This window comes from Caloranaerobacter sp. TR13 (assembly GCF_001316435.1).
Classification (GTDB): domain Bacteria; phylum Bacillota; class Clostridia; order Tissierellales; family Thermohalobacteraceae; genus Caloranaerobacter.
In genome coordinates this window covers 1-57,671 of sequence record NZ_JXLL01000003.1, presented here as the reverse complement: position 1 = coordinate 57,671, position 57,671 = coordinate 1, and the positions used below count along the sequence as shown (strand labels likewise).

The 57,671-nt window shown below is 30.4% G+C and carries 46 protein-coding genes; 42 read left to right on the top strand and 4 right to left on the bottom strand.

Going from position 1 to position 57,671, the window contains the following annotated elements; genetic code table 11:
• Positions 1-13 precede the first annotated feature (13 nt).
• From TR13x_RS04625 to TR13x_RS04555, 14 genes are all read left to right on the top strand, one after another.
• Positions 14-2,971 (top strand): O-antigen ligase family protein, encoded by a 2,958-nt coding sequence (locus tag TR13x_RS04625; protein ID WP_054870735.1) that lies wholly within the window; start codon positions 14-16, stop codon positions 2,969-2,971.
• A gap of 373 nt (positions 2,972-3,344) precedes the next feature.
• Entirely contained in the window at positions 3,345-4,043 is a 699-nt protein-coding gene (locus TR13x_RS04620) for a PIG-L deacetylase family protein (RefSeq protein ID WP_242851718.1), read from the top strand.
• Positions 3,994-4,908: a formyltransferase family protein gene (locus TR13x_RS04615; RefSeq protein ID WP_242851717.1), complete on the top strand. Its 915-nt coding sequence runs from the start codon at positions 3,994-3,996 to the stop codon at positions 4,906-4,908. Before TR13x_RS04620 ends, TR13x_RS04615 begins: the two co-directional genes overlap by 50 nt.
• Positions 4,901-5,539 (top strand): sugar transferase, encoded by a 639-nt coding sequence (locus tag TR13x_RS04610; protein ID WP_054870733.1) that lies wholly within the window; start codon positions 4,901-4,903, stop codon positions 5,537-5,539. The genes TR13x_RS04615 and TR13x_RS04610 overlap by 8 nt, the downstream gene beginning before the upstream one ends.
• Before the next feature lie 322 nt (positions 5,540-5,861).
• Positions 5,862-7,091, top strand: a complete 1,230-nt coding sequence (locus TR13x_RS04605) for a glycosyltransferase family 4 protein (RefSeq protein ID WP_054870732.1) — start codon at positions 5,862-5,864, stop codon at positions 7,089-7,091.
• Between the two features lie 23 nt (positions 7,092-7,114).
• The gene (locus TR13x_RS04600; protein ID WP_054870731.1) at positions 7,115-8,302 is read left to right on the top strand and encodes a DegT/DnrJ/EryC1/StrS aminotransferase family protein; all 1,188 of its coding nucleotides are present in this window, start codon (positions 7,115-7,117) and stop codon (positions 8,300-8,302) included.
• 27 nt (positions 8,303-8,329) lie between these two features.
• Positions 8,330-8,755, top strand: a complete 426-nt coding sequence (locus tag TR13x_RS04595) for a MaoC family dehydratase (RefSeq protein WP_054870730.1) — start codon at positions 8,330-8,332, stop codon at positions 8,753-8,755.
• Position 8,756: 1 nt separating this feature from the next.
• Positions 8,757-9,665 carry a UDP-3-O-(3-hydroxymyristoyl)glucosamine N-acyltransferase gene (locus TR13x_RS04590; protein WP_054870729.1) on the top strand — a complete coding sequence of 303 codons (909 nt, stop codon included), beginning with the start codon at positions 8,757-8,759 and terminating at the stop codon, positions 9,663-9,665.
• 14 nt (positions 9,666-9,679) lie between these two features.
• Positions 9,680-11,002: a nucleotide sugar dehydrogenase gene (locus tag TR13x_RS04585; protein WP_054870728.1), complete on the top strand. Its 1,323-nt coding sequence runs from the start codon at positions 9,680-9,682 to the stop codon at positions 11,000-11,002.
• A gap of 13 nt (positions 11,003-11,015) precedes the next feature.
• Positions 11,016-12,029, top strand: coding sequence for a Gfo/Idh/MocA family protein (locus TR13x_RS04580; protein ID WP_082394789.1), 1,014 nt, complete (start codon positions 11,016-11,018; stop codon positions 12,027-12,029).
• A gap of 27 nt (positions 12,030-12,056) precedes the next feature.
• The gene (locus tag TR13x_RS04575) at positions 12,057-13,157 is read left to right on the top strand and encodes a glycosyltransferase (protein WP_054870727.1); all 1,101 of its coding nucleotides are present in this window, start codon (positions 12,057-12,059) and stop codon (positions 13,155-13,157) included.
• Positions 13,158-14,351: 1,194 nt separating this feature from the next.
• The gene (locus TR13x_RS04565; protein WP_054870725.1) at positions 14,352-15,650 is read left to right on the top strand and encodes an O-antigen polymerase; all 1,299 of its coding nucleotides are present in this window, start codon (positions 14,352-14,354) and stop codon (positions 15,648-15,650) included.
• A 32-nt stretch (positions 15,651-15,682) separates the two neighbouring features.
• Positions 15,683-17,200 (top strand): murein biosynthesis integral membrane protein MurJ, encoded by a 1,518-nt coding sequence (murJ, locus tag TR13x_RS04560; RefSeq protein WP_054870724.1) that lies wholly within the window; start codon positions 15,683-15,685, stop codon positions 17,198-17,200.
• Positions 17,201-17,372: 172 nt separating this feature from the next.
• A complete protein-coding gene (locus TR13x_RS04555; protein ID WP_054870723.1) occupies positions 17,373-19,262 on the top strand; it encodes a nucleoside-diphosphate sugar epimerase/dehydratase in 1,890 nt (629 codons plus the stop codon).
• A gap of 69 nt (positions 19,263-19,331) precedes the next feature.
• On the opposite strand, the gene TR13x_RS11145 is transcribed toward TR13x_RS04555, so the two are convergent.
• Entirely contained in the window at positions 19,332-19,502 is a 171-nt protein-coding gene (locus TR13x_RS11145) for a hypothetical protein (RefSeq protein ID WP_161802930.1), read from the bottom strand.
• A gap of 250 nt (positions 19,503-19,752) precedes the next feature.
• Here TR13x_RS11145 and TR13x_RS04550 point away from each other — a divergent pair, with 250 nt between their 5' ends.
• From TR13x_RS04550 to TR13x_RS04500, 11 genes are all read left to right on the top strand, one after another.
• The gene (locus TR13x_RS04550; RefSeq protein WP_054870722.1) at positions 19,753-20,421 is read left to right on the top strand and encodes a YveK family protein; all 669 of its coding nucleotides are present in this window, start codon (positions 19,753-19,755) and stop codon (positions 20,419-20,421) included.
• 46 nt (positions 20,422-20,467) lie between these two features.
• A complete protein-coding gene (locus TR13x_RS04545; RefSeq protein WP_054870721.1) occupies positions 20,468-21,214 on the top strand; it encodes a CpsD/CapB family tyrosine-protein kinase in 747 nt (248 codons plus the stop codon).
• Positions 21,168-21,995, top strand: coding sequence for a tyrosine-protein phosphatase (locus TR13x_RS04540; protein ID WP_152912113.1), 828 nt, complete (start codon positions 21,168-21,170; stop codon positions 21,993-21,995). The genes TR13x_RS04545 and TR13x_RS04540 overlap by 47 nt, the downstream gene beginning before the upstream one ends.
• A 22-nt stretch (positions 21,996-22,017) precedes the next feature.
• On the top strand, positions 22,018-23,085 hold the full coding sequence (locus TR13x_RS04535; RefSeq protein ID WP_054870719.1) for an S-layer homology domain-containing protein: 1,068 nt from the start codon (positions 22,018-22,020) through the stop codon (positions 23,083-23,085).
• Positions 23,086-23,180: 95 nt separating this feature from the next.
• Positions 23,181-26,456 carry an S-layer homology domain-containing protein gene (locus TR13x_RS04530; RefSeq protein WP_054870718.1) on the top strand — a complete coding sequence of 1,092 codons (3,276 nt, stop codon included), beginning with the start codon at positions 23,181-23,183 and terminating at the stop codon, positions 26,454-26,456.
• A gap of 73 nt (positions 26,457-26,529) precedes the next feature.
• Positions 26,530-27,234 (top strand): hypothetical protein, encoded by a 705-nt coding sequence (locus TR13x_RS04525; protein WP_054870717.1) that lies wholly within the window; start codon positions 26,530-26,532, stop codon positions 27,232-27,234.
• A 216-nt stretch (positions 27,235-27,450) separates the two neighbouring features.
• The gene (locus TR13x_RS04520) at positions 27,451-28,206 is read left to right on the top strand and encodes an IclR family transcriptional regulator (protein WP_054870716.1); all 756 of its coding nucleotides are present in this window, start codon (positions 27,451-27,453) and stop codon (positions 28,204-28,206) included.
• A gap of 193 nt (positions 28,207-28,399) precedes the next feature.
• The gene (locus TR13x_RS04515; RefSeq protein ID WP_054870715.1) at positions 28,400-29,812 is read left to right on the top strand and encodes a YfcC family protein; all 1,413 of its coding nucleotides are present in this window, start codon (positions 28,400-28,402) and stop codon (positions 29,810-29,812) included.
• 13 nt (positions 29,813-29,825) lie between these two features.
• Positions 29,826-31,022 (top strand): M20 family metallopeptidase, encoded by a 1,197-nt coding sequence (locus TR13x_RS04510; RefSeq protein ID WP_242851723.1) that lies wholly within the window; start codon positions 29,826-29,828, stop codon positions 31,020-31,022.
• 114 nt (positions 31,023-31,136) lie between these two features.
• Positions 31,137-32,303, top strand: coding sequence for a M20 family metallopeptidase (locus tag TR13x_RS04505; RefSeq protein WP_054870713.1), 1,167 nt, complete (start codon positions 31,137-31,139; stop codon positions 32,301-32,303).
• A 19-nt stretch (positions 32,304-32,322) separates the two neighbouring features.
• The gene (locus TR13x_RS04500; RefSeq protein WP_054870712.1) at positions 32,323-33,819 is read left to right on the top strand and encodes an acetyl-CoA hydrolase/transferase family protein; all 1,497 of its coding nucleotides are present in this window, start codon (positions 32,323-32,325) and stop codon (positions 33,817-33,819) included.
• A gap of 76 nt (positions 33,820-33,895) precedes the next feature.
• Here the strand turns inward: TR13x_RS04500 and TR13x_RS04495 are convergent, their stop codons facing one another.
• The gene (locus tag TR13x_RS04495; RefSeq protein WP_054870711.1) at positions 33,896-34,510 is read right to left on the bottom strand and encodes an acetate uptake transporter; all 615 of its coding nucleotides are present in this window, start codon (positions 34,508-34,510) and stop codon (positions 33,896-33,898) included.
• Positions 34,511-34,734: 224 nt separating this feature from the next.
• Between TR13x_RS04495 and TR13x_RS04490 the strand changes: the two genes are divergently transcribed.
• From TR13x_RS04490 to TR13x_RS04465, 6 genes are all read left to right on the top strand, one after another.
• Entirely contained in the window at positions 34,735-35,442 is a 708-nt protein-coding gene (locus TR13x_RS04490) for a hypothetical protein (protein ID WP_054870710.1), read from the top strand.
• A gap of 116 nt (positions 35,443-35,558) precedes the next feature.
• Positions 35,559-35,990, top strand: a complete 432-nt coding sequence (gene fabZ, locus TR13x_RS04485) for a 3-hydroxyacyl-ACP dehydratase FabZ (RefSeq protein WP_054870709.1) — start codon at positions 35,559-35,561, stop codon at positions 35,988-35,990.
• Between the two features lie 45 nt (positions 35,991-36,035).
• A complete protein-coding gene (locus tag TR13x_RS04480; protein ID WP_054870708.1) occupies positions 36,036-37,013 on the top strand; it encodes a type I phosphomannose isomerase catalytic subunit in 978 nt (325 codons plus the stop codon).
• Positions 37,014-37,113: 100 nt separating this feature from the next.
• Positions 37,114-38,961, top strand: coding sequence for an asparagine synthase (glutamine-hydrolyzing) (gene asnB / locus TR13x_RS04475; protein WP_054870707.1), 1,848 nt, complete (start codon positions 37,114-37,116; stop codon positions 38,959-38,961).
• A 15-nt stretch (positions 38,962-38,976) separates the two neighbouring features.
• Positions 38,977-40,311, top strand: a complete 1,335-nt coding sequence (gene glnA / locus TR13x_RS04470; protein WP_054870706.1) for a type I glutamate--ammonia ligase — start codon at positions 38,977-38,979, stop codon at positions 40,309-40,311.
• 246 nt (positions 40,312-40,557) lie between these two features.
• Positions 40,558-42,375 (top strand): NAD(P)/FAD-dependent oxidoreductase, encoded by a 1,818-nt coding sequence (locus tag TR13x_RS04465; protein ID WP_054870705.1) that lies wholly within the window; start codon positions 40,558-40,560, stop codon positions 42,373-42,375.
• Between the two features lie 105 nt (positions 42,376-42,480).
• Here the strand turns inward: TR13x_RS04465 and TR13x_RS04460 are convergent, their stop codons facing one another.
• Complete coding sequence (locus TR13x_RS04460; RefSeq protein WP_054870704.1) at positions 42,481-43,479, bottom strand: YeiH family protein; 999 nt, start codon at positions 43,477-43,479, stop codon at positions 42,481-42,483.
• 186 nt (positions 43,480-43,665) lie between these two features.
• Entirely contained in the window at positions 43,666-44,559 is an 894-nt protein-coding gene (locus TR13x_RS04455) for a LysR family transcriptional regulator (protein WP_054870703.1), read from the bottom strand.
• A gap of 329 nt (positions 44,560-44,888) precedes the next feature.
• Between TR13x_RS04455 and TR13x_RS04450 the strand changes: the two genes are divergently transcribed.
• The 11 genes from TR13x_RS04450 to TR13x_RS04400 all read left to right on the top strand — a co-directional run bounded on the left by TR13x_RS04450 (position 44,889) and on the right by TR13x_RS04400 (position 57,570).
• On the top strand, positions 44,889-45,740 hold the full coding sequence (locus tag TR13x_RS04450) for a sugar phosphate isomerase/epimerase (protein ID WP_054870702.1): 852 nt from the start codon (positions 44,889-44,891) through the stop codon (positions 45,738-45,740).
• A gap of 31 nt (positions 45,741-45,771) precedes the next feature.
• Positions 45,772-47,499 (top strand): phospho-sugar mutase, encoded by a 1,728-nt coding sequence (locus TR13x_RS04445; RefSeq protein WP_054870701.1) that lies wholly within the window; start codon positions 45,772-45,774, stop codon positions 47,497-47,499.
• Positions 47,500-47,665: 166 nt separating this feature from the next.
• Positions 47,666-48,232 carry a glycerol-3-phosphate responsive antiterminator gene (locus TR13x_RS04440; protein ID WP_054870700.1) on the top strand — a complete coding sequence of 189 codons (567 nt, stop codon included), beginning with the start codon at positions 47,666-47,668 and terminating at the stop codon, positions 48,230-48,232.
• A 261-nt stretch (positions 48,233-48,493) separates the two neighbouring features.
• Positions 48,494-48,868: a Lin0368 family putative glycerol transporter subunit gene (locus tag TR13x_RS04435; protein WP_054870699.1), complete on the top strand. Its 375-nt coding sequence runs from the start codon at positions 48,494-48,496 to the stop codon at positions 48,866-48,868.
• 48 nt (positions 48,869-48,916) lie between these two features.
• The gene (locus TR13x_RS04430; protein WP_082394800.1) at positions 48,917-49,246 is read left to right on the top strand and encodes a Lin0368 family putative glycerol transporter subunit; all 330 of its coding nucleotides are present in this window, start codon (positions 48,917-48,919) and stop codon (positions 49,244-49,246) included.
• Between the two features lie 77 nt (positions 49,247-49,323).
• Positions 49,324-50,871, top strand: a complete 1,548-nt coding sequence (glpK, locus tag TR13x_RS04425; RefSeq protein ID WP_054870697.1) for a glycerol kinase GlpK — start codon at positions 49,324-49,326, stop codon at positions 50,869-50,871.
• Between the two features lie 172 nt (positions 50,872-51,043).
• Positions 51,044-52,531 carry an NAD(P)/FAD-dependent oxidoreductase gene (locus TR13x_RS04420; RefSeq protein WP_082394788.1) on the top strand — a complete coding sequence of 496 codons (1,488 nt, stop codon included), beginning with the start codon at positions 51,044-51,046 and terminating at the stop codon, positions 52,529-52,531.
• A gap of 12 nt (positions 52,532-52,543) precedes the next feature.
• Positions 52,544-53,815: an NAD(P)/FAD-dependent oxidoreductase gene (locus TR13x_RS04415; protein WP_054870696.1), complete on the top strand. Its 1,272-nt coding sequence runs from the start codon at positions 52,544-52,546 to the stop codon at positions 53,813-53,815.
• Positions 53,812-54,177: a DUF1667 domain-containing protein gene (locus TR13x_RS04410; RefSeq protein ID WP_054870695.1), complete on the top strand. Its 366-nt coding sequence runs from the start codon at positions 53,812-53,814 to the stop codon at positions 54,175-54,177. Before TR13x_RS04415 ends, TR13x_RS04410 begins: the two co-directional genes overlap by 4 nt.
• 17 nt (positions 54,178-54,194) lie before the next feature.
• Positions 54,195-55,607: a sigma-54-dependent Fis family transcriptional regulator gene (locus TR13x_RS04405; protein ID WP_054870694.1), complete on the top strand. Its 1,413-nt coding sequence runs from the start codon at positions 54,195-54,197 to the stop codon at positions 55,605-55,607.
• A 526-nt stretch (positions 55,608-56,133) separates the two neighbouring features.
• Positions 56,134-57,570, top strand: coding sequence for an S-layer homology domain-containing protein (locus tag TR13x_RS04400; protein WP_054870693.1), 1,437 nt, complete (start codon positions 56,134-56,136; stop codon positions 57,568-57,570).
• Positions 57,571-57,671: the final 101 nt, after the last annotated feature.

The following is a 57,671-nucleotide window of genomic DNA, read 5'->3' as shown; positions in this document are numbered from 1 at the left end:
GGGGGTATTAACATTGACTTCTAAAATTTCAAAAAATACACACAAACTAAAACTAGCAAATATTAATGTAGAAAATATAGTTTTTATTGGTTTATGCATCTTACTATTTTATCCACCATTCTTTAGAGGACTGTACTTTGAAAAAGAGCTTTTGCCAACACATATATTTTCATTTACTTTAGCTTTAATATGGCTTATTTCAAAGTTTAAAGATAAAGAGTATGACTTGGTAAAAACACCTATAGACATAGCTGCTATAGGTGTAGTGTTTATGTATTTTATCTCTATATTTTATGGAGTAAATACTAGATTAGCGATAGGTGAGTTTTTAAAATATGCTAACTACTTCTTAATATTCTTATTAGTCAGAGATTTAATGTATACAGAAAAAAGACAGAAGTGGTTATTAAATGTTCTTGTAATAAGTGGAGTAATAGTAGCTATTATAGGTATAGGTTCTGCAATTGGTACATGGAACTATAATGGAGCATATGTTGGTAATAGAATTAGTTCAACATTACAATATCCTAATGCTTTAGCTTCATATCTAGGAGCTTTGTTTATTGTAACTATAGGATTAATAACTATACAACAAAAGAGATTATATAAGGCTGTATATGGTATTTTTTCGAACATATTATTATTTGCTTTTATACTTACATATTCAAGAGGTATGTGGCTTATATTACCTTTTATACTTCTATTATTTATTATAACTATACCTAATAAAAGAAAATTAGAAACCTTAATATATATATTTGCAAATATAGCTGTTAGCATACCTTTAGCGTTCGTATTTTCACAAAAGATTGAAGAAAAAAGTTATATTTTATGGATAATATTTATTAGTTCATTATTATTAATGGGGATACTAACTTACCTTATATCGCTTATTGATTATAAATTAAGAGAAGTTTCAGTAAAAAAACTTATAATAGCTTTAGGAATTGTTATAGTTATTTTTAGTAGTGCTGTTATATATATTATCAATACAACTACTTCATTAACACTAGCTAACAATACAACACAAAATACTTGGACAAGTATTGCAAGAAAAGTAGAAGAAGTTCAACCTAATACTGAGTATGAGTTACTGATTAAGTATAAAGGTGTAAATAAAAATGATAAGCCTTTTGCAGGACGAGTAAGAGTATATAGTATAAATACAGAAGGTAAATTAGAAAAATTAGAATTTCTTAATATATCGGATTATACAAAAGAAGAAGCTAGTATGCAATTTACAACACTTGAGAATACAGAAGGAGTAAAAATAATCTTTGAAAATTATTATGCGGGTACATCTATAACCTTTTATGAAGTAAAGGTAGTTGATTCAAAAACTAAAGAAATTATTAAAAATATAAAACTAAAATACAAGTATATTCCAGAAAGCATTGTATCAAGACTGGAAAGTATTAGCTTAAAAGAAAGTAGTGCTCAAGGAAGAATTGTGTTTTATAAAGATGCTTTTAAGATAATAAAAGACTATTTTATATTTGGTACTGGTGGTGGTGGCTGGGTAACACTATACCAAAAGTATCAATCATATATGTATTGGACAACCCAGGCACACAACTATTTTCTTCAAATGTGGATAGAAATAGGTTTGATAGGGTTACTTATATTCATTAGTTTCCTTTGTTTTATAACTTATTACATATATAAAAAGTTTAAAAGTGAAGATACAGATAATAAAAAGATTTTGATTGCATCATTATATGTATCAATTTTATCTATATTTGTACACGCATTTATGGATTTTGACTTATCGCTTTCTGCACTAACATTTGTGTTGTGGGCTTTAATAGGAATGTTGGTTAATGGTATTAAGGTTGATAAGGTTTTTGATGTAAAAAATAAAAACGAGATATTAAAAATTGTTTATGTAGTAGGTTTAATATTCCTTATATTATCATCATCTTCTTTATATATGGGACATGTATATGCTCAAAAAGCATTAACTGCTAATAAAGATAAAAATATAGATGCTGCAATTAAATATTTTGAAAAAGCATCTACATTCGATTCATTTAAGCCTGAGTATAAAAGTGATTTGGCTACATTCTATAAGGTTAAATATAAAATTACTAAAGACAAAAACTATATTACTAAAGCTGAAATGCAAATCGAAAGGGTTTTACAATTAGCAAAATACAGTTCAAGATTTAAAGCAATAGGTGCATCTTTTTACATGGGTATAGGACAAATTGAAAAAGGACTTGATTTAATTGATGAGTCTGTAAAATTACAGCCTATGAGAACTGAAAACTATCTTCAAAAATGTGATGCTTATCTTACAGTATTTTATTACTATGCGAATCAAAAGAAAGATTTAGATAAAGCAAAAGTAATTATTGAAAGAGCGTATAAAGTAAAAGAACAGATAAATGAAATAAATAAGAGGGCGTTAAAACCATTACACTATAATGAAGATTTATTATATAAAATTGGAGTTATTCAATTTAACTATGAGAATTTAAATAATAGAGAATATAAGATAGATAGAAATTATACATTAGATTTCGCTTATTATTTTGATTTAGATATAGATAATAATGGTAATATAGATAAGTTAAGTACTTGGAATTCTAAAGAAGGAAATATAAAATATGAAGTTAAGAATGAAGGACAATTTATAAGAATAACAAATAATGGTGAGTCATATGGTATTATTTATCCTTATGGTTTGAAACTAGAGCCAAATACTAAATATAAAATTTATTTTAAAGCTAGAGGTACTGTCAGAGAAAATACGTTTAGATTTTATGTAATCGATTATAAGGCTAAGAAAAAGAACCAAGGTAGCTTGACTAATATAAAACTTACTAAAGACTGGCAAATTTATAGTTTGGAAATTAAAACAGATTCAGATATAAAACCAGGTACACAATACTTAAGATTCCAACATAATGGTAATGATGAAGGGTATATTGATTTAGAGGAAGTAGTACTATTTAGGAAAATTAAATAACGATTATTTGTTAATTTAGGTAAAGTAATGAATATTTATTGAAGGAATTTGCAAATTTGTGTAGAATATATTTTGCTAAAAATGTAATAAATTAGACAAATACTAAATGTATATACTATGACAAAACTTAAAGAATTGGCTAAATTAGGAGATGATTTTAGAAGTTATATTCTGCAAGAGAATGTAGAAATCTATGAGTTTCAAAGTGGAAGAAGATAAAACACAGTAGTTTTAATGTTTTGGAGAGTTATTGAGATATGAAAAAAAGCTGATTTTTAGTGTTGAGAGTGTATTCAAACCATTAGAATTACTTGGTTGTGTGTACTTTTGAAGCAATTTTGTAGCAATAGGTAAATATAACGAATGAAAGGTGATGGTTTTATTGTCTTATCTTGTTGTTGTAGCACATCCAGACGATGAAGTGCTAGGGGCAGGAGCTACAATTTTAAAACTTTCACAAGCTGGTTATGAAGTGAATGTATGTATTTTATCTGGTGAAGTGGAAGTCCGTAATAATAGGCCAACAATAGAATTATTAAATCAAGATATTAATCAAGCTATAAACATTTTAGGTGTGAATAAGGTAATTAAGGGATCATTTCCTAATATAGCCTTCAATACTGTTAAACATTTAGAATTAGTAAAATTTATAGAAAAAGCGATTATAGAAACAGGTGCTGAAGTGGTTTTTACCCATCATCCTGCAGATTTAAATAATGACCATTACCATACTTCTATAGCATGTCAAGCTGCTATAAGACTATTTCAAAGGAGACCAGATGTTAAACCGATTAGGGAATTATTATTCATGGAGGTACCATCAGCTACAGAATGGGCTCTAAATACTAGTACAAGACAGTTTATTCCGAATGTTTTTATAGAAGTGGGAGAGGAAAGAATAGATAAAAAAATCGAAGCCCTTTCTGCTTATCGAGGGGTTATGCGCGATTATCCACACCCAAGGAGTAACGAATCTCTTAAAGGTCTAGCTGCATATAGAGGCAGTCAAGCAGGAGTACGATATGCTGAAGCTTTTGAGAGTGTATTTAGAAGAATTAATACAAATATCTAGTTATGGAGTGAAGTATATGAGAATGGCTTTTGCAACTTGTGTTCAGTTAGGACTAAGTTGTATAGAAGAGATATATAGAATTGGTGGAAAACTTGATTTATTAATTACTTTAAAAGATGAAAAAGCAAAAAACAAGTCGGGTAGAATTTATCTAGATGATTTTTCGAATAAACATAATATACCGTTATTGAAAATTAATAACATTAATGATCGTGAAGTGATTAATGCACTTAAAAAGTACCAAATAGATTGGCTGTTTATTATAGGTTGGTCTCAAATAGCAAAATCAGAATTATTAAAAACTCCTAATCTTGGATGTATTGGTATGCATCCTACATTATTACCAATTGGGAGAGGTAGAGCAGCAGTACCTTGGGCTATATTAAAAGGGTTAGATGAAACAGGTGTTACAATGTTTAAATTAGATGAAGGCGTTGACACTGGACCTATAATTGGTCAGGTAAAGATTCCAATTGAGCCTAAAGAAACTGCTACCACGTTATATAAAAAAGTTAATGATGCACATATTACACTAATATCAAAGTATTGGAATGATATAACAGAAAATAAAGTTGAGATGATTTCTCAAGATGAAGCACTTGCAACCTATTGGCCGGGTAGAAGGCCTGAGGACGGTGAAATAAAAGATGAAATGACAATAAGTGAAGCTGAAAGAATGGTAAGAGCTGTTACTAAACCTTATCCGGGTGCTTTTTATCGCACTACTAATGGAATTATTAGGATATGGACTGCAGAAATTAGTGATTATGTTAAAAACGAATGTGCAGACATAACTATCAAGCTTAAGGATGGGTATTTAATTCCAACTGAATATGAATTTTTTGAGGGTGAAATCAATGAGTAAAATCTGTTTAAATATACAAAAAAGCTTAAAAAGACTTGTAGATATAATTCTTTCCATTTTAGTCCTTATTGTTTTCATTCCGTTTTGGTTGTTGATTGCCATACTTATTAAGTTAGATTCTCCAGGACCAGTACTTTTTATACAAAGGCGTCCAGGTTTAAATACTAAACCATTTAGTGTTTATAAATTTAGAACTATGCGTTTAGGTTCTGAAAAAATGATTAAAGGTAAAGAAGTAATGCTCAATGATGAGCGAATAACACGTATTGGAAAGTTTTTACGTAGATATAAAATTGATGAAATACCTCAGTTGTTAAATGTGTTGAAGGGCGAAATGAGCCTTGTTGGACCTAGACCTGAAAGAATGGACTATCTTCCTGATTATACTGAAGAAGAATTAAAAAGATTTCAAATGAGGCCTGGTTTGACTGGACTTGCACAAGTAAGTGGAAATATTTACATATCCCTTGAAGATAGACATAAGTATGACGTTTATTATGTGGAAAACTTTAGTTTATGGTTAGATTTAAAGATTATAATACGTACAATTGGAGTAATTGTATTTGGAGAACGTAAATTTGTGAGAAATGATTTGTCTAATATAAAAGAAGAGGAAATCAGGTCAAATTAGATTTAAAAAGGGGAATATTTAGTATGAAGATTCTAATAACTGGTAAAAAAAGATTTTTCTAAATATGATATCTTATTTCATGTAGATGTTCAAGGAAAACAACTTTAGATTTTATAAGTGAAAATAAAATATTATCTGTGAGTAAAACACCCCAAAATACAAATATTTAACAGAGTTTACTTTAAAGTTAAGCTTAACATGGTAATATTAAAGGATTCAATTTTCAATATTTTTTAGATCATAATATTTTAAACAGTAAAAGAAGTTTCTTTAAGAATAAGATAGACTTTATATAACAAATTAGTCTTTATGGAGTGATGTCATGAAAAAGATATGGATACTGAATCATTATGCAGTACCACCTCAATTAGGACCTTGGTCGCGTCATTTTAAATTTGCAGAAAACTTAATAAAAAAGGGTTATGAGGTCAAGATTTTTGCAGCTAGTACTATACATAACAGCGATAAGAATTTAATACTAGATTCACGAAAATATTTGTATAAAGAATTCAATGATGTACTTTTTGTCTTTATAAAAGCGTGTAGTTATAAAGGAAATAGTAAGGATAGAATAAAGAACATGTTAGATTATGCGATTGGTTTAATGTCAGTGTCAAAGAAGTTTGATTTAGAAAAACCTGATGTAATATACGCTTCATCAGTACATCCTTTAACATGGCTTGTAGGTTATAGGCTAGCTAAGAGATATAATGCCAAATTCATAGCAGAAACTAGAGATTTATGGCCTGAAACACTTGTTGCAATGCGAAAAATAAAAAGAGATAGTATCCCAGCAAGAATATTATACAAACTAGAAAAGTTTATATATAAAAAAGCTGATAAACTTATTTTCACATTTCCTGGTGGTAAAGATTATGTTGAAAGTATTGGACTAGATTCATCAAAAGTTAGGTATATAAATAATGGTGTAGATTTAGAAGAATTTAATAAAAATAAATTGCAGAATGAGTATATAGATAAAGAATTAGACAACAATGAGAAATTTAATGTAATATATACAGGTTCAATGGGAATAACAAATTCCCTTGGCTATTTAATTAAGTCAGCAAAAATAATTCAAGAAAAGGGAATTAAGGATATTCAATTTATATTATTTGGTGATGGATATCAAAAGCGAGAATTAGAAGAATATGTAAAGAACAACAATGTTAACAATGTAGTATTTAAAGGTAAGGTTGAGAAAAAATATATTCCTAATATATTAAGCAAATCAGATTTAAACATATTTACAGGAAAAAATATAGATTTATATAAATATGGTTTAAGTTTAAATAAGATGTTTGACTACTTTGCATCAGGCAAACCAACTTTATCAAATATAGACTGTGGTTATGATATTTTAAAGCAGTATAATTGTGGAATTACAGTAAAAGGTGGTTCTGCTGAAGCATTAGCAGAAGGAATATTAAAATTTTATAATATGCCAAAAAAAGAGTATGAAACTTATTGTATCAATGCTTTAAAAGCTGCTCGAGATTTTGATTTTAAAATATTAACTGAAAAGTTAGAGAAAGTAATTTTAGAAGATTAATAAACATAAAAGAAGGTGAAATTATGCAAATTCCATTGATAGACCTAAAGAAACAATATGAAATTATAAAGAATGATGCAAACCAAAATGTCTTAGAAATCCTATCAGCAGCAAATTACATAATGGGTGAAAATGTAAAGCAATTTGAAAAAGAAATGTGTCGATATTTAGGATCAAAAAATGCTATATCTGTTGGTAATGGAACTGATGCACTAGTTATAGCATTAAAAGCTCTAGGAATAGGACAAGGAGACGAAGTAATAACATCTCCATTTACATTCTTTGCTACTGCTGAAAGCATATCTGCAGTTGGTGCTACTCCTGTATTTGTAGATGTAAGATTAAATACTTTTAATATTGACCCTAGTAAAATAGAAGAAAAAATTACTTCAAAAACTAAAGCTATTATGCCAGTGCATATTTTTGGACAACCTGCTGATATGGATGAAATTATGGCTATTGCCAAAAAACATAATTTATATGTCATTGAAGATGCTTGTCAAGCTATAGGAGCAGAGTATAAAGGTAAAAAGGTAGGCACTATAGGAGATATTGCATGTTTTTCATTCTTTCCAACAAAAAACCTTGGTTGTGCTGGAGATGGAGGAATGATAGTAACTAATAATGAGAATTTTGCAACTATATGTAAAGCATTAAGGACTCATGGCAGTGGTGTTGATGGGAAAAAAGCCTATAATTTACTCAATAATATAGATGAAAATATGGAAGAAGATAATTGTATCGATAATACTATATATAACCCATTTAAATACTATAACTACATTATAGGCCATAATTCTAGATTAGATGAAATACAAGCAGCTATATTAAGAGTAAAATTAAAAGAACTAGATAAATGGAATGATTTAAGAAGAGAACACGTAAAGTTTTATAATGAAAATTTAAAAGACACAAAATTTATAACTCCTTTTGAAGAAAGAAATGTAAAACATGTATACCATATGTATATACTTCAATCAGAAAGAAGAGCTGATGTAGTAAGTTATTTAAAAGAAAAAGGTATAGCTACAGGGATATATTATCCTGTTCCATTGCATCTTCAAAAAGCTTATAAGGGATTAGGATATGAACTAGGGGATATGCCAAATGCAGAATATTTGTCAGAAAGAACATTTGCTATTCCAGTTTATCCAGAATTAAGCAAAGAGCAAAGAGAATATATAGTAAATTCTTTGGTGGATTATAAATAACGCTTAACAGAAGGAGGAGATTATGCAATGTTAGGCAAAACTATTAATGAAATTAATATCGGAGATAGTGCGTCGTTTCAAAAAACCATTTCGGAAACTGATGTTTACCTTTTTGCAGGGATTACTGGAGATATTAATCCAGCACATTTAAATGATGTAGAAGCCAAAAAAACTATTTTTGGAGAAAGAATAGCACATGGTATGTTAACAGCAAGTTTGATATCTGCAGTTTTGGGAGTTCAATTACCTGGCCCAGGAACAATATATTTGGGTCAAGATTTGAAATTTAAAGCCCCTGTCAAATTTGGAGATACTATCAAAGCTACTGTTAAAGTAATAGAAATAATAAAAGAAAAAAACATTATAAAACTTGATACAACTTGTACGAATCAAGAAGGAAAAGTTGTAGTTGAAGGATTAGCGATTGTAATGCCACCAAAGGAGCGTGTTTAGAATGAGGAAAATGAGTTTAAAATCGATTTGTAATAACAATACAGAGTGGTTACTAAAATCTAATTGTGAATTTGATACATTAGGTATGGCTACATCTAAATATCCAGATAAAAAAGTTTTGAGTTTTATTTCTGATGAAAAATATTTTAATTCAATTATAAATAATAAAGATATTGTTGGAATAATATGTACTGAAGAAATATACAAAAGATACGATGAATTGAAAAATTATGGCGTTATTATTGCCAAAGACCCGAAAAGAGCATTTTTTGAGATACATAATATGTTAGCAAAAACAGAATTTTATTGGAAAAAATTCAAAAACAAAATTAGCGAAACTTCAGATGTGTCTAATGATGCTATTATTGGGGAGCACAGTATTGAAATCGGAGATAATTGTATTATAGAACCAGGAGTAGTAATACATCCAGGCACAATAATAGGAGATAATGTTATTATTAGATCTGGTTCTCAGATTGGAACTAGTGGATTTCAATTTATTAAAGTTAAAAATGATGTAATTCCAGTTACAACTGCTGGTAGGGTTATTATTAGAGACAATGTAGAAATTCAACATAATTGTTGTATAGATCGTGGAGTTCTTGGTGGAGATACTGTATTAGACTATAATGTAAAATTAGATAATTTTGTACATATTGCGCACGATGATTACATTGGAGAGAGAACCTTTATAACTGCAGGGGTTAAGTTATCTGGACGTGTAGTTGTAGGTAAGGATTGCTGGCTAGGTGTAAATGCAACAGTTTCTAATGGAATAAATATTGGTGATAATTGTAGGATAAGTTTAGGCTCTGTAGTAACTAAAGATGTACCTTCAGGGACTACAGTTACTGGTAATTTTGCGATTGAACATTCTAAATTCATAGAATTTATTAAATCAATAAGATAAGGGTGGTGTAAATTTTGAAAACTTATAAAGAAGTATTATTAGATAAAATTTATAACAAAACTGCTTTAGTAGCTGTAATAGGGCTTGGTTATGTAGGTCTACCATTAGCAGTTGAAAAAGCGAAGGCGGGTTATAAAACAGTAGGTTTTGATATACAGAAATCAAAAGTTGATATGGTAAATCAAGGACATAATTATATAGGTGATGTAGTAGATTCTGAATTAAAAGATTTAGTAAGTAAAGGATTATTATCTGCAACTACTGATTTTTCTATTGTAAAAGATGCAGATTTTATAGCAATATGTGTACCTACGCCTTTAGATGAGTATCAACAACCAGATATAAGTTACGTTAAAAATTCTGCAATAGAAATATCAAAGTATCTTAAAAAAGGTTCTATTGTAGTATTGGAAAGCACTACATATCCAGGAACAACAGAAGAACTACTTCTTCCTATATTAGAAAAAGGTTCAGGATTAAAATGTGGACAAGATTTCTTTTTAGCCTTTTCTCCTGAAAGGGTAGATCCAGGCAACCTAATTTATAAAACAAAAAATACTCCTAAAGTAGTAGGTGGAGTAGGGAAAGATTCAACAGAAATTGCAGCTACTATGTATAGGAATGTACTTGAAGGCGAAGTATTTGAAGTGTCTTCACCCAAAGTAGCTGAAATGGAAAAAATACTTGAAAATACATATAGAAATATAAATATTGGGCTAGCAAATGAAATGGCTATAATTTGTCATAGGATGGGAATTAATGTATGGGAAGTTATTGAAGCGGCGAAGACAAAACCTTATGGCTTCCAAGCTTTCTATCCAGGTCCAGGACTTGGAGGTCATTGTATACCATTAGATCCATACTATCTTACATGGAAAGCTAGAGAATATGATTATCATACAAGACTTATAGAAATTTCAGGAGAGATAAATAACTATATGCCAGAGTATGTAGTAGAAAGAAGTAGTAAAATACTTAATAGATTCAACAAACCGCTTAATGGCTCTAAAATACTCATACTAGGAGTAGCATATAAACAGGATATAGATGATTATAGAGAAAGTCCAGCTTTAAAGGTTATTCATAATTTTGAAAGAGAAGGATGTATTGTAGATTATTATGATCCTTATATTGAAAATTACAAATTTAAAGGCAAGACAAAACATGGTATAAAAGAACTTAATAAAGAGGCATTACAAGGTGCTGATTTAGTTGTAATTACTACTGCACACACTAAAGTTGATTATGATTTTGTACAGGCTAATTCTCAATATATATTTGATACAAAAAATGCTATGAAAAATGTAAAAAATAGAGAAAATATAGAGTTATTGTAATGGGGTGGAGCAAATGTCAAAACTTAAATTTACGATTATTGGGTGTGGAAGAATATCTTATAAACATGTTGAAGCTTTGATAAATAATAAGGATGATGCAGAACTTGTAGCGTTATGCGATATAGTTGAAGAAAAGGCGATTGAAAGAAAAAAACAATATGAAAACGTAATAAAGAATGCAAATGTAAAGGTTTATACAGATTATATAAAAATGTTAGAAAAAGAAAATATTGATGTAGTTGCTATAGCAACAGAAAGTGGTTATCATGCAAAACATGCTATAGATTGTTTAAATGCAGGCAAACATGTTTTGGTAGAAAAACCTATGGCTTTATCTTCTGCTGATGCAGATGAAATGATTAAATTAGCTAAAAAGAAAAATCTAAAGCTTGGAGTGTGTCATCAAAACAGATTCAATCCACCAATACAAAAATTAAGGAGAGCTATAGAAGAAGGAAGATTTGGTAAAATTGTAAACGGAACAGCTAGAATACTTTGGAATAGAAATGATGATTATTACAAACAAGCACCATGGAGAGGGACTAAGGCACTAGACGGTGGAACTCTAATGAACCAATGTATACATAATATTGATCTTCTTCAATGGATGATGGGTTCAGAAGTAGAAAGAGTGTATGCAGAAAGAGGAACATTTTTAAGAAACATAGAAATGGAAGACTTTGGTGCAATACTTATACGATTTAAAAATGGCTCTATTGGGATAGTAGAAGGAAGTGCCTGTGTATATCCAAAGAACTTAGAAGAAACTTTAAGTATATTTGGAGAAAAAGGAACAGTAGTTATAGGTGGTTTGGCAGTTAACGAAATAAAAACTTGGATATTTGAAGATCAGAGAGATTATGATAAAGAAGATGATAGTACAGAGATAGATAGTGTCTATGGAAAAGGACATACTCCACTTTATAAAGACTTTATAGATGCAATAAATAATAATAGAGAACCGCTGATAAGTGGAGAAGAAGGTAGAAAGGCAATGGAGATTGTTTTGAAGGCGTATAAGTATTAAAATAAAAGACTATAAGAAAGTTGTGAAATGGACATGAAGAAAATTAAAATGATTCTTACTAATAGTTTTCATCCAGATGTAAGGGTATATAAAGAGGCAAAATATCTAGTTTCCAAAGGCTTTGATGTTGAAATATTATGTTGGGATAGAGAGAATGAATATAAAAATAGAGAAATAGAAGAAATTGAAGGAATAAAAATTAAAAGGTTTTTTCCTTATGCAAAATATGGAACGGGGTATAAACAAATTATACCATATATAAAGTTTATAAAAGAATGTAAAAACTATTTAAAGGATAAAGAATATAATTATCTGCACTGCCATGATTTAGATGGAGTAATAGCTGGATATTTTTGTATGCATAAAAATTGTAAACTAATATTTGATATGCATGAATTTTATGAAGGACAAAGTCGAAAGCAAAAAATAAAATTTATAATAAGAAGACTTGTTAATTTATTGCAAGATAAATCACATTTTATAATCTATGTGAATAAAATTCAAATGACTACTATGAAACAAGAAAATAGGAATAAATTAATTTATTTGCCAAACTATCCAGAGTCACAAAATTATATTGGGTGTACGAAAGCACAATCAGATAAATTAAGAATAGCTTACATAGGTGCTGTAAGGCAATATAATGAATTAAAAAATTTAATGGATGCATGCAATAATATAGAAGGGGTAGAAGTAGCTATACATGGAACAGGAGGTGCATATAGCAAATTAAAAGAAATAGAAAGTAATTATAATAATGCCAATATAACTGGATTGTATCATTTTTCACAAAGTGTGAAATTGTATAGTCAAGCAGATATACTATATGTTGTATATGATATAAAAATTAATAATTGGAAAGTATCATATCCCGTAAAGTTTTTCGAGGCAATAATAACCAAAACACCTATTATTGTTAGCAGAGGTTCAGTGCTTGAAGAATTTTTAAAAGAAAATGATATAGGATTTGTAGTTGATGGTAGTAATGTTGAAGAGATTAGAGAATTAATAAGTTATATTAATAACAATAGACATTTACTTAATGAAAAAATGAGGAATATAGAAAAGATACAATTTCATTATATTTGGGAAAAGGTGGTAAAAAATTTAGATGAAATATTTAGATAAGAGAACTGAATATTAAGAAACTTATAAAAAGTTTTATCTTAATAGTATTTTGAACGGATAGGACTATTAATTACAATGGAAAAAATATAATTATAATACAGAGATATGGGTAAAATGGCATATAAGACAAAGGTTTATACTTTTTGATTGTAATAGCATGCATGTTAAGCTTTTGCATCATTCTTTGCACTTTTGTAAGCTCACTGTATGTTCTTTTTCAGAAAGAATATGGTGAAATCTTTAGTGTATTGTACCTAGATTTAGTATAAATTTAATAAATAACTTTCTTTAATATTTTTTTCTAGTTTGCGTTTAGTATAGGTATGAGATAAAGTATTATAATAAGAGTTGTAAGGTGTTTCTATTACCTTAACATGGTACTTATGGTATGTTCTTCACAAAGAAGTTCATGCCTTTGTAAAAAAACTACAATACGAAATGGATTCATTCCGGAACAAAATACATGCACCAATGGAATATTACGAATACTTGAAGAAGGCAGATGTAAAAGTAAAGATAACCCTGTAATGAAGGTCTGGGGAAACGCCCCCTTGTTATTGGGGACATCCATAATAGCTAAAAAGGGGCATACTCTAAAATGATTTGGCCTACCCTTTGAGCTAGAAAATCGTGGATGTGGAGGCTCAATGTCAAGGGCAGACCAGCGAATAAATAAAACCTTAAGGGAAAGCTTGAAGAACTATGTAATTTTAAGAAAACTTAAGATAGTTGTTCAATGATAGGAGGAAGTTCGTGTTTTGAGAATATTGTTATAGTTTTTTTAGAACTTCATTTTTCTCTTGTTAACATGCTATTTGTTTTTGTAATGCTTCTATATCAATTAAATTAGTCGCTTTACCATTCAACAACGATATAGGTGAAAACTTCTTAATTCGTTTATAGATGGTATCCACAGAAATACAATATTCGGTGATTAATTCTTTAATATAACTACCAGAATGAAAAAAATGACTATAGTATCTTTAAAATATTGATTCAAACTCTTTTGTTTTTCTTATGGATATATCCTTTCAGTTATTACTTTATTGAATTAACTGATTTATATCTATAAAACTATACTAACACCAGATATTTTCTAAGATGGATATAGAAATTATATTTGAGTTTTTAAGATCCAGTTAGGGACGAGGACTATTAATCTACAGTAAAAAAATGGGTTAATGAGGAGATGTTATGAATATTATTAAAATTAAAAATAAAAATTTTAACATATTTATTTTATTATTAATATATAAGCTAATATTAGATTTTGTGTATGTTAAATTTGTTAATAAGTTATATCATTATATGGGATTTGTTTTAGATTTTAATATATATAAATATATTATTAGTTTTTTATGGTTTGTATCAATTTTTACAGTTTTGCCAAAAGATAATACAAAGCCCTCATCTATTTTTTTACAATTACACTTTATTATTATGATTATGCCAATGTTTACAACATATTCTTTTGCTAATGAATCTAATATATTTTTAACACTAAGTTGTATTTGCTTTATTTTAGAGTGTCAAATATTAAGAATCATTCCAAGTATAAAACTAAGAAAAATCAAAAACTCATATATTATATTATACTGGGTTATTGCTATAATTTCTGTGTTTGTATATATTTCTATGATTAAGGCAAATGGGATTCCTACACTAAAAGCCTTAAATTTAAGTAGAGTTTATGAAGTAAGATCAATAGTTAAATATCCATTTTTAATGGAATACTTAGTTTCATGGCAAGCTAAAATTATAAATCCCTTTTTAATAACTATTTCTTATATCAACAAAAATAAAAAGCTATTAGCTATTTCAGTTGTTTTGCAATTATTAATTTACTTGATAACTGCTCTTAAAGCATTTTTGTTTATACCATTAGCTATAATAATAGTTATCAAAATTTTAGAGAGAGATTATTTTTTAAGTAAGATATCTTTGTTAGCACCAATAGGAGTATTACTTGCATTTATGACATATAAATTATTTGGCCATATAATGTTTCCATCATTAATAATTAGGAGATTATTATTTGTACCTTCTCAATTAAAGTTTTTCTACTTTGATTTTTTTTCAAAAAATGAATTATTGCATTTTTCTGAGGGCGTTATAGGAAAAATAATTGGGACAAGTTCACCTTATGCAATTAAAACGGCTAACATGATAGGATATATGTATTTTGGTAATATTGAAAACAATGCTAACACAGGATATTTAGCAGATGCTTATGCAAATATGGGTATATTAGGTATGTTTGTTTTTTCTATACTATTTTCAATGATTCTAATTTTAATAAATTCTTTTAGTAAGAATATTAAGAAAGAATTAGTGATTGGGTTGTCTCTCTTTTCTATATTAGCATTAAACGATTCCGCTTTATTAACTACATTGCTAACAGGTGGATTATTATTATTACTATTGTTACTATATCTATATACAAATCATGAGAATGATAGAATAAAAAGCTTGAATAATAATGGACGCAAATGATAATAAAGCAAGATATTAAAGAGGTAAACTAAATGAAGAAAACAGCAATAATTTTAATGATATTAACTATATTTTCAAAAATATTTGGATTTGCTAGGGATATTACGTTATCATATTTTTATGGTGCATCTAATATTAGTGATGCCTATTTAATATCTATAACCATACCTATGGTTATATTTTCCTTTATAGGGACAGGTATAGCTACAGGTTATATTCCCATGTACAGCAAAATAGAAAATAGTAGTGGAATAGTAGAAGCTAACATATACACTAACAATTTGGTAAATGTATTAATTGTTATGTGTACTTTCATAGTTATTTTAGGATTTTTATTTACAAATCAAATAGTGAAATTATTTGCTTCGGGATTTGAAGGAGATACTTTAGTTCTAGCAGTTAAATTTACGAAAATAAGTTTGCTAGGCATATATTTCACAGGGGTTGTATATATTTTTAAAGGGTTTCTTCAAATAAAAGGGAATTACACCATACCAGCATTGGTAGGTTTCCCTCTCAATTTTATTATAATATTATCAATATTTATTAGTTCTAAAACAAATATTTTAGTATTATCAATAGGTAGTGTAATAGCTATTGCGTCTCAATTAATTTTAGTATTACCATCTGCATATAAAAAAGGATATAAATACGAATTTATCTTAAATATTAAAGATGAACATATAAAAGATATGGCGTATATAGCTCTTCCTGTAATAATTGGAGTATCAGTAAATCAGATAAATATTTTAGTAGATAGAACCTTGGCTTCCCAAATAGCTATAGGAGGAATTTCAGCCCTTAATTATGCCAATAGACTTAATGGATTTGTTCAAGGTATATTTGTTATATCTATCGCAACTGTAATGTACCCTATGATTTCAAAAATGGCAGTAGAAAACAATATGATTGGACTTAAAAAAACTCTATCAGAAGCTATAAGTTCTATTAACTTATTAGTCCTACCAGCTACAGTAGGAGCGATGATATTTGCAGAGCCTATAGTTAGATTACTATTTGGAAGAGGGGCTTTCGATGCAAATGCTATATCTATGACTTCCTATGCTTTATTCTTTTATTCCATAGGCATGGTTAGTTTTGGTTTAAGGGAAGTTTTATCAAGGGCTTTTTATGCTATGCAAGATACTAAAACACCTATGATTAATGCAGCTATAGCTATGGTTATGAACATTATTTTAAATATTATTTTATCCAAATTTTTAGGCATAGGTGGTCTAGCATTTGCTACTAGTATATCAGCTATATTTTGTACAGTATTACTATTTATAAGCCTAAGAAAGAAAATAGGTTCATTTGGCATGAAGAGCATAATTATTTCTTTCATAAAAATCCTATGTGCTTCATTAGTTATGGGGGTAATAGCTAAAGTTTCTTATAATATTTTACTTAATAGTATAAATGCTAATTTATCTTTAATCATTTCAATAGGTATTGGAGCAGTAATACATTTTATTATCATTTATTTTATGAAGATAGAAGAAGTTGATACAATGGTGAGTACGCTAAAAAAGAAATTGAAAAAAGTGTAGCAAATACTTAAATATAAAGAAACAATTTAATCATATAGTAATGGAATATGTCAATTATGGAATGTATGAAGTGCTAGGGTTTGTAAGAAAAAGTCCTTATTCATAAATAAAGTGGCTAAAGAGTTTAAAGATTAGGTTTTTTAAAAAACCAAATTATAAAGGGGTCTTAGCTATGCAAAAAAAATTAAGAACCATATATTTAATTACAATAGACATGTTTTTAATTAATTTAGCTTTTTATCTGGCTTTCTACTTAAGGTTTGATGGAGTTTTACCACCTGAACACTTTCATAAGTATTTAGATAATATTTTGGCTATAACTACTATTAAAATAATTGTGTTTTACTACTTTAAACTTTATAAAAATCTATGGAAGTATGCTAGTATAGAAGAACTTGTTCAAATAGTAGTAGCAACAGTAGTAGCTAACGCTGCAATATTAAGTTATCTATTCATAAAACAGGCTCATTTACCAAGAAGCATATATATACTTGTAACTATGATTGATATGATGTTAATTGGTGGAGTTCGTTTTAGTTATAGAGCATTAAGAAGGGTAAAGAATAGAGATTTTAAAATAAGTAGTAATGAAAAAAGGGTTATGATTATTGGTGCAGGCGATGCTGGAGCAATGGTTATAAAAGAGTTAAAGAATCATAAAGATTTAAACAGTAAACCAGTTGCTGTAATCGATGATGATGAAAAAAAAGAAGGGCAAAGAATAAATGGTGTTCCAGTTTTAGGCCAAAGATGGGATATAGTGAGTGTAGCTAGAAAGAAAAAGATTGATGAAATAATAATTGCTATTCCATCTGCTAGTAAAAAGGATATTAGAGAGATTGTTGAAGAATGTAAAAGAACGAAATGTAAACTTAAGATACTTCCTGGAATGTTTGAACTTATTGATGGTAAAGTTACTATAAATGATATAAGAGATGTTCAAATAGAAGATTTATTAGGTAGAGAACAAGTCAAATTAAATATTGAAGAGATAAGTGGCTATTTGAGAAATAAAAAAGTATTAGTTACTGGTGGTGGAGGTTCTATTGGTTCAGAACTGTGTAGACAGATAGCTAAGTTTAAACCTAGTGAACTTATTATTCTAGATATATATGAGAATAATGCTTACGATTTACAAAATGAATTAAAAAGGAAATATAAGGATTTAAACTTAAAGGTAGTTATCGCTTCTATTCGAGAAAAAGAAAGGATAGAAGAGGTTATGGATAAGTTTAGACCAGATGTTGTATTCCATGCTGCAGCTCATAAACATGTGCCATTGATGGAGGATAATCCAAAAGAAGCTGTTAAGAACAATGTTTTTGGCACACTAAATGTTGCTCAAGCAGCGGACAAGTATGGAGTTAAGAAATTTGTTTTGATTTCTACTGATAAAGCTGTTAATCCTACGAATGTAATGGGAGCAACAAAGAGAATATGTGAAATGATAGTTCAATCTATAGACAAGGTTAGTAAAACTGAGTTTGTGGCAGTAAGATTTGGAAACGTATTAGGTAGTAATGGTAGTGTTATACCTTTATTTAAAAAACAAATCGCGGAAGGCGGCCCTGTTACTGTAACTCATCCAGAGATTATAAGATATTTTATGACTATTCCAGAGGCAGCACAACTTGTTATCCAAGCAGGTGCTATGGCACAAGGTGGAGAAATATTTGTATTGGATATGGGTGAACCAGTTAAAATTGTAGATTTAGCAAGAGATTTAATAAAATTATCAGGTTTTGAACCAGATGTAGATATACCTATAGAGTTTATAGGTTTAAGACCAGGTGAAAAGTTATATGAAGAGTTGCTATTAGATGAAGAAGGAATAACATCCACAAGACATGAGAAAATATTTATTGGTAAGCCTATATTTAATGATTATAAGTTATTGATGAAAAAACTTGAGAATTTAAGAAAAACATTAAATACTTACAGTAACGAAGAGTTAAAAGAATATTTAACTGAATTAGTTCCTACATATAGAAGAGATAGTTACATAGATGATATTAACAACAATGAAGTTGCATTTGAAATAGCAGTTGGTCATTCAAAGTAATTTATAAAAAATAAAGTTTAATAAAATAAAAATAACTAAACAAAACTCTGGTATTTACTAGGGTTTTGTTTAGTTTATTATTAAAAGTAATCCACTTATTAAAACTGGTATTAGTAATGTTATAGAAGCTATTATCAAGCTGTTTCTTTCCTTTACAGTTAATATTTCACTTGCTTCATAATATCCATTTCTTTTTTTTCTTTTCATTAATTTTGCCATAGCTGAAACTAAATTCGACATAATACGCCCCCCTTTATTCATATAATAGCATAATTTGTAAAAGTTATAAATAGTAAAATAGTCCCTTTAGAAAATTTTTCATGTTAATTATGTGACAAGCGTCGACAAAGTTAGACAAAAATTTACCTTAAATAAATATAATACCCATATTTCCTATATTAGTGTTGAATTACCAATGTTTGTATAGTATAATATTCGTGTGTGCTTGTACAATAAGTAAAAGTAAGTTCTACAATAGGAGGTATCAGTCATGGAAGAAATTGAATTAAGGGAGTATTTTTTTATTTTATGGAAAAGAGCGTGGTTAATCGCACTCATAACAATTTTATCTGTCGTTACTAGTGGAATTATAAGTTATTTTGTATTAGAGCCTGAGTATCAGACTTTTGCTACTCTTATGGTTGGCAAACCTAAAAATAGTGAAGATACAATACAATATTCTGATGTACTTTTAAATCAAAAATTAGTAACTACATATGGTGAAATAGCAAAGAGTAGAGTCGTATCTAAGGAAGTTATAAAAAATCTTAAGTTAAACTTAGCACCTGAAGAACTAAGAAAAAAAATCAATGTTACTTTAGTCAGAGATACAGAAATTATTAAAATAGAGGTTACTGATAAAGACCCTGAGCTTGCAGCTAAAATTGCTAATGAGCTTTCTAATGTTTTTATGAAACATGTAGTTAAAATAATGAAGATAGAAAATGTTCAAGTTATAGATAGAGCAGAAGTTCCTATAAATCCAGTAAAACCTAAGCCTAAGCTGAATATGGCTATTGCTGGAGTTTTAGGCATTATGATAAGTATTTTTATAATTTTCTTTATTGAATATCTTGATAATACAATAAAGACTCCAGAGGATGTAGAAAGATATTTAGACTTGCCTGTTATAGGTATAATACCCGATATTTCTAAGTAAAAACAAAAGGCAATGGAACTTACAAGAGGTTAAAGGAGGTTATTTTGTGGACCAAATAAGACTTGTAACTCAAGAAAATCCTAAATCTCCAGTGGCAGAAGCGTTTAGGACATTGAGAACAAATATTCAGTTTTCAAATGTAGATAAGGAATTAAAAAGTATACTTATAACTAGTCCAGGACCAGGCGAGGGTAAGAGTACAACTATAGTTAATTTAGCTGTAACTATGGCTCAAAATGATAAACGAGTTTTACTTATAGATTGTGACCTTAGAAAGCCTAGAATACATAAAAACTTTGGAATTTCAAATAGTAAAGGGCTGACAACAATCTTATCAGAAAATATAGATTATAAGGAAATATTACATTCTATAGGTATTGGATTACAATTAGATGTATTGACTTCAGGACCTATTCCGCCAAATCCTTCTGAACTTTTAGGTACTAAGAAGATGAAGGCATTTTTAGAAAAGGTTGAAGCAGATTACGATATAGTACTTATAGATTCACCACCTGTTGGTATGGTAACAGATGCAGCTGTATTATCTACAATTACAGATGGGGTTATTTTAGTTTGTGCAGCTGGTCAGTCTATTATAGAAGGTGCTAAGAATGCCAAGGCATTATTACAGAAGGTAAAAGCAAATATTTTAGGCGTAGTATTGACAAAAGTTCCTATTGGAGATGGAAAGTATTATAAATATCATTATTACAGCTATTATTATGATTATTTTAACGATGAAAATAATGAAGAAAAAGGAAGGAGAAGAAAGAAGGCTGAAGCAAATGCATGATATTCATAGTCATATATTGCCTAGTGTTGATGATGGAGCTAAGCATATTGAAGAAGCAGTAGAAATGGCTAGGATAGCAGAAGCTAATGGAGTAAAAACAATTTTTGCTACACCACACTACATAGAAGGCGAAGGGTATAAAAATACAGAGCATAATAAAAAAGTGTTAGATAGATTAAATGAAGCATTAAAGGTAGAAAACATAGGGGTAAAGGTACTTCTGGGTAATGAAGTATTTATTACCCCTGATATAGTAAAGCTTCTTGAAGAAGGTGAAGTTTCTACATTAAATAATTCAAGATATTTACTTGTAGAACTACCTATGTTTAATATGCCTATTTATACAGAAGATATAATATATGAACTTAGATTAAAAGGAATAGTTCCAATTATTGCTCATCCTGAAAGAAATACAAAGATTATGGAAGATCCTAATATATTGTATGAGTTTATTAAGTTAGGAGCACTAGCGCAGCTTAATCTTACTAGTTTAATTGGATATTATGGGGAATCAGTAAAAAAGACTGCAGAAATTTTGTTAAAGCATGAAATGATTCATTTTATGGGGACAGATTCACATTCACATAAAAGTAGAGCATTAAATATAACACAGGGAATAGAAGTAATGTCTAAAATAGTAGGCTATCATAAGGTAGATGAGATAATAAATAAAAATCCGTTGGCAATATTAAATGATGAAGAGATAAATATTAACGAACCTAAACGCTATGTTCGTAAGGGAAAGATTAGATCAATTTTAGAAGCAATTGTTGGAAGGTAATGTTTGAAGGGGGAAGGGTTTTATGAAAAGGATTATATCTTTCTTTTTATTTTTTTTACTTTTAATCACAATATTTAACAGTAATGCAATTATTTATGCTGAAAGTGAACTAGATACAAATGCACTACAATTATTTTTTAATAAGCTTGCAAAGATGAGTGAAGCAAAAAGGGAATTTGGAGCTCTAATTTTAGAAGAGTATATTTATGACGGTGACCAAGGTATTGAGGATTTAAAAAATGTTATTGACATACTTATAACTGAAGAACAAAAAAAGGTGTTAGAGCAATATGGATATACAGTTGATGATCTAAAAAGAGAGTTAGATAGACTTAAAAAATGGAGCTTAGACGACAAAAAGAAATTAGTACAGTATATAAAAGATGGCAATATTACTGAGTTAGAAGCACTTATTTTAAAATATGAAGCTGTAAAGGTTAAAGAAGATAAAAATATAAATTCAGATGCATCTAATATAGAAAAAGAGGAAGAGTTATCAACTAATGAATCAGATAATGAAGTATTGGTCGAAGTTAAATTTACAGATATTGATAATAACTGGGCTAAAGATGATATTGTATTTTTAGCTCAGAGAGAAATTATAAAAGGTAAATCTGAGGAAATATTTGACCCTCAAGGTTATATTTCTAGAGCAGAGTTTATATCTTTAATTGTAAGATTATTTGATTTAAAGCCACTTAGTGAAGAGTTTAATTTTGATGATGTCAATATAGACGATTGGTATTATGAGAGTGTTAAAGCTGCTTATCAAAACGGAATAATAAATGGCATTAGTGAAAATATATTTTCACCTAATCAAAATATTTCAAGAGAGCAAGTTGTTGCAATTATTATAAGGATTTTAGAAAAAGAAAAACTACTTTCAAAACTAGAAACTGTAAATAGAGACTTGGGCTTATATACTGATAAAAATGAAATTTCACCATGGGCAGTTGAAACTATGGCAAAGGCATTAAGATATGGACTTATTTCTGGAAGGACAAATAGTATTTTAGCGCCTAGAGACTATACAACTAGAGCTGAAGCAGCTAAATTAATTAAGAAATTATATGATATTTTAAATAATTAAATTTTTAATAGATTTCAATCGAAAGGGGGTTTTTAAAGAGGGTACATTTTATCTTAAATAATATAATATCAAAAAAACAACTAAGGGGGGTAACTATGAAGAAGCATATCTCATTTTTACTCGTTTTTTCACTTGTTATTGGTATGTTTATGCCGATGACAGTAGTAAATGCACAGGGAACTGATCCAAACATTATTCTTTATGAAACAATTAGAGACAGTATAATAGGACAAAGTTTGCAAAATACAGATGTAGATTCACTAATATTAGTTGATTCTATACGTACTTTACAAGGAACAGGATTTTTAAGTGGGCTTATTAATGATATAACAAATGTTCTAAATTCAAATGAAAACAATATAGCTTTTAAAAACTTTTTGAAAGATAATTATGAAATAGACAAGGCAAATGTTGATAAGCTTATAAACATATTAAGAGATTGGTCAGATGTTAATTCAAATGATGAAGACATATTTTTAAAGCTATTCACTAGATTAAAGCAAGGGCAAGATTTAGATCCAGTAAATGATAAAGATGTATTAGACTATATAGCAGCTCTAAGAGAAACTGTTACTACTGAAATGAGTAATGTTATTACTAAATGGAACAATGAAGTATTATTAGATAGCAATAGAAAGACTGAATTTGCACTTGAAGTTATAGGTAAGATTTTATCTAATATTAATGCAGAAAAAGACAGCCAAGGTAATTTAGTATTTAGTTTGACAAGCGATACTAATAAGCTTGATCAAGACCTTATAAATATAGAAAATGAATTTTTAAACGATGTAGTTCCAAGATTGAGCACACAAAGTTTTAGCTATGTAGATGCAATTAACGATTGTATCCCAGTTCTAAACCAAGCTGTGCAAGAAGTTATTGATACTACTAGCTTATCTGTTGATGATATGGTAAATTTAATACAAGCTTTAGGAATAAACTATATAGATAACCAAGAATCTATAAGTATTGAAGCTGTATATCATAGACATCTAACTGACTTAGAGATTGTATTGTCAGATGTACCATCAGAACGACCAACAGCATTATCAGTAGATGTTACAAGAACAATAAATGGAGTACTAGATACAGATTTTCAGTGGAATGGTGGAATGTCTAGTTGGGATGAGAATACAAGAACATTGACTATAAATGAGTTAGAGTTAGTTCCTGGTGCAGAGTACAGCGTTACTTATAAAGATACAGAGTCTGGTATAACTATTGAAAATCTTACTCAAATTAACTATACTAACTTAGATATTATTTTTTCAGATGTACCATCAGAAGTACCGACTGCATTATCAGTAGATTTAACAAGAGTTGTAGATGGTGTTGTAGATACTAGTTTTGAATGGAATGGCGGAATGTCTAGTTTTAATGCCGGTACAAAAACTTTAACTATTTATCGTATACCTTATGTAGAAAACGCTGTAGAAGGTCAAACTGTAGTTTATGGTGTATCTTATAAAGGTTCAGAACCTGTATATTCACAGCCAGTTTCTGACCAAGGTTCTTCAGTATCTTTAGAATCAGTATCATATAAGAATTTGACTGACTTAGAGATTATATTGTCAGATGTACCATCAGAACGACCAACAGCATTATCAGTAGATGTTACAAGAACAATAAATGGAGTATTAGATACATCTTTTGCTTGGAATGGTGGAATGTCCAGTTGGGATGCAGCAAATAGAAAATTATCAATCTATGGAATTGATTCTGTAGAAGGTGCAAAATATAGCGTAACTTACAAAGATACAGCTTCAGGAATAAGTGTAGAAAGTGTTACTCAGAATGATTACAATGCAATAGAGATTGTCTTTACAGGTATACCATCAGAAGAACCAACAGCAACATCGGTAGATATAACAAGAACTATAAATGGAGTATTAGATACATCTTTTGCTTGGAATGGTGGTACTTCAGTTTGGTTTGATTTTATTAAAACTCTTAGAATAATAAACATTCCATTGCCTGAACCTACTAGTGTAGACCAAAGCGTTGTATATTCTATTACGTACAATGGAGTTACAATGGATACAGAACCAATATTAGTAAAAGCTGCAGTTAGCAGTAATCCACCAAGTAGTGGTACAACAAAACCTAAGGATTCATCTAGTGATGATACTGATAAATCTGAAGAAACTTTAGTTGAGGTTAATGTACCAGAAGACCCAGAAGAACCTGTAACAGGAACAGTAGGTGAAGAAAGTACAACTGTAGAAGTTAAAGATGGTATGACAAAAGTATCAGTAAAAGAAGAAACTATTGTTTCAGCAATAGAAGATATAGTAAATGCAGTTAAAGAATCAGAAGATGAAAGAAAAGCACAGTTAGTTCTAGAATTAGCTAATACAGAAGATCTAAACTTAAGTGTATCATTGCCAAGTCAAGCAATAACTAAGTTATTAGAAAATAATGTTGATTTGATTATAAAATCTGATGATATTGAATATAATATTCCTGCTGATATGTTAGATAGTAAAGATATACCTGAAGATGCAGTTGTAGAAATAAAATCTAAAGAGTTAAGTGAAGATGAAGTTAAGACTATAAAGGAAACCGCTCAAAAAGAAGGAAATATTGCGAAAGTGCTAGACTTCTCATTAGAAGTAAATACTGAAAAAGAAGTTAAATCTTTAACTAAATTTAATAACTATATTGTAATAAAAATAAATGTTGATGGGCTAGGCGATAAAGACAAGTTAGGAATATATTACTTAAATGAAGAAACAAATGAGCTTGAATTTATTGGTGGTAAAATTAAAGATGGTAAATTAATTATGAAAACAAATCATTTCAGTAAGTATGCTGTTATTGAATCTAATAAACAATTTGCAGATACAGTTAAGCACTGGTCAAAATACTATGTTGAATCAATGGCGGCTAAGCATGTAGTTGATGGATATCCAGATGGAACATTTATGCCTGAGAAAAAGATTACAAGAGCGGAATTTGCTAAAATTGTTGTAAAGGCACTTGAATTAGATTTAGTAAAATATACTGATGGATTTAGTGATGTAACAAGTGATGCATGGTATGCAGATTATATAGCAACAGCAAAAGCAGCTGGGTTAGTAGAAGGATATGAAGATGGAACATTTAAACCAAATCAAGAGATTACTAGATTAGAAATGGCAGCTTTATTGAGTAGAGCAGTTAAAGATGTAGAGTTGACAGAAGATGATATAGAAGCTATTCTTAAAGCTTATGCAGATAATGATGAAATACAAAAATGGGGAAGAGGTTATGCTGCTAAAGTTATTAAGGCAGAGCTTATGATTGGCGTAACACATAATACATTTGTTCCTAATGGAAAGACTACTAGAGCAGAAGCAGCAACTGCTATATATAGGTTGTATAATAGATAGTAAAATATATATGGGGCAAAGGAACGGTACCTTTGTCCCATTTAAATGAAATTTAGGTTCTGGAGTGGATAAAATGAAGAAGGTTTGGGCTTTATTAGCTATAGTAATAGCAATTGCTGGAATTACATATTATTCGTTTAATTATAAGATTGAGGATATACAAAACGTAAAAGATAATATTTCTAAAAGTGAACAAATTAATAACAATAGTGGAGAAAATGTGGATAAAAATGATAATACTCAAGAAGATATAGTGGATAAATCTACTGAACAATCTAGTGAAAATAATGATTCTGAGGATAAAGTTGTAAAACAAGAAGATAAAAAGGAAATAAAAGGAGAAGAAGAAAGTAAAGCAGAAAGTAATAAAAGTGTAGATTCAAACTCTAAAGATAAGAATGTTGTTAAGGAAGATGTTAAAGATAAAACAGTTGAAATAAAAGAAGAAGCTAATAAAGAGGATATTGATGAGAGCAATGAAAATGTAGGTCTAAAAGAAAAAGAAGTTGCTAATGAAGAAACAGATCAGAACTTAGCTATATCTGAGGATAAGATAAGTAATGTTGAAAATTCAGTATCATTAGCAGATAAAGCTAAGGCAGTAAAATTAATTTTAACAAAATTATCTCCATCAGATATTAAGATATTAAAAGATATGTTAAACGGAGGATTAACTGAAGAAGAGAAAAAGAAGGCCATAGAGCTAGCTTATTCTAGGTTTACAGAAGAAGAAATAAAGATAATAAAAGAGTTATACAACAAATATGTGAAAAACTAAAGTCACAATAAAAGGGGTTAGGCTTGAAATATTTCCATTTGAGAAAGGAAATTTTTCAAGCCTGACCCTTATTATATTTAATCAAACCAAATATTTAAAAAATTTAGAAAATTAAGGAGGGATTATTAAATATTTATAGAATAATAGATTAAAGTTTAAATAATGAACAGTTGTTCATATAGTGAACACATGACTTGGAAGAAAGGACGGATTATTATGGATAGTAAAATAACATCAATAGAAAAAACATTTATGATTCTTAAGCGTTTAGCTCATGAGCCTTATGAAATGACTGCACTTGAGTTAAGTGAAGAATTAAAAATAAACAGAAGTACAGTTCATAGAATTTTAAATACCTTAAAAAATCAAATGTTAGTGCTTCAAAATCCATTTAATAAAAAATATTCTTTAGGGCCTGAATGTTATCATATAGGAATTGCTTATTTAAGCAATCAAAGCAATTCTGAACAGATTAGATATATACTTAATGATATTGCAATGGAAACAAAACAATCAGTTGGCTATGCAATGCTTATTGGAGGTAAGATAATCAACATATATGAAATAGAAAATTATCAACCTATAAAGATAGGTTATAGACCAGGAAGTTATTATCCAATTCATTGCGGAGTTTATGGAAAGACTATTATGGCTTTTTATGAGCCAATTGAGGAATTAAGAGAAATAGTTTATTGTTCAGACTTGTATAAAAAAACTCCTTATACTATTACTGATCCGGAAGAATTACTAAAAGAATACGAGAAGATTCGTAAAAATGGTTATGCAATTAGTGATGAAGAGAGTTTGTTAGGGGCAATAGGTATAGGAGCTCCTGTTAGAAATTCTAAAGGAAAAGTTATTGCATGTGTTGGAGCAGCATGTTTAAAAAGCAACTTAGGAGATGGAGAATTAGAATTTATTAAAAATAAAGTTATAGAAGGGGCACAAAAAATTAGCAAATTATTACCTTGAAAGGAGGTGCTTAATAATGATAACTACTTGGAAAGGAGGATGAAAAAAGCAAATGAAAGATCATAAAAGGGGTGAAGATCTTCCATTTGCTATAGTGAAAAACCTACTGAAATATTATAACATTTTTAGAACAAAATCTTCAATTTAAAGTTAATCAGTTAACTAAAAGAAAAAAACTTTAGGAGGGTTTTGAATGTCAGTTAATGTTATTGAGAAAAAGAAATTTAAAGTCCCGCATACTTATGTAATTTTGTTCAGCGTTATTATTATAATGGCTGTGTTGACATATATCATACCAGCAGGTCAATTTGAGAGAGTAAAAGATCCAAATACAGGAAGAACAGTTGTAGATCCAGCATCTTTCCATGTTGTTGAACAAAATCCGACAAAATTATTTGATTTATTTAAAGCAGTACCTAAAGGTATGAAAGATGCTGCTAGTATAGTATTTTTTATCTTTATAGTAGGAGGGGCATTTCAGATAATTACTGCAACTGGTGCTATTGAAGCCGGTATAGGTAAGATTGCATTAGCATTGAAAGGCAAAGAGAAGCTACTTATTCCTATTTTCTTAGTATTATTTTCTATAGCTGGTGGTACATTTGGAATGGCTGAGGAGGCTATCGTCTTTGTTCCAATAGGGATAGCCTTAGCAAGAGCACTAGGTTTCGATGCTATTACTGGTACAGCTATGATAACTTTGGGTGCAGCTTGTGGATTTACTTCAGGTTTTATGAATCCATTTACAGTAGGAGTTGCTCAAGGCATAGCTGAATTACCACTATTTTCAGGTATAGGATTAAGGCTTATTATTTTAGTCTTTATGCTTATAGTTACTGCATGGTATGTTATGAGATATGGAAATATGGTTAAGAAAGATCCATCAAAGAGTATAGTTAGAGAATTAGAATTAGAGGAAAAAGATAAAGTTATAGATTTAACAAACATACCAAAGCTTGAATCAAATCACTATTTAGTACTTTTAGCAGTCGTAGCAGGTTTTGGATTTATAATTTGGGGAGTATTCAAATCTGGATGGTATATTACAGAGATAGGCTCTATGTTTTTAGCAATGGGTATAGTTGGAGGTTTCTTAGGGAAATTAGGACCAAGTAAAATTGCCGAAGAATTTGTAAAAGGGGCTAGATCAATCGTATTTGGAGCTTTGGTTGTTGGTATTGCTAGAGGTATATTGATAGTTATGGAAGATGGTTTAATTATAGATTCTATAATTAATGGGTTAGCTTTAGCTATTAAAAATTTACCTAAATCGATTTCAGTTTTAGGAATGTATGTAGTGCAAGTTATAATTAACTTCTTTATTCCATCTGGTAGTGGACAAGCTGCTGCTACTATGCCAATAATGGCACCATTAGCAGATGTTATTGGAGTAAACAGACAGGTAGCAGTTACAGCTTATCAGTTCGGTGATGGATTTACAAATTCAATTATTCCAACATCAGCAGCTTTAATGGGTGTTCTTTCAATAGCTAAGATTAAATATGAAAAATGGGTAAAATTCTTATGGCCTTTAATGTTGATGTGGTTAGGTTTAGGAGCTATATTCTTGATTATAGCGAATGCTATAAATTATGGACCTTTCTAAAATAACTAAAGAGGTGAATGGCTTGATAGACATAAAAAAATATTTCGAAACAGGAGAGTTAGTAAAGCTTACCCAAGAACTTGTTAGAATACCAAGTCATAAAGATGTAGAGCACAGAGAGAAAGAAGTAGCAGAGTACATATATAATTTTTGTATAGAAAATGGCTTAAAAGCTGAACTTCAACAAGTTGATGGCGAAAGGAAAAACGTTATTGCATACTTAAAAGGAATAGGATATGGAAAAAATCTAATGTTTAATGGTCATACTGATACTGTGCCACCTTATAATATGACAATAGATCCATTTGCAGCTGAAATTAAAGATGAATGCATTTGGGGTAGAGGAACTGTTGATATGAAAGGTGCTATAGCTTGCATGTTAATAACCATGTTAGCAATAAAAAGGTCAGGGATTATTTTAGATGGAGATATTATTTTTACAGGCGTTATTGGTGAAGAAGAAAAAAGTGAAGGGACAGAATATATTGTAAAATCAGGCATTAAAGCTGATGGAGCTATAGTTGGAGAGCCGTCTAATTATGAGTATGCAATTGGTCATAGAGGGCTGGAATGGTTAGAAATAAAGATAAAGGGCAGGGCAGCTCATGGGGGAGTTCCTCACTTAGGTATTAATGCTATTTCTAAAGCAGCTAAACTAATTAACAAAATAGAACAAGAACTATATCCTAAATTAGAAAGTAGATATAATGAATTTATGGGGCCTTCAGTGATGAATTTTGGGGCAATAGAAGGAGGAAGTCAGCCGAGTACAGTAGCTGATTGGTGCTCCATAAAGATAGATAGAAGATATATACCGGGAGAAACAGTTGAATCAGTTATCGGTGAATATCAGGAAATAATAGATAAGCTTAAGAAAGAAGACCCTGATTTTGATGCAGAAATAATTAGAATGCCCAATAATATGTTAACGCTTGATCATCTATATTTAATGACAGATCCTAGTGAACAGATAGTAATATCAACTAAAGAAGCTTTAAAAGAGGTAATAGGAAAAGAACCAGAAATTACTAGAAGAAGAGGATGGACTGATGCGGCACTACTTTCAAATTATGCTAAAATACCTACGGTAGTTTGTGGTCCTGGAGATATTTCCTATTCACATACTAAAAATGAGCATGTTCCAATAAAAGACCTTATTAATATGGTGGACGTGTATTCAAAAATAGCTTTTAAGTTTTGTGGAATTTAAATTATGGCAGGGCACTTTGCCCTGTCTATTATTCCTTAATTTATTTGAATCGAAGATTTTGTTTATTTGACGAATAGCGAATGACCAATGACGATAATTATTGGAGGAATTAATATGAAGGATATTGTTTTAAGACAGATAAACGAGCTAAAAAAGGAGCTTATCGAATTAAGTGAATATATTTATAAAAATCCTGAATTAGGCTATGAAGAGTTTAAATCTAGTAAGGCTCATGTTAAGCTTTTGAAAAAACATGGCTTTAATGTAGAGGAAGAATATATGGGAATAAAAACAGCTTTTAGGGCAGAATTTACTAGTGAAATTAAAGGTCCTACAATTGCATATCTATGTGAATACGATGCTTTGCCAGATATAGGACACGGCTGCGGACATAATCTGTTAGGTACAATAAGTACAGGTGCAGGAATAGTTTTAAGCAAATTTCTCTCTAATATAGGAGGTAAAGTCGTTGTATTTGGAACTCCAGCAGAAGAAACTAGTGGAGCAAAGGTGCATATGGCAGACAAAGGAGCTTTTGATGAAGTAGATATTGCTATGTTAGCACATCCAGCAGATAAGCATTATAAAAGTGGGACTTCTCTTGCTATGGAGGCAATACAATTTACATTTAAAGGGAGATCAGCTCATGCAGCAGCATATCCAGATAAGGGGATTAATGCACTTGATGCAGCAATAAATACATTTAATAATATAAATGCTTTAAGGCAGCATATTAGATCAGATGCTAGAATACATGGTATAATCGTAGAAGGAGGTAGAGCGGCAAATATTGTACCAGAATTAGCTATTGCACAGTTTTATGTAAGAGCTTCAACTAAGTCATATTTAAAAGAATTAAGCTCTAAAGTAAAAAATTGTGCAATGGGTGCAGCTTTAGCAGCTGGAGCACAGTTAGAAATAAGTAATTATGAGGCATCTTATGATGATTTGGTTACAAATAATACATTATCTAATATTTATTGTGAAAAACTTATGGCTATGGGGGTAGAAAATATATATGAATCTAGAGAAAGTTATGGTTCATTAGATATAGGAAATGTTAGCCATGTTTGCCCTACAATACATCCGTATTTTGCAATTACAGACAGAGAATTGGTAGCTCATACAAAAGAATTTGCAGATGCAACTATTACTTCGAAAGCGTATGAAGAAATGTGCAAGACAATAGGGGCATTAGTATTAACAGCAATAGAAGTGATAAAGGATAAAAATCTACTAAAAGCGATTAAAGAAGAATTTGAAAAAACAAGAAGTAATTAATTTTAGATGAGGTGAAACAATGCTTGAAAGCAGAATAAGGGATAAAGAATTATTAAAAAAAGTTACTACTGCAGAAGAAGCTGCACTTCTTATCAAAAATGGTATGACCATAGCTACGAGTGGTTTTACACCTTCTGGTTATCCAAAAGCAGTTCCTTTGGCATTAGCTAAAAGGGTTAAAGATACAAAAGAGGATTTAAAAGTTAATTTAATAACAGGTGCATCGGTAGGAGATGAATTAGATGGAGAATTGGCTAAATTAGGAATAATACACAAAAGACTACCGTACCAAACCCAAAAAGATTGTAGAGAAGGAATAAACTTAGGTAAAATTAAATTTATTGATATGCATCTAAGTCATCTTCCACAATATATTAATTATGACTTTTTAGGTAAAATTGATTTAGCAATAATAGAGGCTGTAGGTATTACAGAAGAAGGTTACATTATACCTTCGACATCTGTAGGAATAACGCCAACAATTGTACAAAAAGCCGAAAAAATTATAGTTGAAATAAATACAAGCCAGCCTTTAGAATTAGAGGGTATGCACGATATATACTTAATTCGAAAGCCACCTTTTAGGCAGCCTATTCCAATTACAAAGGCAGATGATAGAATAGGGTTTAACTATATACCTTTAGAAAAGGAAAAAATAGAGGCAATAGTTATTACAGATATTAAAGATAATGTAAGACCTTTAGCTGAAGTTGATGAAGTAAGCAAAAAAATGGCAGATAATCTAATATCTTTTTTAGAAGAAGAGATAAAATTTGGAAGGATACCAAAAGAAATGTTGCCTTTACAATCAGGGGTAGGTTCAGTTGCTAATGCTGTACTGGCTGGTTTGTTAAAATCTAGATTTGAAAATTTAGAATTTTATACAGAAGTTATTCAAGATTCAGTTTTAGATTTAATTGATGCTGACAAAGTGAAAATAGCATCAGGTACGTCTTTAACACCATCTGAAAAAGGTTTAGTTAAATTTTATAACAATATTAAAAAATATAAAAATAAAGTTATTTTAAGACCTCAAGAAATCAGTAATAACCCAGAAGTTATAAGAAGATTAGGAGTTATTGCAATAAATACTGCTATTGAGGTTGATATATTTGGAAATGTTAATTCAACTAATATATTAGGGTGTAAAATGATGAATGGAATTGGGGGCTCAGGTGATTTTACAAGAAATGCATATATTTCGATTTTTACAACACAATCTATAGCAAAAAGTGGAGATATATCAGCAATTGTTCCGATGGTATCACATTGTGATCATACAGAGCATGATGTCGATGTAATAATAACAGAGCAGGGATTAGCAGATTTACGTGGATTATGTCCCAGAGAGAGAGCTAAATTAATTATAGAAAAATGTGTTCATCCTGATTATAAAGATATGCTCAATGATTATTTCAAAAGAGCTTTAAAAGGAGGCAACTTACATACACCTATTATTTTAAAAGAAGCCTTATCCTGGCATCAAAGATATATAGAAACAGGCAGTATGAAATAAAACTAAGACGGGGTCAGGCTTGAAATATTTCCATTTGAGAAAGGAAATATTTCAAGCCTGACCCCTATCTCTATAGTTATTTAAATATACCAAATGGCTTTCCAACTGGTAAAAATTCTTTTCCGAAATGTCCATTTAAAACTACTGCTGCAGAACCATAGAATGAAAATATTGATATTAAGAACTCTGAATAAGCAGCAAGCTTGTGAGTAGCTTCAGCAGCTATACCAAATGTACTTAATGACAGACCTATAAATAGAAGATCTATTAATACGAAGATAATAAACAATACTTTATTAGTTTCCATTGAACCGATTGTCATATAAATAGAAAAAATAAGATATCCAACAAAAGCAAATCCAAGTTGCTTAACATCTGCATTTGCTGCCATTTTTTCGCCGAAAACTCCTAACTTAATCATCCAAGAAGCTGCTACTGAAAACCAAAAGAATGCATATCCACCAAAAGCTGTAGTACCGAAAATATTATTACGTTTAGAATCATTGATACAAGCAAATAATTGAGCAAATGCGCCTAAGAAAATAGCCCAAGGAACTATAAAAGATACACCACTTGTAAGTCCAAGCTTTTGTGATGAAGCTACAAGAGTTACTAGTGCAAGTCCTAATAAACCGACAGCTGAAGGGTCTGCATTAGTGATTTTCACATTCTGTGTTTGATTATTACTCATTTTCATCCTCCTATACATTTTTTCTTGTTAATGTAAAAAGACAATTTCTACATTAATTTACTAAAATATTAGTCAAAAGTCAAGGTTTTATGTCGAAAATCGACGAATGATTAAGATGGAGGCAATAAATTTAGCTTGTTGCCTCTGATTTTATTTTGAGTATAAAGTTATTAAGGTTGAGCAAAATAAAAATACAAGATTAAACTAGATTTGGAGTGGATAAGATGAGGAAAATTTGGACATTATTAGCTGTAATAATGTTAATTTTAGGAATTACATATAATTCGTTAGATTTAAAGGTACAAGAAAAAGAAAGGGTAGATTTGTATGATATTATAAAAGATATGCAAATTGATAACAGTAGTGGACAAAATGTGGATAATATTAAGAATACTCAGACAGATGCTGTGGATAAATCTGTTAAGAAACTTGATGATAATAATGACTTCAAGGACGCAGTTGTAAAGCAACAGAATAAGAAAGTAACAGAAGAGAAAGAAGAGAAATCAGCAGAAAGCATTAAAAACGTAGATACAATTACTAAAGATAAAAATGTTGTTAATGAAGATACTAAAAAGAAAGATACTAAAGAAAAAATAAATGAAGAATTTGCAAAAGAGAAAAATGAGAATGTAGTTGAGAAAGAAATAAATACTCAGAAAGAAGAAAATAACGATGTTGTAGAAAGTTTAGCTATATTTCAGGATTTAATAAGTATTATTGAAAATTCAGCATTATTAGATGGTGAAATTGAAGCATTAAAGCTTATTTTGTCTAAACTGACTCCATCAGATATTAGTATGTTAAAAGATATGCTAAATGATGGATTAACCAAAGAGGAAAAAGAAAAAATTATGGAACTAACAAGTTCTAGATTTTCAGAGCAAGAAATAGAATTCATAAATAAACTTTATGATAAATACATGAAATAGACAACGAACTGAACTCGTTGTCTTTGTTTATTTATTATTTATTTTAAAAAAGATTTATAATTCTTATATATGTTATAATAAAATAGATGCTAGAAGATATTAAGGAGGGAATACTGATGCTTACAAATATTGATATTCAAAAAATTATTCCACATAGATATCCCTTTCTTTTAGTTGATAAGATTATCGAAATAGAAGAAGGTAAAAAGGCAGTAGGAATAAAAAATGTAACTATAAATGAACCTTTCTTTCAAGGACACTTTCCAGGTAATCCTATAATGCCAGGAGTACTTATTGTGGAAGCTATGGCTCAGGTTGGGGCAGTAGCAGTGTTAAGTCTTGAGGAAAACAAGGATAAATTAGCCGTATTTACAGGAATAGATAAGGTTAGATTTAAAAAACAGGTAAAACCAGGAGATACATTGAGAATGGAAGTTGAGCTTATTGCGTTAAGAAGAGGTATAGGCAAAGCAGAAGCAGTTGCCTATGTAGGTGATGAAGTAGCTTGTAAGGGAACATTGATGTTTGGTCTAGTGGATAATGAATAATCCTAAGTTTAATTACATTAATTTAGATGGGAGGAGCTAAGGCATATGTATCCATTGAAGTTTGAAAATATCTATTTTGAAAAAATATGGGGAGGAAGAGATTTAGAAAATTTCAGAGATAATTTGCCAGATGGCAATATAGGTGAAAGCTGGGATGTAGCTTGTCATAAAAATGGTATGAGTGTAGTTTCAAATGGTGAGTTTAAAGGTATGAAACTCGATGAATTAATAAAACTTAAAGGTTCTGAGATTATTGGTACTAAGATATCTGAAGAATGGTTCCCATTATTAATAAAGTTTATTAATGCTAGAGACAAGCTTTCTGTTCAAGTTCATCCAGATGATGAGTATGGTATGAAGGTTGAAGGCGAAATGGGTAAAACAGAAGTGTGGTATGTTGTTGAAGCTTTTGAAGGGGCAAATTTAGTAGTGGGAACAAAGGACTGTACTAAGCATGAGTTTAGAAAAGCTATTGAAACTGGTGAGCTTGATAAATATTTAAATAGAATACCTGTAAAAAAAGGTGATGTATATTTTGTAAAAAGTGGACTAATACATGCAATTGGCGAAGGTGTAATAATTGCAGAAATTCAGCAAAATAGCGATACAACTTATAGAGTATATGACTACAACAGAGGTAGAGAACTACATATCGATAAGGCATTAGATGTAGTAGATTTAAGTTTAGAAGGTAGAAGAAGTGAAGGGCTTAAAATAGAAAGAGAAGGATATACTAAAACATATTACTGTTTATGCAAAGATTTTTCACTTGAATTATATGATGTTTTTGATTCATTTGAAGAATGCAGTGATGAAGAAAGATTTTTCATATTTACTTGCGTAGAAGGAGAAGGAGAAATTATATACAAAGATGGTATAGAGAAGATTAAAAAAGGAGATAGTTTACTTATACCAGCAAGTTTAGGCGAATATAAATTTAGTGGCAGAATGAAGGTTTTAAAAAGTTATGTTCCAGATGTAGAAAAGGTAGAAAAAGAAGTATTAGAAGTAGTAAAGCGTTAATAGGGGGCTGAAAGCCCCTTTTTTATTGTAACATTTTCAGTTAAATTACATAAAATAATTACTAAATGATAATGAAATTCAATTGCGAGGGGTGAAGATTATGTGTGGAATTGCCGGATGGGTAAATATCAAAAGAAGCCTTATAAAAGAGAGAGAACTTATCAAAAAAATGACTAATACTCTAGTTAATAGAGGTCCAGATGATTTTGGCATATATATATCTGAAAATGCTTTATTAGGGCATCGCCGTCTAATAGTAATAGATCCTGAAGGTGGAGCTCAACCAATGATAAGACAATTAGGAGACAACAAATATACAATCGTATATAATGGAGAATTATACAATACAGATGAAGTTAGAAAAAAACTACAAGCAAAAGGATATCATTTTAAATCATATTCTGATACTGAGGTTTTATTGGTTTCATATATTGAGTGGGGAGCAGATTGCTTAAAGTATATTAATGGTATTTTTGCATTTGGTATATGGGATGAAAAAAATAAGCAGTTGTTCTTAGCTAGAGACCCTCTTGGGGTAAAACCTCTATTTTATGCATTTAAAGATGATTCTCTACTTTTTGCTTCAGAGATAAAGGCACTATTAGAACATCCTTTAGTAGAACCAATTATAGATAATGAAGGATTGATGGAAATCTTTGGCTTAGGACCTGCAAGATCTTTAGGTAATGGTGTCTTTAAAGATGTAAAAGAAATTCCTCCAGCTCACTATTTAATGTTTAATTTTTTCGGCATAAAGTTAAAAGAATATTGGAAATTAGAGTGCAAACCTCATATAGAGAATTTAGATACAACAGTAGAACATACAAGAACTCTTTTGATAGATGCAATAGAAAGGCAAACAATATCTGATGTTCCTGTTTGTACTTTCCTATCAGGAGGATTAGATTCAAGTGCTATTTCAGCTATTGTGGCTAATACGTTCAAAAAACAGGGGAGAGGAAGGTTAAATACATTTTCAATAGATTATACAGATAACAATATATATTTTAGACCTAATGAATATCAGCCCAATTCAGATAGTATATGGGTTAAAAAAATGTCGGAGTTTATTGGCAGTAATCATCATAACGTAGTGATAGACAATTTACAATTAGCATCAGCTTTAAAAGAAGCAGTGAAAGCAAATGATTTACCTGGTATGGCAGATATAGACTCATCTTTATATTTATTTTGCAAAGAAGTAAAAAGAGAGGCTACAGTAGCTCTTTCTGGAGAATGTGCTGATGAGGTATTTGGAGGTTATCCATGGTATAGAAGGGCAGAAGATATTAATGCTAATACTTTTCCATGGTCTAAATCTATTAAAGAGCGTAAAGGTATTATGTCTAAAGAATTTAGAAAACTACCTTTAGAAGAGTATGTTGCACAAAGATATGAAGACACATTAAAGCAAGTACCAAGGCTTGAAGGAGAAACTCAAGAAGAACATCGAATGAGAGAGCTTTTCTACTTAAATATTAAATGGTTTATGATTACACTGCTTAATAGAAAGGACCGTATGAGTATGGCTAACAGTTTAGAGGTTAGAGTTCCATTTGCGGATTACAGACTTGTAGAATATGCATTTAATATTCCTTGGAAAATGAAATACTGTGATGGAATAGAGAAAGGACTTTTAAGAAGGGCTTTAAAGGGAATTTTACCTGATGATATTTTATTGAGAAGAAAAAGTCCGTATCCTAAAACTCATAATCCTGCTTATTCAAAAGCAGTACAAGAGTGGATGAGAGAAATCCTACAGGATAAAAAATCTCCTATTTTACAATTTATCGATGTAGATAAGGTTACTGAAATAGTGGAAACAGAAGGGAAATCATTTAAAAAGCCTTGGTTTGGTCAGTTGATGACAGGTCCTCAATTAATTGCATATTTAATCCAAATAGATTATTGGATGAGAGAATATAATGTGAGGTATGTTGCAAAGTAGGAAAGGGGGATTATTATGAGTCATGACTATGACAGACAATATGTACTTGAAAAGGCTAGAGAGTTAGGCGTAGAATTTATTCATCTTCAATTTACTGATATTTTTGGAGTTTTAAAAAGTGTAGCTATTACTATAGAACAGTTAGAAGAAGCTTTGAATGATGAAATAATGTTTGATGGTTCTTCTATAGATGGATTTGTAAGAATTGAAGAATCTGATATGTATCTAAAGCCTGACCCTTCAACATTTGTGGTTTTTCCATGGGTAACTAAGACTAAGGAAGCAAGATTTATATGTGATGTGTACGATAAAGATGGAAATCCGTTTGAAGGCTGTCCAAGGAATACGCTGAAAAAGGTATTAAGAGAAGCAGAAAAAATGGGATATACATTTAATGTAGGTCCTGAGTGTGAGTTTTTCCTTTTCCATACAGATCAAAAGGGTAAACCAACTCTCATAACCCATGATAATGCAGGGTATTTTGACCTTGCACCAGTAGATTTAGGAGAGAATGCACGAAGAGATATGGTTTTAACTCTAAAACAAATGGGATTTGAAATAGAAGCTTCTCATCATGAGGTGGCCCCTGGACAGCATGAAATTGATTTTAAATATGATAATGCACTAACAACAGCTGATAATATTATGACTTTTAAGATGGTAGTAAGAATAATTGCTCAGCGTCATGGGCTTCACGCAACATTTATGCCTAAACCCATATATGGAATAAATGGCTCAGGTATGCATACTAATATGTCACTTTTTACTTTAGATGGTAAAAATGTTTTTTATGATGAAAATGATGAGCTTCAGCTCTCTAAAGAAGCATATTATTTTCTTGGAGGTATATTAAGACATGCTAAAGCATTTACAGCTATAACTAATCCTACTATTAATTCGTATAAAAGATTAGTTCCTGGATATGAAGCTCCAGTCTATGTTGCATGGTCAACTAGTAACAGAAGTCCTCTTGTAAGAGTTCCAGCAAAAAGGGGTAATTCTACAAGATTTGAACTTAGAAGTCCTGACCCATCTGCAAATCCTTATTTAGCTTTAGCGGTTATTCTAAAAGCTGGTTTAGATGGTATAAAGAATAAAATTGAGCCTCCTAAAGCAGTTAACAGCAACATTTATAATATGGACCAAGAAGAGAGAGTAAAGAAAGAAATAGCTAGCTTGCCGTCAAATATTATGGATGCTCTAGATGAACTTTCTAAGAATGAGATAATAAAATCAGCTTTGGGAAAACATATTTATAGTAGATTTGTAGAAGCTGTTACACTTGAATGGAATGAATATAAGGCTTATGTTTCACAATGGGAGATAGAAAAATACCTTACAAAGTTTTAATTTAGAGATATATTTATATGAAAAATAAATTTTTAATAAAATAAGAGCATCGTTTTGGTGCTCTTATTTTTTGAAAAAACATTCCTTTCTTGGTTGTTTTAGTTTTATGCCAAGAAAAGGAATTTTTCTGTCTAAAGGAGGGTATTATACACTTTATAAGTATTCACTTATATGTTTTATAATATCATATTATTTTACTAATATAACAATAAGTTTTAAAATGTTATATAGAAAGGAGAGATGTAAATGTTATTTAGTAAAGGGAAAATAGGGAATCTCGAATTGAAAAACAGATTTGTAATGTTGCCAACAGTAACAAATTTAGCGCAGGATGGATTTGTTAGCGGCAGAGAAATGGAATATTATAACAGAAGGTCAAAAGATGTTTCATTGGTTATTGTAGAAGCAAGTTATGTAAATAAATTTGGTAAATTCTTCGTAAATCAGCTCGGTATAGATGATGACAATAAGATAGATGGTCTTAAGAAGTTGTCTTATTTACTACAAAAAAACGGGGCAAAAACGGGAATACAGCTTGCTATGCACAATCCAAAATATAAACCTGTCGATTTTACTAAAGATAAGATAGAAGGATTTATTGAAGATTTTGCAAACGCTGCAGTAAGGTCAAAAAAAGCAGGTTTTGACCTTGTAGAACTTCATTTTGCCCATGGCTGGTTTGTAAATCAATTTTTATCACCTAATACAAATAAAAGAACAGATGAATATGGTGGAACCTTTGAAGGAAGAGCTAAATTTGCCCTTGAAATATTACGGAAAGTTAAAGAATATGTTCCTGACATTACGGTTATTTGTAGGATTAATGCCAGTGATTTTACTTCTGACGGATTTAATATTGAAGAAAGTATAAAGTTATCAAAAATGCTTGAGGAAAATGGTGCTGATGGGCTTAATATTTCAGCAGGAGTTGGAGCAACAGCAGAATACCATATATCACCTATGGGACTAGATGATAAGCCTTTATTAGAACTTATAAAGAGAATAAAAGATAATGTTAATATACCAATAATAGCTGCAAATAAACTTGGTTATGCTAACGATTGGGAAAAAATACTAAAGGACAATGTAGCTGATTTTATTGGAATTGCAAGAGGTTTAATAGGAGATCCTGATTGCATTGCTAAACTTAAAGAAGGTAACAATGAAGACATAAGGTATTGTATACATTGCAATCAAGCATGTCTAGCATATATTTTAAAAGGGTTATCTGTTTCATGTTTGATGAACCCTGAAGTTGGCAGAGAATTAGAATTCCAGGTCAAAACTGACAAGTCTTTGAATATAGCTGTAATAGGTGGTGGACCTGCAGGTATGTCTGCAGCTAAATATCTAGCAAAAAAGGGCCATAAGGTTGAATTATTTGAAAAAGAAGATAAACTTGGAGGTCAGTTAAATGTAGCAAAAATACCACCACATAAAGAAGAAATAGGCAAAGTTATAGAATATTTAGAAAGGGATTTGAGGAAATATAATGTTAATATTCATTTAAACAGGAAAATGACTATCGAAGAAATAAAAGATTTACCCCATGATAAAGTTGTAATTGCAACAGGGTCTGTTCCTGTAAATATTAATGTAAATATGGATGCTTTTTATTGGGCCATTGATGTTTTAGCGGGTAAATTGCCGCAAGGTCAAGATATTATGGTGATTGGTGGCGGTTTAACAGGACTTGAAACAGCAGAATTCCTTGCCCAAAAAGGTAAGAATATAACGATATTGGAAGCAAAAGATGAAGTAGGAGATGGAATATTTCCGATGATAAGAAAATTAATCATAAATAGGCTTAAAAAACTTAATGTAAATATAATTACAAAAGCCAAAATAAATCATATATCTGATAAAAAATTATCATATAATTTAGATGGAGTTGAAAAGATACAGGAATTTGATGATATCGTTGTAGCTACAGGGAATAAACCTGATGCTACATTTAAAGAGTTAATAGATGATGATAAATATCTTTTTATTGGTGATTGTAAAGAGGTAGCATCAGCTGTAGAAGCTATAAGAGAGGGTGCAGAACTTTCATTAAAGCTTTAAAAGATGAGAAGGGTAATATACAAATTTTTTCAGATATATTAGTTAAATATCGTTAGTAAATAAATATAAAGCACATAAAAAATAGCGGATAAAATCCGCTATTTTTTATGCTAGACCCATTAATTTTATAACTACTGCACTTAGTATAGATATAAATAGAGAGGCAATTGTTCCAAGATATAAAGGTTTAATTCCAATTTTTTTCATATCACTTATGCTAAGTTCAAGACCTAATCCAGCCATTGCAGCTGTCATAAGGTAATTATCTAAAGTAATTAGTCCTGTTAATATATTAGACGGAATAGAAATAAACGAATTAATGATTACTACTGCTAAAAACATAAATACGAACCAGGGTACTGATACATTTTTAAGACTGAATTTTTCACTGTTACTTTCTTTCATATATTTTATACTTAGATAGATTGTAACAGGGATTATATATAAAACCCTTGTTAGCTTTACTAAAGTGGCATAAGTTCCAGCATCATTAGATACGGCAAATCCTGCAGCAACAACTTGTGCCACCTCATGTATAGAGCTTCCTGTCCATAATGTATAGAAAGATGTACTCATGTCTAAAATTTTAAATATTATAGGATACATGAACATAAATAGAGTACCAAAAACTGTAACGATACCTATAGCAAAGGCTGCATCTTTTTCATCGGACTTTGTAACTGCATTTACTGCAGCTACTGCAGAAGCTCCACATATAGATATTCCACTTCCTATCAAGATTGAACGTTTTGCAGGTATGTTGAATTTTTTACCAAGGTATTTTGTAAAAATCATTGTAGCAGTACAAACAATGAATATAAGTATAATGGCTTTAGGCCCTATTTTTGTAATTTGAGAAATACTCAATTTAAATCCTAAAAATATAATAGCTAGTTTTAAAACCTTTTTAGCACAAAATTTAATCCCGGGTTTCATATTTTCTTTAATGCCTATGGTATTTTTAATTAATGCACCAAGTAATATGGCGATAATAAGGGAGCTTAAATTTAACCTCTCTATAAAAGAAATTTCTTGAATAAAAAATGAAGAAATTGTAATTATTCCTACAACCAATACCCCGTTTAAATACTTTTTAACGTTCATAAAATGCCCTCCTAGATATAAATTTTGACGTAGCACAATTCATATTTTACAGGCATTTGTTATCTAAGTAAAATAATATTATTATATACATATCATAAGTATTAACTTATACATTAGGCAAAAATAATATTAATTTTAGCGAGATATTTTAAGTTGAGAAATCTGCAAATTGAACATTAGTTAAAATCAGTCGATTGCAACAGTTTCTTTTTTTGCAAAATTTATAAATTCATTAAAAAGATTAGATAAATACTTATCTTTATGATATATAAGGTTAAGTTTTCTAATTATCTTAATTCCTTTTAGTCGTATAACTGCAAGTCTTCCGTCTTCTACTTCCTTTTTTATGCACCTTTTGGATATACATGAAATTCCAAGACCGGCTTCAACGGCTTTTTTAATAGCTTCTATATTACCCAGTTCAAAATCTACTTTATAATGAACACCATTGGCATTTAAAACATTTTCTACAATTTCTCTTGTACCACTGCCCTGTTCTCTCATTATTATTTTTTCTTCTCCTATTTTTTTTATATCTATACTTTTTAGTTTTGACCAGGGATGGTCAGGAGGGGTTATAAAAACTAGCTCATCATTACAAAAATTTTCTACTATTATTTCATCTGAGTAAACTGGGCCTTCTACAAAAGCAAAATCTATTTTATTTTCTAAAACCATATCTGTGATAATTTTAGTATTTTCAATGGTAATAGAGGTATCTACTTCTTTATGTTTTTTGGTGAACTTTCCTATTATATCTGTAAGTATATATATGCCAATAGTTGTGCTTGCGCCTATTTTAAGTTTGCCTTTTTTAAGTCCTTTAATGTCTTTAATTGTTTTTGAACATTCATCATACAAATTCAATATTCTTCTTACATAATTTAAAAATATCTTTCCCTCATAGGTTAAGTAAAGTTTTCTACCTATCCTGTCAAAAAATTTTACACCGAATTCTTCTTCAATTTCTTTTATGGTCTGGCTAACGGCGGGTTGGCTCATGTACAGTTTTTTTGCTACTTCTGTCATATTAAGTTTTACCGCTACTTCATAAAATATTCTCAGCTTTCTTTCGTTCATGATTTTCTCTCCTCTATATGTATTTACTACATTAGTTTTTGCAAAATGGGTTTTTATATTTAATATGCTTATAATTTAATGATAACATATATGGCTATATGAATAGTATTTGTTCTTCAAGAAGTTTGTAAGTGAGACTAAAAGAAAATCAGAAGTGATTCTGTTTATAAATTAGATAAAACTTGATTTTAAAACCAAATTTTAGCTCATCAAGCAGGAAAATGGTAAATATGTATAGAATAATATGATGTATACAATGAACTTTTTTCTTATAAATGATTATATTTATAGTACAATAGAATATGTAGAAATTTACGAGGAGGAAATCCATGAATCCGCAAATAGGAATTTCTATTCATAACGTTGGTATAGATTATATAGCTAAGCATAACTTTAAGAGAGTTCAATTGTGCCATAAATTCTCAGGAGCTAAAGAGATAACTGCACTTTTGAAGTTTTCTAGAAAGTTTCCTTTAAAGGTAACTTATCATGCTCCTGTATTTCACCAGTCAGACCCTACTGTCACCTACTATGTAAGTGATAATAAAAGGTTGAGAGATGCTACTTTTGAGATACTAAAGACAAATTTATCTATGGCAAAAAGTCTTCCAACGAGTGAAGTTGTAATCCATTTTGTAACTAGTAATGTTGGAAGTCCAGATAGTATAAAAAAGACAGCACATGAGAGTGCTTTAAAACTTAGTGAATTAAGTGAAGAATATGATCTACCAATCCTTTTAGAATATGTAGGGTATAATGATTTATTTTATAGAATAGAGGATTGGATAGATATTATAAAAGATCACGAAAATTTAGGAATATGTTTAGATGTTGGTCATTTGTATCTATCCTGTCAGATAAATGATATGGATTACTTTGAAGAACTAGAAAAAATACTACCTTATATTAGGCTTATACATTTGTGGAATACTAGAGGTTTTAGTGATGTTTCTAAATATGGTCACATACCAGTTCATCCTAATCAAAATCCAAATGATGGCTGGATTGATATTCAAAAAACTATAGAATTTATTTATGCTTGGAATGATGATATTCCTATAATTTTTGAACCTGACTTCAAATATTTAGATTTAAAATACGTTCAGGAAGGAATTGACTGGGTGAATGAGTTAGTCTATAATAATACGAAAAAGGATAAGGAAACCATAGATACAGTCTAAGGATTTAACAATAAAATACGGGGTGATGAAGATGGATTTTAAGGAGAAGTATGAGTTTTGGTTAAATAATGAGTACTTTGATAAAGAAACAAAAGATGAATTATTATCAATTAAGGATAATGTAGAAGAAATAGAAGATAGGTTTTATAAAGATTTAGAATTTGGTACTGGAGGACTTAGAGGGAAGATTGGTGCAGGTACTAATAGAATAAATAAATATACTGTATCTAAGGCTACCCAAGGATTAGCTAATTTTATTGTTGAAAATGGAAGTGAATATGTAAAAAGAGGGGTAGTAATAGCTCATGACTCAAGACATAAGTCAAGAGAATTTGCTCAAACGGCTGCACTAGTATTGGCTGCAAATGGTATTAAAGCATATTTATTTGAGGATTTAAGACCGACACCTGAATTATCCTTTGCAGTTAGGTATCTAAAAGCTTCTGCTGGAATTGTTATTACTGCTAGCCACAATCCACCAGAGTATAATGGATATAAGGTTTATTGGGAAGATGGAGGACAGATAGTACCTAGTCTAGCTGATAAGATAATAAAGAAAGTTAATGAAGTTACTGATTTTTCAATGATAAAGATTATAAGTAAAGAAGAAGCACTAAATAATGGGTTATTAAATATTATTGGAGAAGAAATTGATAAAGAGTATATAAACAAGGTTAAAGATTTAAGTGTTAGAGACGATATCGATAAAAATATAAGAATAGTTTATACTCCATTACATGGTACTGGAAATATGCCTGTAAGAAGAGTACTAAAAGAGTTAGGATACATAAATGTATTTGTTGTTGAAAGCCAAGAACAGCCAGATCCTAATTTTTCAACTGTAGAGTATCCAAATCCAGAGGATCCAAATGCATTTAAACTGGCTATTGAATTAGGAGAAAAGGTAGATTCTGATATTATATTAGGAACAGATCCAGATTGCGATAGAGTTGGAGTTGTGGTTAAAAATAAAGAAGGAGAATATAAAGTATTAAGTGGAAATCAAACTGGTGCACTACTTTTAGATTACATATTGAATTCAATGACAGAAAAGGAGATTTTACCTGAAAATAGTGTAATGGTTAAGACTATAGTTACAAGTGAATTAGGTAGAGTGATAGCTAAACATTATGATGTAGAAACTATAGATACTTTGACAGGATTTAAATTCATAGGTGAAAAGATTAAGGAATTTGAAGAAAATAGAGATAAGAACTTCATATTTGGTTATGAAGAGAGCTTTGGATATTTGACTGGTTCTTTTGTAAGAGATAAAGATGCAGTTATAGCTTCTATGCTTATTTGTGAAATGGCAGCATATTATAAGAGTAAAGGAATGTCACTTTACGAAGCTTTAATTAATTTATATGAAAGATATGGGTACTATATAGAAGACTTACACTCTATTAAATTAGAAGGTATTGAAGGAAAGAAAAAGATAGAAGAGGTCATGGAGAGCTTTAGAAAAAATTATCCAACTAAAATAGGCAAGCTTAACTTAAAAGTATTTAATGATTATAAGGCTTCTAAAAGCTTTAATTACATTAAAGACAGCAGTGAAGATATATTACTTCCAAAATCAAATGTTTTAAAGTTTATATTTGATGACGAATCATGGTATGCATTAAGACCTTCTGGTACAGAACCAAAGTTAAAAATATACTTCTCAGCTAATGGAAAAGATAAAATGGAGGCAGAAAATAAGCTTAAGGCTATTAAAGAAGAAATATTAGGCAAAATTGAAAATATAGTAAGATAGAGAGATAGAGAGGTATTTTCTCTATCTTTCTTTTAATGAATTTGGTGTGGGGACTATTTTATTAGTATAAAGTATTTTTGTTGGACATATAGTGAATTATAGAGGAATTAGGATTTTATTGTCTAATAACTAATTATATAAATTGGTTATAAATGGGGGATGAGGGATGGAAAATGTGTTTTTTACCAAAGTACTTAGGAATCCTATAATTGCAGCAGTAAATACTATAGAAAAACTTGATATGGCGATAGACTCACCATGTGAGGTTATTTTTTTGCTAACAGGAGACATCTTTAATTTAAAGAAAATAGTCGATAAGGTTAGAAGTAAAGAAATGAGCATATATATTCATTTAGACCTAATGGAAGGCTTTTCAAAAGATATTGTAGCTTTGAAGTATATTAATGAAAACATAAAGCCTGACGGTATAATTACAACAAAAAGTAATCTTATTAAATTTGCTAAAAATTTAGGAATATTTACAATCCAGAGGTTATTTATACTGGATTCATTGTCATTAGAAACGGGAATAAGGTCTGTACTTTCTACCAAACCAGATGCTGTAGAAATATTGCCTGGCATTATGCCTAAGATTACACGAGAAATACATAGGCAAACTCGTTTACCTATTATAACAGGCGGTTTAATCAAGGAAAAAGAAGATGTGATTAAAAGTTTAAATGCAGGAGCTGTTGGTGTGTCAACAAGCAAAGAAGAAATTTGGTACATGTAGTTATAACAAATACTTTAAAAAATTAGTTTTATAACTCAGTATAATTTTTAATAATAATAATTTTAATATTAATGTTATAAGTGTAGAGCTTGGTAATTTTTATCAACATACAGCAACTATTTGATTAAGATTATAAAAAAATATCAAGAAATAAAAAATCATAGTCAGAAAAGTCTGAAAAATCAAAAACTATAATTGGCATGAAAATTGCAATACTAATTAAATAACTTTTAATTATGATAAAAGGAGGAGGTGAAAAAGATGAAACATTTAGGTACAATACTTGGCGCTGCTATAGCAGGTATTTTTGTTATGAGTGTATGGGGAGCATTTGTTCAAGCATATGGTATAGCTGGAGGATGGTTCGCAGGTTTGATTATAATAGGAACTATGTGGTATTTAAATCACTATGTGGGAATCCACAATAACGAAGGTGCTTGGGTAGATATGGCTCTAGGTATTGGTGTTGCAGGTTTTATGAGAGATGTATTTATGAAGGGTGGTCAAGCAGCGATTGAATCTTTACCAACATTGGCAGTAGTGCTTCTAGGAGGAATAGCTGGTGGTATTGCAGCAGTTAAACTAGAACAATATTTGGCAGATAAGAATAGTGAGAAAGAAGAAGAAATGGCCTAAAGAAAATCTACGTAATTAATATAAAGAAGGGGGGCAAGTAAGGTGACTATGCCATTAATGATATCAACTTTTGCTGGTGGTTTTATATTTCCATTTCTAATTAGACTACTATGGGGTAAGATGGTTGAAAACTGGGGACCTATAGGTGGATGGATGGCAGCTGGGTTCATAGTTGGTACTACTTGGACTTTAACTCATGGTGTTGGTTTAATATTCCAATCTGGTGGTGCGTGGGTTGATCAAGCTTTTGGCGCAGCAGCGGGTTTATTAGCAGCTTCTGCAGTTGCAGGAGATAGTTTCGGTAAGTCAGTGCCTAATATAATTTTTGCAATAATAGGTGGTATACTAGGAGGTTTTATACTTTCAACTTTTTTATAATTCATAGGAAATTATATTCCATTCAAAGATTTTGTTCTAAAGTTTTAATTAGTTATTAATAGACAGGGGGGAAATAAATGGATAAAAAATACATTTTAGCCTTAGATCAAGGTACTACTAGTTCGAGAGCCATATTATTCGATCATGATGGAAGGATAGTTAAGGTAGCTCAAAAAGAGTTCACACAAATATATCCGAAAGCAGGTTGGGTAGAGCATGACCCAATGGAAATATGGGGTACTCAAATTGGTGTGGCTAAAGAGGTATTAGGAACAGCTGGAGTAAATCCAGAGGAAGTTGCAGCAATAGGTATAACAAATCAAAGAGAGACAACTGTAGTTTGGGATAAAAATACTGGTAGACCTATATATAATGCTATAGTTTGGCAGTGTAGAAGAACTGCTAGTATATGTGATGATTTGAAGGCAAGAGGTTTAGAGGATTATATAAGAAAGAACACAGGTCTTGTTGTAGATGCATATTTTTCTGGTACTAAGGTTAAGTGGATACTTGACAATGTAGAAGGTGCAAGAGAAAAGGCTGAAAAAGGAGAATTGTTATTTGGAAATATTGATACTTGGTTAGTTTGGAATTTAACTAAAGGTAAAGTACATGTAACTGATTATTCTAATGCTTCAAGGACTATGCTTTATAATATAAAAGAGCTAAAGTGGGACGAGAAGATTTTAAATGAGCTTGGAATACCTGCTTCAATGCTTCCTGAGGTTAAACCATCTAGTGAAATTTATGGATATACTAGTCCTAATATCTTTGGTGAAATAGAGATTCCTATAGCTGGTATAGCTGGTGATCAACAGGCTGCATTATTTGGTCAGACTTGTTTTGAGCCAGGTATGGCTAAGAATACTTATGGAACTGGATGCTTTATGTTAATGAATACTGGAGAAAATATGGTTCCTTCTAATAAAGGGCTACTTACAACAATTGCTTGGGGAGTTGATGGTAAAGTTGAATATGCATTAGAAGGAAGTATTTTCATTGCTGGAGCAGTAGTTCAATGGTTAAGGGACGAGTTAAGGTTAATATATGAAGCAAAGGACAGTGAGTACTTTGCGACTAAAGTTAAGGACAATAATGGTGTATACGTAGTACCTGCATTTGTTGGTTTAGGAGCTCCATACTGGGATATGTATGCAAGAGGAACAATAGTAGGTTTAACTAGAGGAGCAAATAAGAACCACATAATAAGGGCTGCATTAGAGTCAATAGCATATCAAACTAGAGATGTATTAGAAGCTATGCAAGAGGATTCACGCATAGATTTACAATCATTAAAGGTTGATGGTGGAGCTGTTGCGAACGATTTCCTAATGCAATTCCAGTCTGACATATTAGGAGTACCTGTACACAGACCTGAAGTTACAGAAACTACAGCTTTAGGTGCTGCATATTTAGCTGGTCTTGCTGTAGGATTCTGGGAAAGTAAAGAAGAAATAGCTAAGAAGTGGAAGGTTGATAGAACATTTGAACCAAATATGGATGAACTAATCAAAGAAAAATTATATGCAGGATGGAAAAAGGCTGTAAATAGAGCACTTAAGTGGGAAGAAATGGAAAAGGAAGAATTAGCTATTAGCGAAGTAGCTGCATCAGATGAAGATTAATATATAAATTTGGCAAACGTTTTGACAAGATGCAACACAAATGATATAATTTGGTTACAAGTGAATATTTGGCGCTAGAGAAATGGAGAGCCGCACAAGCAGGCCTATGGAGTGATAGGTTTAGCTTAGTGCGGCTTTTTTAATCTATTTATCAAAAAAAGGGGGGTTATGAATGTATGATGTTGCAGTTATAGGGGCTGGAGTAATAGGTACGTTTATAGCAAGAGAGTTATCAAGATATAAACTTAATATTGTTCTTATAGAAAAAGATAACGATGTTGCAAATGGGACTACAAAGGCAAACAGTGCAATAATACATGCTGGATATGATGCAGAACCAGGAACTAATATGGCAAAGTTTAATTCTAAAGGAAATCCTATGTTTGATAAGATATGTGAAGAATTAGATGTTGAATTTAAAAGGATTGGTTCACTAGTTGTTGCTTTTAATGATGAAAATATGAACATGATTAAAGAGCTTTATGATAGAGGTTTAAAAAATGGTATACCCAATATAGAGATAATAAATGGAGAACAAGTTAGAAAAATGGAACCTAATTTAAATAATGATATTGTAGGTGCTTTGTATGCACCAACTTGTGGAATTATTGGACCGTGGGAGTTAGCTATAGCTTTAGCAGAAAATGCAGTAGAAAATGGAGTTGAGATATTGTTAAATAGTGAAGTTCATAATATTAATAAGACTGACTATGGATATAGGATTTTTACTAAGAGAGAAGTGATAGATACTAAATATGTTGTGAATTGTGCCGGATTATATGCAGATAAAATAAATAATATGGTAGCTAGTCCATATTTTAAGATAAAACCTAGAAGAGGTCAATATTTTATACTGGATAAAAGCGCAGGTAATTTTGTGAATAGAGTTATATTTCAGTGTCCAACAAAACTTGGAAAAGGAGTTTTGGTTGCTCCAACAGTTCATGGCAATTTAATAATAGGACCGGACGCTGAAGATTTAAATGATAAAGAGAGGTTAGATACAACAGCTGATAGACTTCAATATGTAAGAGAAACGGCTTTGAAAACTTCAAAGAACATTCCATTTAAAAAAGTTATAACTACATTTGCAGGATTAAGGGCAGAACCTAGTACTGGTGATTTCATAGTTGAGGAGTCTAAAGAAGCAAGAGGTTTTATTAATGTTGCAGGAATAAAGTCACCAGGTTTATCAGCTTCACCAGCTATAGCAGAATATGTCGTAGAATTACTAAGTGATATAAATGGTGGATTTGAAGCAAAAGAGGATTTTAATCCAATAAGAAGAAGGATGATAAGGTTTGAAAAATTAAGTGCTGATGAAAAAGCAGAATTAATAAGAAAAGATCCTAAGTTTGGAAGAATAATTTGTAGATGTGAAAATATAACAGAAGGTGAGATTGTCGATGCTATTAGAAGAAAAGTTGGAGCTACTACTGTAGATGGGATCAAAAAGAGAGTTAGACCTGGAACAGGAAGGTGTCAAGGAGGTTTCTGCAGCCCAAGAGTTATGGAAATATTAGCTAGAGAATTAGGTAAAGACATTTCAGAAATAGTTAAGGATAGTCCAAATTCGTATATATTAGTAGGAAATACTAATAAAGGTTTAGGAGAACATGCAGCTGATGAGTTGGTTGCAACTTCAATTGATGAAAATTAAGGGGGTGAAGTAATGTTAAGCTATGATATCGTTGTGATTGGTGGAGGGCCAGCTGGTTTAGCAGCAGCGATAGAAGCAAAGAAGAATGGTGTAGATAGTATTTTACTTATAGAAAGGGACCGTGAATTGGGCGGAATATTACAACAGTGTATACATAATGGCTTTGGACTCCATGAGTTTAATGAGGAATTAACCGGTCCAGAATACGCAGATAGGTTTATTAAAGAGTTAATGAAGATGGAAATAGATTATAAGCTAAACACTATGGTTTTAGATATTAGCGAAGACAAAATTGTTAAGGCAATAAATTCAGAAGATGGCTTTATGATTATAAAAGCAAAAGCAGTTATATTAGCTATGGGATGTAGAGAGAGAACTAGAGGAGCTTTAGCTATTCCTGGGACTAGACCTTCTGGTATATTTACAGCCGGAACAGCCCAAAGGTTTATAAATATAGAGGGTTATATGGTTGGTAAAAAGGTTTTTATATTAGGTTCAGGTGATATTGGGCTTATAATGGCTAGAAGACTTACCCTTGAAGGAGCACAAGTTATTGGTGTCGCTGAAATTATGGCTTATTCTGGAGGACTTACAAGAAATATTGTACAGTGTTTAGAAGATTATGACATACCATTAATGCTAAGTCATACAGTTACCGAAATAAGAGGTAAAGACAGGGTTGAAGGCGTAGTTGTATCTAGAGTTGATGAAAATAGAAAGCCAATACCAGGTACAGAGAAATATTTTGAGTGCGATACTTTGTTATTATCTGTTGGCTTAATACCTGAAAATGAACTGTCAAAGAAAGCAGGTATAAAATTAAATCCAATTACTGGTGGTCCAATAGTAAATGAATCTATGGAAACTACTGTTGCAGGAATATTTGCATGTGGTAATGTACTACATGTTCACGATTTAGTAGACTATGTTACAGATGAAAGCAGACGGGCAGGAAAAAATGCAGCTAAGTATATAAAAGGAGAGTTGTATGATAGTGGAGATATACTTAAAACTAATCCAGGTAATGGAATAAGATATATTGTTCCACACATGATAAGACTTGAGAACATACAAGATTCCGTAAACTTATTTATGAGAGTAAATGATGTTTATAAAAATGTAAGGATGATAGTTAGGTCAAATAATACTATTATTAAAGAACTAAAAAAGAGACGTTTAGCACCTAGTGAAATGGAAAAAATCACAGTAAATATTAATCAGTTAAAAGGAAAAGGATTATCAGATATAACTGTAGAGATATTAAAGGAGGAGGGTGATAGATGACTAAAAAAGAGATGATTTGCATCGTTTGCCCTATTGGATGTCATCTAGAGGTAGAAAAAGATGAAAAAAATTCTTTAGGATTTAAAGTAACAGGTAACCAGTGTAAAAGAGGGCAAGAGTATGCAGTAGAAGAAATTACTAATCCAAAAAGAATATTAACTTCTACAGTTAAGATTAAAAATGCTCATTTGAGTAGATTGCCGGTAAGGACAAACAAACCAGTTCCTAAAGATAAGATATTTGAATGCATGACCGAAATAAATAAGGTAGAAGTAACTGCACCTATAAAAATAGGAGATATAGTTATTAAAAATATATTGGGAACAGGAGTAGATGTATTAGCTAGCAGAGACATGGAATAAATGCTGGGGGGAACGATGTGAGAATTGTAAAATTAGACGAGAAGAATATGTCCAGATTTAAAGATAATTATAGTGATTTAATTTATTCTTCACTGTTTGATAACTTATCGGAAGGTATATGTATAATAGATGAATTTGGCTATATTGAGTATATAAATAATTCATATAAACAATATTTTTCAACTGATAAGCATATTAAAGAGGGAACAAATATCTATAAAGTTAACATAGATAACATTGTACTTAACTGTTTTAGCATAAAAAAATATACTAGAGGTGTACTCGTTTACTTTCCAGATGAGGTACATGTTGAAGTAGCTGCATGGCCTAGACACATAGAAAATAAATTCAAAGGGGTTATAGTTATATATAGAAAAATAAAAAATGATAACGTTAATAGAGAAGGTAAATCTACTAATAAGATTCAAGATTTGTCATTTGATTATAATATTAAATTGCAAGAACCGTTTAAAAAGATAATAGGTGAAAGCAGACAAATAAAAGAAGCTTTGTTAATTGCACAAAAAGCATCTGAAATTTCTTCTACTGTTCTTTTAAGAGGAGAGAGTGGAACTGGGAAGGAATTAGTTGCTAGAGCAATACATTATAGTAGTAATAGATCGAATAAACCTTTTGTAGCAGTAAATTGTGGAGCAATTCCGTCAAATTTACTGGAATCTGAACTGTTTGGGCATGAACAAGGGGCTTTTACTGGAGCTGTTAGATTAAAAATTGGCAAATTTGAACGGGCTGATGGTGGAACGGTTTTTTTAGATGAAATTGGAGATTTACCAAAAGAAATGCAGGTTAAATTATTAAGGGTTTTACAAGAGAGGGAGTTTGAAAGAATTGGAGGAATGCAAACTATAAAAACTGATGTAAGAATTATAGCTGCAACAAATCGAAATTTAGAAGAGATGGTATACAATGGTGAATTTAGAGAAGATTTATATTACAGATTGAATGTAATTCCAATTTATTTACCATCATTAAAGGAACGAAGGGAAGATATACCTTTATTGATAGACTATTTTATTGATAAAATATCCGATAAATTAGGCAAAAAAGTTATTAAATTAAGTAAAGAAGCTAAAGATTGCTTATATAATTATGATTGGTCAGGAAATATTAGGGAGCTTGAAAATGTAATTGAACGATTAATAGCTTTATCTGATAAAAGTGTTATTGAAATAAATGATTTACCAAGTAATATAACTAATATTTATTTTATTAATAAAGTAAATTATGAAAATTCTAGACTTATTAATTTGAAAAGCAATGGAGAATTTCCAACTTTTGAAGAATATGAAAAGGAAATAATAAAATTAGCTTTGGAAAAATTCAAAAGTTTTAATTCTGCAGGTAAAGCTTTGGGTATAACTCACAAGACTGTAGCCTATAAAGCTAGAAAATACAATATTGTAGATTAAAATTATTTATAGATACAAGATGCATAAAAATAATGATACTAATATTTGCATCTTGTATCTTTTTGTATTAATAAAGTTATTAAAAAACTTACTTGTGGATAGAATTGACTAACAACTTAAAAATGTTTAAAATGATAAATATTAGTCAAAGATAATCATGTGCATTATTTTTGGGACTTTTGTCTCATATAGTTTTTGGATAAAATATATATTGGGTACTGGGTGCTGGGTACTTGGTACAGGGATTAGAGGACAGGGAACAGTTGACAGATTAAAAACTAGTGGCTGACAGCTATCAGCTTTCAGCTAAAATTAAAATAGTTAGCTGTTCGTCATTCGTTTTTCGCTTTTCGACAATTAACTGTAGCGTAGAATTAATTCTACGCTACAGAGGATTACAGAGAACTAGTAACAGGGAAGAAAAGACAAGAACTGTTCTCTGTACACTGTCAACTGTCAACTTAATAATATATTTAACATTTAAAATTTAGCATTTAAAATTTATTTAGTATGGGAGGCTTTTAAGATGCATAAGAAGCTTTTGGGGATAACTTTAAGCATCTTATTCTTATTTATGTTTCTTGTTGATTTTGGGTATGCTCAAGGTGCTAGAATAAATCCCCCAAGAGAAGTACTAGAAAAAAAGATAGAAGAAGTAGCTAAGAGAAGAGGTATTCCAACAGTTATACTTAAATCGATAGCGAGAGTAGAAAGTGTTTTTCAGCAGTATAATCCTGACGGTACGGTTTATACTGGCAGAAAAGGCAGTATCGGGCTTATGCAAATTTATAATAGATATGGATGGTTTGACACAAACAGGCTTAAGTATGATATTGATTATAATATAGAGGCTGGTGCAGAAGTTCTATTAATGAAATGGAATATGGCATTAAATAAGCTACCTAGAATAGGAGATATGAATCCTAATATTTTGGAAAACTGGTATTTTGCTTTGTGGGCATATAATGGTTGGAGCAAAAGTAATAATCCTAATATGGTGCCTTACAGATATCCAACATGGACTAAAAAATATACATATCAGCAATTAATATATTTGGTAGCAGAAAAGGAATATGGTCAGAAAATAACACCTATAGACCCTAAATTGCTTCCTAAAAATGGACTTCCAGATAAAAATAAGCATTTTGATACTCCACAGCCATTTCACTATGGCGATATTGTGATGTATAAAAAAGGAGATATAGTAAAAGCTGATGTAAAAAATTCTCTACGAATTAGAAAAGGGCCTAATGGAGTAGAGATTGGACGAGTAGCAGGCGGCACAATTTTAGATGTATTAGAAGGCCCTGTTTTGAAGGAAGGTTATTTTTGGTATAGAGTTAAACAAAAGGATGGAGAATTAGAAGGTTGGGTTGCAGGTAACTGGATAGTAAAGATTGGTGAAAAAGAAGAATATCCTCTAAAAGATATATCTGATTCTTGGGCAAAGGATTATATTCTTAAGCTTTATGAAATGGGTATAGTGAATGGAGATAGTAATAAAAAATACTATCCAAATAGGAGTATTACTAGACAGGAAATGGCTATTTTAATATCTAGAGCACTTAAGCTTGAAGGTGAAGGCTACGAGCTTAATTATGAGGATAAAGATAGTATTAAGAATTGGGCAATAGATTATGTGAAAGCTGTATCTAAAGCTGGTTATTTAGAAGGTTTTGAAGATAATACTTTTAAGCCTGATAGATATATTACTAGAGAAGAAGCTGCTTTAATGATAGCAAGAATATTAGGTGATGAGAATATAGAAGCTGAATTGACATATAAGGATTTAGCTGAAATTAACCCACAGTTTATATCAGCAGTAAAAGTAGCAGGAAAGTATGGTATTATGTTAGGTAAAGGAGATGGAACATTTAAACCCAAAGAACCACTAACAAGAAGCGGTGCAGCAAAAGTAATAGTTAAGCTTTTAGAAGTTTTAAACCAGAAAGCAGACAACTAATAACTAACGACGAACAATTTTCAAATGTATAGAGACTGAAAAAAATATAAGCGAATAATTATAAAACTTCAGCTAAGAAAACTTGATGAAGAATTTCAGAA

Excerpts from the sequence above, each read along its gene's own strand:
- TR13x_RS04520 (WP_054870716.1), top strand. The coding sequence starts at position 27,451 with ATGGATAGTAAAATAACATCAATAGAAAAAACATTTATGATTCTTAAG.
- TR13x_RS04400 (WP_054870693.1), top strand. The coding sequence starts at position 56,134 with ATGCATAAGAAGCTTTTGGGGATAACTTTAAGCATCTTATTCTTATTT.
- TR13x_RS04430 (WP_082394800.1), top strand. The coding sequence starts at position 48,917 with ATGCCATTAATGATATCAACTTTTGCTGGTGGTTTTATATTTCCATTT.
- TR13x_RS04455 (WP_054870703.1), bottom strand. The coding sequence starts at position 44,559 with ATGAACGAAAGAAAGCTGAGAATATTTTATGAAGTAGCGGTAAAACTT.
- TR13x_RS04580 (WP_082394789.1), top strand. The coding sequence starts at position 11,016 with ATGTCAAAACTTAAATTTACGATTATTGGGTGTGGAAGAATATCTTAT.
- TR13x_RS04505 (WP_054870713.1), top strand. The coding sequence starts at position 31,137 with ATGAAGGATATTGTTTTAAGACAGATAAACGAGCTAAAAAAGGAGCTT.
- TR13x_RS04550 (WP_054870722.1), top strand. The coding sequence starts at position 19,753 with ATGGAAGAAATTGAATTAAGGGAGTATTTTTTTATTTTATGGAAAAGA.
- TR13x_RS04540 (WP_152912113.1), top strand. The coding sequence starts at position 21,168 with ATGAAGAAAAAGGAAGGAGAAGAAAGAAGGCTGAAGCAAATGCATGAT.
- TR13x_RS04450 (WP_054870702.1), top strand. The coding sequence starts at position 44,889 with ATGAATCCGCAAATAGGAATTTCTATTCATAACGTTGGTATAGATTAT.
- TR13x_RS04555 (WP_054870723.1), top strand. The coding sequence starts at position 17,373 with ATGCAAAAAAAATTAAGAACCATATATTTAATTACAATAGACATGTTT.
- TR13x_RS04565 (WP_054870725.1), top strand. The coding sequence starts at position 14,352 with ATGAATATTATTAAAATTAAAAATAAAAATTTTAACATATTTATTTTA.
- glpK (WP_054870697.1), top strand. The coding sequence starts at position 49,324 with ATGGATAAAAAATACATTTTAGCCTTAGATCAAGGTACTACTAGTTCG.
- TR13x_RS04620 (WP_242851718.1), top strand. The coding sequence starts at position 3,345 with ATGGTTTTATTGTCTTATCTTGTTGTTGTAGCACATCCAGACGATGAA.
- TR13x_RS04500 (WP_054870712.1), top strand. The coding sequence starts at position 32,323 with ATGCTTGAAAGCAGAATAAGGGATAAAGAATTATTAAAAAAAGTTACT.
- glnA (WP_054870706.1), top strand. The coding sequence starts at position 38,977 with ATGAGTCATGACTATGACAGACAATATGTACTTGAAAAGGCTAGAGAG.
- TR13x_RS04440 (WP_054870700.1), top strand. The coding sequence starts at position 47,666 with ATGGAAAATGTGTTTTTTACCAAAGTACTTAGGAATCCTATAATTGCA.
- TR13x_RS04480 (WP_054870708.1), top strand. The coding sequence starts at position 36,036 with ATGTATCCATTGAAGTTTGAAAATATCTATTTTGAAAAAATATGGGGA.
- TR13x_RS04590 (WP_054870729.1), top strand. The coding sequence starts at position 8,757 with ATGAGGAAAATGAGTTTAAAATCGATTTGTAATAACAATACAGAGTGG.
- TR13x_RS04530 (WP_054870718.1), top strand. The coding sequence starts at position 23,181 with ATGAAGAAGCATATCTCATTTTTACTCGTTTTTTCACTTGTTATTGGT.
- TR13x_RS04420 (WP_082394788.1), top strand. The coding sequence starts at position 51,044 with ATGTATGATGTTGCAGTTATAGGGGCTGGAGTAATAGGTACGTTTATA.
- TR13x_RS04600 (WP_054870731.1), top strand. The coding sequence starts at position 7,115 with ATGCAAATTCCATTGATAGACCTAAAGAAACAATATGAAATTATAAAG.
- TR13x_RS04445 (WP_054870701.1), top strand. The coding sequence starts at position 45,772 with ATGGATTTTAAGGAGAAGTATGAGTTTTGGTTAAATAATGAGTACTTT.
- TR13x_RS04435 (WP_054870699.1), top strand. The coding sequence starts at position 48,494 with ATGAAACATTTAGGTACAATACTTGGCGCTGCTATAGCAGGTATTTTT.
- TR13x_RS04515 (WP_054870715.1), top strand. The coding sequence starts at position 28,400 with ATGTCAGTTAATGTTATTGAGAAAAAGAAATTTAAAGTCCCGCATACT.
- TR13x_RS04495 (WP_054870711.1), bottom strand. The coding sequence starts at position 34,510 with ATGAGTAATAATCAAACACAGAATGTGAAAATCACTAATGCAGACCCT.
- asnB (WP_054870707.1), top strand. The coding sequence starts at position 37,114 with ATGTGTGGAATTGCCGGATGGGTAAATATCAAAAGAAGCCTTATAAAA.
- TR13x_RS04525 (WP_054870717.1), top strand. The coding sequence starts at position 26,530 with ATGAAGAAGGTTTGGGCTTTATTAGCTATAGTAATAGCAATTGCTGGA.
- TR13x_RS04605 (WP_054870732.1), top strand. The coding sequence starts at position 5,862 with ATGAAAAAGATATGGATACTGAATCATTATGCAGTACCACCTCAATTA.
- fabZ (WP_054870709.1), top strand. The coding sequence starts at position 35,559 with ATGCTTACAAATATTGATATTCAAAAAATTATTCCACATAGATATCCC.
- TR13x_RS04490 (WP_054870710.1), top strand. The coding sequence starts at position 34,735 with ATGAGGAAAATTTGGACATTATTAGCTGTAATAATGTTAATTTTAGGA.
- TR13x_RS04465 (WP_054870705.1), top strand. The coding sequence starts at position 40,558 with ATGTTATTTAGTAAAGGGAAAATAGGGAATCTCGAATTGAAAAACAGA.
- TR13x_RS04410 (WP_054870695.1), top strand. The coding sequence starts at position 53,812 with ATGACTAAAAAAGAGATGATTTGCATCGTTTGCCCTATTGGATGTCAT.
- TR13x_RS04575 (WP_054870727.1), top strand. The coding sequence starts at position 12,057 with ATGGACATGAAGAAAATTAAAATGATTCTTACTAATAGTTTTCATCCA.
- TR13x_RS04610 (WP_054870733.1), top strand. The coding sequence starts at position 4,901 with ATGAGTAAAATCTGTTTAAATATACAAAAAAGCTTAAAAAGACTTGTA.
- TR13x_RS04460 (WP_054870704.1), bottom strand. The coding sequence starts at position 43,479 with ATGAACGTTAAAAAGTATTTAAACGGGGTATTGGTTGTAGGAATAATT.
- TR13x_RS04615 (WP_242851717.1), top strand. The coding sequence starts at position 3,994 with ATGCTGAAGCTTTTGAGAGTGTATTTAGAAGAATTAATACAAATATCT.
- TR13x_RS11145 (WP_161802930.1), bottom strand. The coding sequence starts at position 19,502 with ATGTCGAATTTAGTTTCAGCTATGGCAAAATTAATGAAAAGAAAAAAA.
- murJ (WP_054870724.1), top strand. The coding sequence starts at position 15,683 with ATGAAGAAAACAGCAATAATTTTAATGATATTAACTATATTTTCAAAA.
- TR13x_RS04595 (WP_054870730.1), top strand. The coding sequence starts at position 8,330 with ATGTTAGGCAAAACTATTAATGAAATTAATATCGGAGATAGTGCGTCG.
- TR13x_RS04535 (WP_054870719.1), top strand. The coding sequence starts at position 22,018 with ATGAAAAGGATTATATCTTTCTTTTTATTTTTTTTACTTTTAATCACA.
- TR13x_RS04415 (WP_054870696.1), top strand. The coding sequence starts at position 52,544 with ATGTTAAGCTATGATATCGTTGTGATTGGTGGAGGGCCAGCTGGTTTA.